This window comes from Paucisalibacillus globulus (genome assembly GCF_900184735.1).
Taxonomy (GTDB): Bacteria; Bacillota; Bacilli; order Bacillales; family Amphibacillaceae; genus Ornithinibacillus; species Ornithinibacillus globulus_B.
In genome coordinates this window covers 1-57,486 of record NZ_LT855391.1, presented here as the reverse complement: position 1 = coordinate 57,486, position 57,486 = coordinate 1, and the positions used below count along the sequence as shown (strand labels likewise).

Genomic DNA, 57,486 nt, shown 5'->3' with positions numbered 1-57,486 from the left:
AAGTACGTAGAAAACCGTATTCTGTTGTACTTTTAGATGAAATAGAAAAAGCCCATCCGGAAGTATTTAATATCTTATTACAGGTGCTGGAAGATGGACGTTTAACAGATTCAAAAGGTCGTGTAGTAGACTTCCGTAACACCGTATTAATCATGACTTCCAATGTTGGGGCAAGTGAATTAAAACGAAATAAGTTTGTTGGATTTAATTTAGAAGAGGACGGAAAAGACTATTCTAATATGAAATCGAAAGTACTCGATGAACTTAAGAAGGCTTTCCGCCCAGAATTTCTAAATAGAATCGATGAAACAATTGTGTTCCACTCTTTAGAGAAGAAACACATGAAGAGTATCGTAACATTAATGATAAAAGACGTTCAAAAACGCTTGGTGGAGCAAGATATTGACTTTACACTTACAGATAAAGCGGTAGAGAAGATTGCTAATGAAGGATTTGATCCGGAGTATGGTGCAAGACCATTACGTCGTTCAATCCAAAAAAATATTGAAGATCTTTTATCTGAAGAGTTGTTGAAAGGTACAATAAAAATCGGAGAAAAGGTAAAAATCGGTCTTAATAACAAAGGAGAATTTATCATTTTATCCTAATAAAATTGGTGAATTCTGAACTAAAAACTAGAAGGAATTATCCTTCTAGTTTTTTATTTTGACTGGAAAATATGATACGATGCGGATAAGAAATTTGTTTGTGTAAGGCTGTTTAGTAAATGATTGTTGTTAATTATATTATTGATAGAAACTGTGCGGTAAGAAGTTAGATACCATTAGTTAATGGATATAGGGGTACGACACCGCTCCGGCAGAATACCCCGCTTTCCACGGGCACGGCCTCAGCCTCCTCGAGGAAAGTTCGCCTCTCTAGGGGTCTTCGGACACGTGCTATTCCCGTAGGACAAGGAAGGCCGGCAGCATAATCATCGCACGAAGAAAATTGCTCTTCATTTTCGAGGAGTCTCCGTATTCTGCCTGCACTAGTTTAATTATTCTTATTTAAGATAGCAAATAATTATTGTGTTAGTTTTAATTTCTTATATTTCTTCACTCAAAACTAGCGAAGGAAATACACGGAGACTCCTTGAAAAAGAAAATCACTTTTTCTGCGTGCGATGTATCGCTTTCGTAGCGTTCCTTGTCCTGCGGGAGGATAGGCATCGGTGAGACCCCGCAAGAGCTTTAGCTCTGAGGAGGCTCACCAGCCGCTCAGCGAGTGCGGAGTGTATTTCCTTCGCGGGTATGTTGCTCCCAAATAATATAAATTAACTAGAGAAACAACAACCTTGTGTAAAGAGTTATTTATCTAATTTGAATGCCCCACATGACTTATAATTTTTCTTAATATGTGGCAGACTTTAGGAAATTTGACTTAAATTGATAGATTTCTGTAACCATAGAGGAATAGTAAACGTATATAATAGAGATATCCGAAGGGACTGAATAGGATTGGCAAAAGTAAAGACAAAGTTTGTTTGTCAAGAATGTGGCTACGAATCCGCAAAATGGATGGGGAAATGCCCCGGTTGTAATAATTGGAATAGTTTTGTAGAGGAAACCTCCATTACTGGTAAACAAACAAGACATACATTTAGCGGTATAACAACTGCAGGAAGTAAGCCGGAAAAGATAACATCTATCGTATCCAAACAAGAACCACGTATTTCAACAGATTTAAAGGAATTAAATCGTGTATTAGGTGGAGGGATAGTTCCTGGCTCACTTGTTTTAATAGGGGGAGATCCGGGTATTGGTAAGTCTACCTTATTACTGCAGGTCTCTCAGCAGCTTGCCAAAAAGCAACTGCCAGTTTTATATATTTCCGGTGAGGAATCAACAAGGCAAACCAAGCTTCGAGCTGATCGATTGGGAGTTAGTTCTGATTCACTATATGTATTGGCTGAAACAAATCTACTTAGTATCTCCAACCATATTGAACAATTAAAACCGTCACTGGTTATTATAGACTCCATCCAAACGATCTATCGTGAGGAAGTAACTAGTGCTCCTGGTAGTGTTTCACAGGTACGAGAGTGTACAAGTGAACTAATGCGAATTGCAAAAACTAGTGGAATTCCGATTCTAATTGTAGGACATGTTACTAAAGAAGGTGCCATTGCTGGACCACGGTTACTGGAACATATGGTGGATACCGTGCTTTATTTTGAAGGAGAAAGGCATCATACTTACCGCATATTACGTGGAGTAAAAAATAGGTTTGGAAGCACGAATGAAATGGGTATTTTTGAAATGAAAGAAGAAGGACTACGCGAAGTGTTAAATCCTTCTGAGATATTTCTAGAAGAAAGGTCCCAAGGGTCGGCTGGTTCTACTGTAGTAGCTTCGATGGAAGGCACGAGGCCAATACTGGTAGAGATCCAGGCTCTTGTATCACCGTCTAGCTTCGGGAATCCAAGAAGAATGGCAACGGGGATTGACCATAATAGAGTGTCCTTATTAATGGCTGTATTGGAGAAGCGGGTTGGACTAATGCTTCAAAACCAAGATGCTTATATAAAGGTTGCTGGAGGAGTTAAACTGGACGAGCCGGCAATTGACTTAGCCACTGCAATTAGTATTGCATCAAGCTTTCGAGATATTCCGACAAAGCCTGATGATATCTTTATTGGAGAAGTTGGATTAACCGGTGAAATTAGACGAGTATCTCGGATTGAACAGCGGGTACAAGAAGCGGCGAAGCTAGGATTTAAACGTGTCATCTGTCCGCAAAACAATCTGGATGGTTGGACATATCCAAAAGATATTGAGGTAATCGGTGTAAAAACAATCCAGGATGCATTAAATATAGGTATTCCAAGGTAATAGTTTGAAAAATTACTAGAATATTGTCGAATTTTCATTGACTTCCATGTAACACTATGATAGAATTTAATGTTTTGCCAATTTGATTGTTTGCTTGAGCTATGCTATGATGGTTAAGTACCACTCTAATTTCAAAATAATGGTTATTTTTTTAGGTTAATAGGCAATAATAGTGGTTAGGAGGTGACAGTGGTGCTGAAAAAGATTGTACACTTATTTTTTATCGTTTCAGGAGCTACCATTGGGTATTTATATATACCATATATTATCAGGTTATTAGAATTCACTGATTTAACATGGGTTGAATCACCATTTTTAGGAGCAGCATTAGGTGCTATTATATTATTTGTTATTTCTTATATGCTTGCTGATTATATTGTAGATTTTTTGAGGTGGATAGAAGAAGGCTTAGTGAAAATACCAATTGGTGATCTACTCTTAGGTAGCCTGGGATTAATCATAGGTTTGGTAACGGCGTTTTTAATAAATCTACCAATCCAAGAAATACAAATTGAGTTTGTGTCCAATGTGATGCCACTATTTATAACAATTCTATTGGGGTATTTCGGATTCCAGGTTGGATTCAGAAGACGTGATGAATTAATGAATTTAATTAGTATTAATCGTAAAGAAAAAAAGAAAGGACCTTCGGATACGGAGGGATTAGATACACATCCTCGCCCGAAGATTCTAGATACAAGCGTTATTATTGATGGACGAATTGCTGATATCTGCCAAACAAGCTTTATAGAAGGAACAATCGTTATCCCACAATTTGTACTAGGTGAATTACAGCATATTGCAGATTCATCTGATGTGTTGAAGCGTAACCGCGGAAGACGTGGGTTGGATGTATTAAATCGAATTCAAAAAGAACTTCCTATAAAAGTAGAAATCTATGAAGGTGACTTTGAAGACATCCAGGAAGTAGATAGTAAACTAATAAAGCTTGCTAAAGTAATCGATGGTATTGTCGTTACAAATGACTTTAATCTTAATAAAGTATGTGATTTACAAGGTGTGCACGTACTAAACATAAATGACCTAGCAAATGCAGTTAAACCAGTTGTATTGCCAGGAGAAGAACTAATGGTTCAGGTAATTAAAGATGGTAAAGAGCAAAATCAAGGTATTGCATATTTAGATGATGGTACCATGATTGTGGTAGAAGAAGGCAGAAATTATATTGGAAAAACGATTGAAGTACTTATAACTAGTGTTTTACAAACCTCTGCCGGCCGCATGATTTTCGCAAAGCCAAAATTACTTGAAAAAGCCCTATAAAAAAGGTATAACTTATATTGAGATTAACAATAAATAAAAGTGATAACATCCAGTGTTATCACTTTTTGTTATAATGGAAAAGGTATGTTATTTTAAAAGGTTTTTTAAATGTTGATATTTTAAATTTATTATAGTGATTAGGCGTGTTATTCGATGCTCTGAGCGGAATATATTTCAACCTCGGGCCTCTTGAAAGAAGTTTCACTATAAGTATACTTCATTTAATAATAACCTAATTAAACCAATAAAGAAGGAAGAGACAAAACATGACAAACGAAGTACGCGTGCGCTATGCACCAAGCCCAACAGGCCATTTACATATAGGAAATGCACGAACAGCACTATTTAACTACTTATACGCAAAACACTTCAACGGTAAATTCATCATCCGAATTGAAGATACAGATGAAAAACGCAACGTAGAAGGCGGCGAAGAAAGCCAACTTAAATACCTGAAATGGTTAGGCATCGAATGGGATGAAGGTGCAGACGTTGGTGGAGACTACGGTCCGTATCGTCAAATGGAGCGCCTAGATATTTATAACAAATATGTTAATGAGTTAATAGAAAGAGGATTAGCTTATAAATGTTATATGTCAGAAGAAGAGTTAGAAGCAGAACGTGAGGAACAAATTGCGAACGGACAACCTCCGAAGCACTCGGGTAAACACCGTAATCTAACAGCTGAACAAATTGCAGCGTATGAAGCGGAAGGTCGCAAAGCTAGTATCCGTTTCCGAGTGCCTGATAATGTAACCTATACATTTAATGATATCGTACGTGACGAGATCAAATTTGAATCTAGTGATTTTGGCGACTGGGTAATGGTAAAGCAAAATGGAGTTCCAACCTATAACTTTGCCGTGGCGATTGATGATCATCTAATGAATATTACCCATGTTTTCCGTGGTGAAGAACATATCTCCAATACACCTAAACAGCTAATGATCTATCAAGCATTTGGTTGGGATGCACCGACATTTGGACATATGACGTTAATCTTAAATGAAGACCGTAAGAAATTAAGTAAGCGTGACTCTCATATCATTCAATTTATTGAGCAATACAAAAATCTTGGATACTTACCGGAAGCGATGTTTAACTTTATTACGCTACTTGGTTGGTCTCCAGTTGGTGAAGAAGAAATCTTTACGAAGAGTAAGCTTATTGAGATATTTGATCCAGAAAGATTATCTACATCACCAGCCATTTTTGACGTACAAAAATTAAAATGGATGAACAACGAGTACATTAAAGCATCTGATCTAGACAAGGTAATCGACCTTGCTATGCCACACCTAATTGAAGCTGGAAGGCTTTCTGAAGATATGGATGAAGAAACTCGCGACTGGGCTGAAAAGGTAATTGGATTATACCGAGAACAATTACGCTTTGGTCAGGAAATTGTAGAGTTAACGGATATGTTCTTTAATAAAACAGTCGAACTTGATGAAGCAGCAAAAGAAGTGTTAGCAGAAGAACAAGTACCAGAAGTACTTCAAGTATTTACAGATAAACTAATACACTTAGATGAGTTCAACAAAGATACAATTAAAGACCAAATAAAAGCAACCCAAAAAGAAACAGGACACCGCGGAAAGAAACTATTCATGCCAATCCGCGTAGCAACAACCGGCCAAACCCACGGCCCAGAACTACCACTAGCAATCGAACTACTAGGAAAAGAAACAATTGTAGAAAGATTGGATAACCTATTAAAAGAACTAGGAGCATAAGAACTAATAATCAGCCATTTTTGTTGTATTTCCCCCTATCTCTTGTAGGGAAGGGAGCAAAATAAACTATTTGCTCTAAGTGGCTGGAATACACGGAGACTCCTACGGGAATAGTGAGCAGGGTGAGACCCCGCAGGACGTAGTCCGAGGAGGCTCACCGTTCGCCCCGTGGAAAGCGGAGTGTATTCTAGCCACGGGTTACATTGGGAGAGTCAAGAAGAAAGTAATTTTTTGAGCAATCCAATTCACATTTCACCCAAACTATAATATAGTATTAATACACTAATAAAGAACGTTGAAAAGGGAAAGTAATAGTTAGAAAATTACACAGAGAGAATCACCTTGGCTGGAAGTGATTTTAATTGCTAACTATGAAGTGCCCCTTGGAGTCCGTTATGGAACACTACAGTACATAACGGCGGTCTCTTCCGTTACGAGAGCATAAGTTGGAAGGCTAGTACTACTTGCCTTCAAACAGAGTGGAACCGCGCTTAAAGCGTCTCTGTGTTTATACACAGGGGCGCTTTTTTGTTATCTATACTATTCACTTTAGGGGGATGGAAAATGGGGATTATAAAGCGAATGAAGGAAGACATGGATGTCGTGTTTGAACAAGATCCAGCTGCAAGAACCTATCTAGAAGTATTTCTAACCTATTCTGGATTACATTCTATCTGGTCCCATCGTATTGCCCACTGGTTTTTTAAACGTAAGCTATTTTTCTTTGCTCGTTCCATATCACAAATAAGTCGCTTTTTTACTGGAATAGAAATCCATCCTGGAGCAAAGATTGGAAGACGCTTTTTTATAGATCATGGAATGGGTGTCGTCATTGGTGAAACTTGTGAAATTGGGGATAATGTAACCGTCTTTCAAGGTGTTACATTAGGTGGAACAGGAAAGGAAAAAGGAAAACGTCACCCTACAATAAAAGATAACGCACTAATCGCATCAGGAGCTAAAGTGCTAGGATCCATTACCATTGGTGAGAATGCTAAAATAGGTGCCGGATCGGTTGTATTAAAAGATGTTCCAGATAATTCTACTGTGGTCGGAATTCCAGGAAAAGTAGTCATTCAAGATGGCAAGAGAGTAAGTCGCGATTTGGAACATAATAAATTACCAGACCCAGTTGAGGATCGATGTGCTCAATTGCAAAAAGAAATCAATATGTTAAAGGAAGAAATTACAAGATTGAAGGAAGGGAAATAGAAAATGGCTATTACAATTTATAATACGTTATTAAGAGATAAACAAGAATTTAAACCAATTGAAGATGGAAAAGTTCGTATGTATGTATGTGGCCCTACAGTATATAACTATATTCACATTGGAAATGCCCGTCCTGCAATAGTATTCGACACCGTTAGAAGGTATTTAGAGTACAAAGGCTATCATGTTGATTATGTTCTAAACTTTACTGATGTGGATGACAAGATTATTAAACGAGCAAATGAATTAGGTGAAGATGTATTTGCGGTATCGAACCGTTATATTGATGCATATTTAGAAGATGTTAAAAAGCTCGGAGTAAAAAAGGCGACCCATAATCCGAGGGTTACGAATACCATGCAAGAAATCATTGGGTTCATTAATAGCCTAGTAGAAAAGGGTTATGCCTATGAAGCGGATGGAGATGTTTATTTTAAGCCAAGGGCCTTCGAAGGCTACGGTAAATTATCCCACCAATCTATTGATGAGCTTAGATCTGGAGCTAGAATTCAGGTTGGAGAAAAGAAAGACGACCCATTAGACTTTGCGTTATGGAAAGGCGCTAAAGAAGGAGAAATATCATGGGATTCCCCTTGGGGTAAAGGCCGTCCAGGTTGGCATATAGAATGTTCGGCAATGGCAAAGAAATACCTAGGTGAAACGATCGACATACATGCAGGTGGACAGGATTTAACGTTCCCTCACCATGAAAATGAAATTGCCCAATCAGAAGCAAATAACGGGAAAACTTTTGCTAACTACTGGATGCATAATGGATACATTAATATAAACAATGAAAAAATGTCGAAGTCTCTTGGGAATTTTGTACTAACTAGAGACTTACTAGAGATTCATGATGCAAACGTTATTCGTTTCTTCATGCTAAGTGTTCATTATCGTAACCCAATTAATTTCTCTGAAGAACTACTAGAATCCGCAAAAAACAGTTTGGATAGAATAATAACGTCATATCAAAACTTAGAGCATCGGAAAGCATCTAGCACAAACTTAGATAGTAAGGAACAAGAATGGCTTGAAAAGATTGACGCATTTACCAGCCGTTTTGAAGTGGAAATGGATGATGATTTCAATACTGCAAATGCTATATCTGTACTTTTTGATTTAACAAAAGAAGCCAATGTTTACTTGAATCAGGACCATACATCAGTAAAAGTTATCGAGCGTTTTCAAGAGAAAATACAGGATTTCCTTGAAGTATTAGGTGTAGCGATTAATCAAGAGGAATCTCTTCTCGATGAAGAGATTGAAGCCTTAATTGAAGAAAGAAATGAGGCTAGAAAATCACGTAATTTTGCCCGAGCAGATGAGATTCGTGATTTGTTAAAAAAGAAAAATATCATATTAGAGGATACACCACAAGGGGTACGTTGGAAGAGAGGCTAAGGTAATGGAATCGGATATCAAACAAATGAAAAGCCTGGCCCTCGCCTATATGGGTGACGCAGTTTATGAGGTGTACGTACGCGAACACTTATTAGAAAAAGGGACTGTCAAACCGAATCAGCTACATCAAGAAGCCATTACATTTGTGTCTGCTAAAGCTCAAAATGCTGTATTACGAGAATGGTTGGAGCAAGGAATTCTCTCCACAGAAGAAGAAAGTATTGTAGCTAGAGGTCGGAATGCCAAGTCTGGCTCAGTCCCTAAACATACAAGTGTACAAACCTACCGGTATTCAACAGCATTTGAAGCTTTAATAGGCTTTCATTATTTATCCAAAAATGAGAGCCGACTAAACGAGTTATTAGAATTGGCCATTCAACATTTAGAAGGGAGGAATAACTAATGGATAACGAAATGATTATAGGAAAAAACCCTGTAATAGAAGCACTTAATTCAGGTCGTTCTGTAAACAAAGTCCTAATTTCCGATCAATTGAACCCCAAAACCCAAGGGAAAATTGTTCAACTTGGTAAAGCAGCCGGAACGATTGTACAGCAAGTTCCTAGGAATAAACTTGATCAATTAACTGATGAGAACCACCAAGGAGTTATTGCATATGTTGCTTCATACCAATATGCTTCACTAGACGATTTATTTGCAAGAGCAAAAGAACGAAATGAAGAACCGTTTTTTATAATCTTGGATGAGCTAGAAGATCCTCATAATCTAGGTTCTATTATACGAACGGCTGATGCGACTGGTGCACATGGTGTTATTATCCCGAAACGACGCTCGGTAGGCTTGACCGCAACGGTAGCTAAAACAGCAGCAGGTGCATTGGAACATATACCGGTTGTGCGCGTCACCAATATTGCAAATACAATTGATGAATTAAAAAGTAAACATGTATGGGTTGTTGGGACAGAAGCGGAAGCAACAGAGGACTACAGAAAGCTTGAAGGCACTCTTCCGATAGCATTAGTAATTGGTAATGAAGGAAAAGGCATGAGTAGACTCGTGCGACAAAAATGTGATTGGACCGTAAGTTTACCGATGAAAGGTAAGGTTTCATCCCTGAATGCATCGGTAGCCTGTAGTTTACTGTTATATGAGGTATATAGAAAAAGATTCCCAACGGGTGTTTAATTATGGTTGTATTGATAGTGGACGGCTATAACATTATTGGCGATTGGGATGAATTAAAGCGGTTGAAACAGAAGGATATGAGCCAGGCTCGTGATCGTCTTATCGAACTGATGGCTGAATATCAGGCGTATTCTGGGATACGAGTAATTATCGTATTTGATGCATATTATGTTCGTGGCATGGAGAACAAGCTAAAACAATACAAGGTAGAAATCATCTTTACAAAAGAGAAGGAAACAGCAGATGAATGTATTGAACGGTTAGTAAAGAAACTAAAAAACGTGAAAACACAAGTCTACGTCGCTACCTCCGACTATACCGAACAAAGGGTTACATTTGGACAAGGTGCCCTTCGGAAGTCGGCAAGAGAATTAGCCATTGAAATAAACGACCTTGAACATGAAATCACACTAAATGTAGCACAACACGAAAAAGCAAAACCAAAATCAAAAATACCACTAACAGACGACGTATTAGAGAAGTTTGAAAAATGGAGAAGAGGGGACATATAAATAAATCCCCAATTCTCTTTTTTGTTAGTGCGATTTTCATTTGTTGATGTTGAAGTATAAACAGGGGTAACCTTTTAAAAAATAGTGTAGCTTGAATCTACCGCTACAGCAGACTACTCCGCTTTCCACGGGGCCTAAGCCTCCCTGGGGAGTTTCTATATTCTACCTGCATTAGTTTAGTTTTCAAATCATTGTCGGGTGTTTAATTATAATCTCTAGATATAAGTGCTAATAAATTATTCGTTCATTACTAGCGAAGGAAATACACGGAGCCTCCTGCGGGGGGCTCACCAGCCGCCCGCGGCAAGGTAGACACTGTGAGGTCTTTTCGAACAGATGTCGCCCCTGTGCTGGCAGTAAAAGCGGAGTGTATTTCCGTAGCGGGTATAATGCGCTATTCATAGTTAAAGTATTTAGTAATTGAACATTCGCTAGGTTTTTTTCAAAAACGTTAGAAAATTAAAGCTATTGAGTTATTGAAACGCTTACGGTATAATTGTTTGTAAAAATTGACATCGTGCCAAGGGGGCTTCCGGATGAACATCAAGCAATTAATCAAAGACAACGACAAATTACTCACGCTTGATGATGATGATATATTAGAACTGGTTCATCAAGGTGATGATCAGGCATTGGATTACCTTATACATAAATATAAAAACTTTGTCCGGGCAAAAGCTAGAACATACTTTTTAATTGGAGCAGATAAAGAGGACATCATTCAAGAAGGCATGATTGGCCTTTATAAAGCTATCCGTGACTATAATGAAGACAAGCTTACATCATTTAAAGCCTTTGCTGAATTGTGTATTACGAGACAGATTATTACAGCCATTAAGACAGCCACAAGGCAAAAGCATATCCCGTTAAATTCATATGTGTCATTGGACAAGCCTATTTACGATGAAGAGTCAGATCGTACATTACTTGATGTAATTGCTGGATCAACAGAAATTGACCCGCAAGAATTATTAGTAAACCAAGAGAAATTTGGCGATATGGAGATAAAGCTCTCGGAATTACTAAGTGAATTTGAAAGAGGAGTACTACGCTTATATCTCGAGGGTAGAACTTATCAAGAAATATCAGAAGAATTAAAACGGCATGTTAAATCTATTGATAATGCGCTTCAGCGAGTTAAAAGGAAGCTAGAACAATTGATGGAAGCTAATGAAGTGAATCTCTAGCAAGCGTTGACACATCTGGACAACCATGCTACATTTATATGAGAAAATAACCCGTAATTTCCGGGGTGACAAGATGACAAAGAAAATTACTTTAGCGTGTGCAATCTGTTCAAGCAGAAATTATACCACTAGTAAAAATGTCTCCACAAAGGTATCACGCATGGAAGTGCGCAAATATTGTAAGACATGTGGGCAACATACATTGCATCGCGAAACAAAATAAATTAGATATAGTAATAGTTTACGCATTTTCAAGGCTTTTAGTTTGGGGAGGGCACAAGCATGTTTAAGTTTCTATCAAATGTATCTAGAGAAATGAAAAAGGTTAGTTGGCCAAAAGGTAAGGAATTAACAAGTTATACCGTTGTTGTAATTTCCACAGTAGTTTTCATGGCTGTTTTCTTTGGAGTTATTGATTTAGGGATTTCTGAGCTCTTGAACTTATTTTTTGAATAAATTTCCTGTAAATATGCTATAATGAAAAATGGATACAATATTTATTTGTTAAAAAACCCGGATTATCGGGTTTTTTTAATATGAATTTTTGTTATTTATGATCGTGATTTACCTATAAAGGGAGGGACGGGCAACTATTGTCCTAATGTAATGGAGAAAAATTGGTATGTTGTTCATACTTATTCAGGGTATGAGAATAAAGTTAAGACTAATCTAGAGAAGCGTGTGGAAACGATGGGGATGGAAGATAAGATCTTTCGTGTTATCGTTCCAGAAGAAGAAGAAACAGAAATTAAAAATGGTAAGAAGAAAGTACAAAAGAAGAAGGTATTCCCAGGTTATGTCTTAACCGAAATGATTATGACGGATGATTCTTGGTATGTAGTTCGCAATACACCAGGCGTAACCGGATTTATTGGTTCTAGTGGTGGTGGAACAAAACCTACACCATTATTACCAGGTGAAGCAGAAGCAATTCTAAAACGAATGGGTATGGCAGAATCTGTAGTTCAAGTTGACTTCGAACTTAAAGAAAACGTTCGAGTAAATGAAGGACCATTCGCAAACTTTACTGGTACTATCGAACAAATTGATTTAGATAAACAAAAAGTTAAAGTTCATGTCAACATGTTCGGTAGAGAAACCCCGGTAGAACTAGACTTCGCGCAAGTAGAGAAAATATAGGTTTTCTTTTACAGTTAATATAATCTGCATGTTAAGTTAGGAAATTTATTAACAGTCACTTGCAATATTTCCTGATTCATGCTAAAATTCTCTTGTTATTCATGCCCTCAGGGTATGAAATCTGAGTGGGAGGGGAAAATCCCCAATTTACCACATCACGGACTTTAAGGAGGTGTGTCTCGTGGCTAAAAAAGTAATCAAATTAGTAAAATTGCAAATTCCAGCTGGTAAAGCGAATCCGGCTCCACCGGTAGGACCTGCACTTGGTCAAGCTGGTGTTAATATCATGGGATTCTGTAAGGAATTCAATGCGCGTACACAAGATCAAGCTGGTCTAATTATTCCAGTTGAAATCACTGTATTCGAAGACCGTTCATTTACATTTATTACGAAAACTCCGCCTGCTGCTGTATTGCTTAAAAAAGCGGCTGGTTTAGATTCAGGTTCTGGTGAACCTAATAAAAACAAGGTTGCGACGTTAAAGCGTGATAAAGTAAGAGAAATTGCAGAAACTAAAATGCCAGATCTAAACGCCGCTGACGTAGAAGCAGCGATGCGCATGGTTGAAGGAACTGCACGAAGCATGGGTATTGTTATTGAAGACTAATACTCTTTAAAACTAATTCTTAGAGGTTGCGGTTATGGTCTTCCGTTTCGCGCAACCTTTTTCGTGAAAACAATCTACTACATGATGTGGATTGTCTTGCAAGCTTTATAGAAGCCAATGTGTGCTTTTATAAGTGGGAGGTATTACCGTTATTACCACAATAGAGGAGGAAATTTATAATGGCTAAAAGAGGTAAAAGATATCAAGAAGCTGTAAAGCTTGTTGATCGTACTAAGCAATATGATGTAAGTGAAGCTGTTTCTCTACTAAAAGAAACTGCAAAAGCTAAATTTGATGAAACTGTTGAAGTTGCTTTCCGTCTAGGGGTTGATCCTAAGAAAGCGGACCAACAAATCCGTGGTGCTTTCGTCTTACCACATGGTACTGGTAAAACACAACGTGTACTAGTATTCGCTAAAGGTGAGAAACTTAAGGAAGCAGAAGCTGCTGGAGCTGACTATGTAGGAGATCAAGATCTTATCAACAAAATCAACCAAGGTTGGTTCGAGTTTGATGTTATCGTGGCAACTCCTGACATGATGGCAGAAGTTGGTAAACTAGGACGTGTTCTAGGACCAAAAGGTTTAATGCCAAACCCTAAAACTGGAACAGTAACGTTCGAAGTTGAAAAAGCAGTTAAAGAAATTAAAGCTGGTAAGGTTGAGTATCGTGTAGATAAGCAATCTAACATCCACGTTCCAATTGGTAAAATTTCATTTGACGACCAAAAACTTGTTGAAAACTTTACAGCACTTGTAGAAACAATTGTAAAAGTTAAACCACAAGCTGCTAAAGGTGTCTACATGAAGAATGTATCTATTACATCTACTATGGGACCTGGAATTAAAGTTGACGTTTCAAACTACCGTTAATTGGTAATTGACTTTTCAGGATTCATTCGGTATACTATTTTTTGTTGATTAATTAAATACGTTGTACCGTAGACCGTAGGTGCTGATTTGCTTAATATCCTACCGAGGTGTCCTGAAACAAGTGATAAATTTGTTTATTCGAGCCTTCATGTCTACATGAGGGCTCTTTCTATGAAGAGACTCGTAACGGTATGATGACGAAACTAACAGGAGGTGGAACAATGTCAAAAGTAATGGAAAAGAAACAGCAAGTAGTTCAAGAGATCGCTGAAAAGCTTCGCGAGAGCCAATCAACAGTACTAGTTGATTATCGTGGTCTTGATGTTGCAGAAGTTACTCAACTTCGTAAAGAACTACGTGATGCTGGTGTTGAATTTAAAGTTTATAAAAACACAATGTCACGCCGTGCTGCTGATGACGTGAACCTAAGTGAGTTGAATGAATCATTAGTTGGACCAACTGCTATCGCTTTTAGTAAAGATGATGTAATTGCTCCTGCTAAAATTCTTAGCAACTTCGCTAAAGAACACGATGCTTTAGAAATTAAAGCTGGTGTATTGGATGGTAAAATCGTTTCACTTGAACAAATCAAGGAACTTGCAGACCTACCAAACTACGAAGGAATGCTTTCTATGCTACTAAGCGTACTACAAGCACCAATTCGCAACTTTGCACTTGCTACAAAAGCAGTTGCAGATCAAAAAGAAGAACAAGGCGCATAAGTTGATCGTTTAAGAACAACGTGCTAAAAAATAAAACCATAATATTCTAGGAGGAACTAAAAATGACTAAAGAGCAAATTATCGATGCTATTAAAGAAATGTCAGTCTTAGATCTTAACGATCTAGTTAAAGCAATTGAAGAAGAATTTGGAGTAACTGCTGCAGCACCTGTTGCTGTTGCTGGTGGAGCTGCTGCTGGCGGTGCTGCTGAAGAACAAACTGAATTTGATGTAGTACTAACTAACGCTGGTGCTTCTAAAATTAAAGTTGTTAAAGCAGTTCGCGAAATCACTGGTCTTGGCTTAAAAGATGCTAAAGACGTAGTTGACAACGCACCTAAAGCTGTAAAAGAAGGCGTTTCTAAAGAAGAAGCTGAAGAAGTTAAAGCTAAACTTGAAGAAGCAGGCGCTTCTGTAGAAGTTAAGTAATTAAAATTTTATTAAAATTAAAACGAGCTCGTCGTATTCATTTCCGACGGGCTCTATATTTAGGTAAAAAGTATCTTCTCTTACTATACATATTACATTAAAGTAGGTGCCCAAATGTCTGAGCATTACTTTTCAGAAAAACCCCAATCTAAAAGTTCACCCAATCAATTGAATTACAGACTAAGAGACAAGAACTACACCTTCACTAGTGATGTGGGTGTGTTTTCTAAAAAGGAAATAGATTTTGGAACAAGAATACTAATTGAGGCATTTACACCGCCTGGGATTCCTGGAGATATATTGGATTTGGGTTGTGGTTATGGACCAATTGGTATCACTGTTGCAGATTTGCTATTAGAACGCAGGGTATATATGGCAGATGTAAATGAACGCGCCTTGGCTCTTGCGAAAACAAACGCAGAACACAATAATGTAACGAATGTTGAATTTGTGAAGAGTGATCAATTCTCAGGATTAAATGACCACCAGTTTGCGGCTGTTATAACAAATCCACCGATAAGAGCTGGTAAAAAAGTAGTTCACGGAATGTTAGAAGGAAGTAAAGATAAGTTACACAAGGGCGGAGAACTTTGGGTAGTGATACAGAAGAAGCAGGGTGCGCCGTCGGCTATTCAAAAGATGGAAGACATATTTGGGAATTGTGAGACTGTAGCACGCAGTAAGGGTTATTATGTATTACGCTCAATAAAAGATTGACTTCTCTTGCTTGATTATGGTAATATAGTAAAATGCTAATATGGGGTTATTTTGTCAAGTGGGATTTTTTACAGAATAAAGAAAAGTGTATATTTCATTGGTTAACGGAAACAATGATAGAATCGAGTAAATGAGCGTTCTATCTGTTTTTCTAGTTTACGGAGTTTGTAAATTGGATTCTTATTATTGCTTTTCTATTCTAAAATCATACCCCATAATCTTGAATATGACAAGTAATTATTTTATTCAGGATATTAGTATGGGCATTTGCCCGTGCTCTATTAAGGTTTATCTTTTGGTATAAACCTACTTGTTTTATCAGTTGTGAAAACATTGACTCTACCCAGTAGAGGAACAATTGTTTTCTAACAATATATTGCTTTTCATGTGGGCTTATGCTCGCAAATAAAATATGCATGATTTGAGAGGTGAAGCAGTTGACAGGTCAACTAGTTCAGTATGGACGGCACCGCCAACGCAGAAGTTATGCGCGCATCAGTGAAGTATTAGAATTGCCGAATCTTATCGAAATCCAAACCGCTTCATATCAATGGTTTATGGAAGAAGGTTTGCGAGAAATGTTCCAGGATATTTCTCCGATCGAGGACTTTACAGGTAATCTATCGCTTGAGTTCGTGGATTATAGCTTAGGAGAACCTAAGTATCCTGTAGATGAATCAAAAGAAAGAGATGTTACTTACAATGCTCCACTACGCGTAAAGGTTCGTTTAATTAACAACGAAACTGGCGAGGTAAAAGAGCAGGAAGTATTTATGGGAGATTTCCCTCTCATGACAGATACTGGTACGTTTATCATCAATGGAGCTGAACGTGTAATCGTTTCTCAGCTCGTGCGTTCACCAAGTGTCTACTTTAATGAAAAAATTGATAAAAACGGAAAAAGAGGCGTAGCTGCAACTGTTATTCCAAACCGTGGAGCTTGGTTGGAGTTTGAAACAGATGCTAAGGATGTCGCTTATGTCCGTATTGATCGTACACGTAAACTACCAATTACCGTATTATTACGTGCTCTTGGATTCGGATCAGATCAAGAGATTATTGATTTGATAGGTGAAAATGAATACTTAATTAATACATTAGAAAAAGATAATACGGAATCAACTGAAAAAGCGCTACTAGAAATTTATGAGCGTTTGCGTCCGGGTGAACCACCTACTGTAGAAAATGCAAAAAGCTTATTAATATCTCGTTTCTTTGATCCAAAACGCTATGATTTAGCTCATGTTGGACGATACAAGATAAATAAAAAGCTTCATTTGAAGAACCGTTTATTTAATCAAGTTTTGGCTGAACCAATTGTAGATGCTGATACAGGAGAAGTATTAGCTGAAGCGGGAGATAAGGTTGAACGTAGATTATTAGATAAAATCATTCCATACATCGAAAAAAATGATGTTGTGCTTGGTGAGAAAGTACTTGAACCACATGATGGGGTACTAGAGGATCCGATTCACATTCAATCTATTAAGATTGTAGACCCGACAGATCCAAGTGGTGAAAGAGTGCTAAATGTAATTGGTAATGCAAATATCGAAACTAGTGTGAAACATATTACACCAGCTGATATTTTGGCATCAATTAGCTATTTCTTTAACCTACTTCACAAAGTAGGGGATACAGATGATATTGACCATTTAGGAAATCGCAGACTACGTTCTGTAGGAGAGCTTTTACAAAACCAATTCCGTATTGGGTTATCCCGTATGGAACGTGTTGTGCGTGAGCGTATGTCTATTCAAGATACATCTAGTGTTACACCACAACAATTAATTAATATCCGTCCAGTGATTGCGTCGATTAAAGAGTTCTTTGGTAGCTCTCAGTTATCACAGTTTATGGATCAAACTAATCCATTGGCTGAATTAACACATAAACGTCGTCTATCGGCACTAGGACCAGGTGGTCTGACACGTGAACGTGCTGGGTTTGAAGTTCGTGACGTTCACTATTCACACTATGGTCGTATGTGTCCAATTGAAACTCCAGAAGGACCGAACATTGGGTTAATTAACTCTTTATCATCTTATGCTAAGGTAAACAAATTTGGATTTATTGAAACACCTTATCGCCGAGTGGATCCTGATACAGGTAAAGTTACGAATCAAATTGATTACCTAACGGCAGATGAAGAAGATAATTATGTTGTTGCGCAAGCGAATGCTAGATTGAATGATGATGGTACTTTTGTTGATGAGGAAGTTATTTCTCGTTTCCGTGGTGAAAACACTGTAGTTGCAAGAGAAAAATTAGACTACATGGACGTTTCACCTAAACAGGTAGTATCTGCCGCAACTGCATGTATTCCGTTCTTGGAAAACGATGACTCTAACCGTGCGCTAATGGGAGCGAACATGCAACGTCAAGCAGTTCCTTTACTAAGACCTAGAGCCCCTCTTGTAGGTACAGGAATGGAGTATGTGTCAGGTAAGGATTCTGGTGCTGCTGTTATCTGTAAGCATGATGGTATCGTTGAACGTGTAGAAGCGAAAGAAGTATTAGTTCGCCGCGTTTCTGAGGTTGACGGTAAAGAAGTGCAAGGTGACCTTGATCGCTATAAGGTTCAAAAGTTTATCCGTTCTAACCAAGGTACTTGTATTAACCAACGCCCAATCGTGAGCGAAGGAGATCGCGTAGTAAAAGGTGAAGTACTTGCTGATGGTCCTTCTATGGAGCTAGGTGAACTTGCCTTAGGTCAAAACGTCTTAGTAGCATTCATGACTTGGGAAGGGTACAACTACGAGGATGCTATTATTATGAGCGAACGCCTTGTGAAAGATGATGTGTATACATCTATTCATATTGAAGAATATGAGTCTGAAGCTCGTGATACGAAGCTTGGACCTGAAGAGATTACAAGAGATATCCCTAACGTTGGGGAAGAAGCACTTAAGAACTTAAACGAACAAGGTATTATCCGCATTGGTGCTGAGGTTACCGATGGAGATATCCTAGTTGGTAAAGTAACACCTAAGGGAGTAACAGAACTCTCTGCAGAAGAACGTTTACTACATGCAATCTTCGGAGAAAAAGCTCGTGAAGTTCGTGATACTTCTCTAAGAGTACCTCATGGTGCAGGTGGAATTGTTCTTGATGTTAAAATCTTCAACCGTGAAGATGGAGATGAGTTACCACCAGGTGTTAATGAGTTAGTTCGTGTTTATATTGTGCAAAAGCGTAAGATTCACGAAGGAGACAAAATGGCTGGTCGTCACGGTAACAAAGGGGTTATTTCTCGTATATTACCGGAAGAAGATATGCCATTCTTACCAGACGGAACACCAGTTGATATCATGCTGAACCCTCTAGGGGTACCATCACGTATGAATATCGGACAGGTGTTTGAATTGCACTTAGGTATGGCTGCTAGACAGTTAGGAATCCATGTTGCCTCACCAGTATTTGATGGAGCAACAGAACAAGATGTTTGGGATACCTTAGAAGAAGCAGGTATGCCGAGAGATGCGAAGACTATTCTATATGATGGTAGAACAGGAACTCCATTTGATAACCGTGTATCTGTTGGGGTCATGTATATGATCAAACTAGCACACATGGTAGATGATAAATTACACGCTCGTTCAACCGGTCCTTACTCACTTGTTACACAGCAACCACTGGGTGGTAAAGCTCAGTTTGGTGGTCAGCGTTTTGGTGAGATGGAGGTTTGGGCATTAGAAGCTTATGGTGCTGCGTATACACTACAAGAAATCTTGACTGTGAAGTCGGATGACGTAGTGGGACGTGTGAAAACATATGAAGCCATTGTAAAAGGTGATAATGTTCCAGAACCGGGAGTACCAGAATCATTTAAAGTACTAATCAAAGAATTACAGAGTCTAGGTTTAGATGTGAAAATTCTTGCTGGTGATGAGTCGGAAATTGAAATGCGTGATCTAGAAGAAGAAGAAACACAAGCTGCAAGCAAGCTTAACTTAGAAGTAGAAGAAAATTAATTCAGGAGGGGAATAGACTGGATGTCTTTCCCCCATATCTCATTAAAAGTAATCCATAGGGAATCGCACATTAAAAGGGAGGTAGACCCTTGATAGATGTAAATAACTTTGAATTTATGAAAATTGGTTTAGCTTCACCCGAAAAAATTCGTTCATGGTCATTTGGTGAAGTCAAGAAGCCTGAAACAATTAACTATCGTACTTTAAAACCAGAAAAAGACGGACTATTTTGCGAGCGAATTTTTGGGCCGACAAAAGACTGGGAATGTCACTGTGGTAAATACAAACGAGTACGTTATAAAGGTGTCGTTTGTGACCGATGTGGTGTAGAGGTTACGAAATCAAAAGTACGTCGTGAGCGTATGGGGCATATTGAATTAGCTGCTCCTGTATCTCATATTTGGTACTTCAAGGGAATTCCTAGCCGTATGGGGCTAGTATTGGATATGTCTCCAAGAGCTTTAGAGGAAGTAATTTACTTTGCTGCTTACATTGTAACAGAACCAGGAAATACTCCTTTAGAGAAAAAACAACTTCTTTCTGAGAAAGAATACCGTGCATACTATGAAAAATACGGAAATTCTTTCAAAGCACAAATGGGTGCAGAAGCAATTCGTAAGCTTCTTCAGGATATTGATCTTGATAAAGAAGTGGATGCTTTAAAAGAAGAGTTGAAAACAGCTCAAGGACAACGTAGAACAAGAGCTATTAAGCGTCTAGAAGTCTTAGAAGCATTCCGTAATTCTGGAAACGAAACTTCTTGGATGGTATTAGATGTTCTACCTGTTATCCCACCAGAAATTAGACCAATGGTACAGTTAGATGGTGGTCGTTTTGCGACTTCTGACTTAAACGATTTATATCGTCGAGTTATTAACCGTAATAACCGTCTAAAACGTCTATTAGACTTGGGTGCACCAAGTATTATTGTGCAAAACGAAAAGCGTATGCTTCAAGAAGCAGTGGATGCTTTAATTGATAATGGTCGTCGTGGTCGCCCTGTTACAGGACCAGGAAACCGTCCATTAAAGTCACTTTCACATATGCTTAAAGGGAAGCAAGGTCGTTTCCGTCAGAACTTACTTGGTAAACGTGTAGACTATTCTGGACGTTCCGTAATTATCGTAGGACCTAACTTGAAGATGTATCAGTGTGGATTACCTAAAGAAATGGCATTAGAATTATTCAAGCCATTTATTATGAAAGAACTTGTTGAGCGAGGAATTGCTCATAATATTAAATCAGCGAAACGTAAAATTGAACGTGTACACCCTGATGTTTGGGGAGTTCTTGAAGATGTAATTAAGGAGCATCCGGTACTGCTTAACCGTGCCCCTACACTTCACAGATTAGGTATTCAAGCATTTGAACCAACATTAGTAGAAGGTAGAGCAATTCGCCTGCATCCACTAGTGTGTACAGCATATAACGCTGACTTTGATGGTGACCAAATGGCCGTGCACGTACCTTTATCAGCAGAAGCACAAGCGGAAGCTCGTTTGTTAATGCTTGCTGCACAAAACATTCTAAATCCAAAAGATGGTAAACCAGTTGTTACTCCATCCCAGGATATGGTACTAGGTAACTATTACCTAACACTAGAACGTGAAGGTGCAATTGGTGAAGGTGCAGTATTCACAGGTGTAGATGAAGCAAGAATTGCATACCAAAATGGCTATGTTCATCTTCACACACGAATTGCTGTTCAAGCATCTAGTTTAAACAATAAGACGTTTACTGAAGAACAAAATAATCAATTACTTCTAACAACAGTAGGTAAATTAATATTTAACGAGATTCTTCCAGATTCTTTCCCATATATTAATGAACCGTCAAGGGGTAATCTTGAAGATCGTACTCCTGAACAATACTTTGTTGATAGAGGGACCGATATCAAAGAAGAAATTAAAAAACGTGAAATCGTGAAACCATTCAAGAAAGGTTTCCTAGGTGATATTATTGCAGAGGTATTTAAAGTATTTAAAATCACTGAAACCTCAAGAATGCTAGACCGTATGAAAGACCTAGGATTCACTATGTCAACGACAGCAGGAATGACAGTTGGTATCTCGGATATCGTGGTATTACCTGAGAAAGAAGTAATTCTTGTAGAAGCACAGAAGAAAGTTGATAATGTGTTGAAGCAATTCCGTCGTGGTCTTATTACAGAAGAAGAGCGTTATGATCGAGTTATCTCTATCTGGTCTCAAGCAAAAGATAATATCCAAGATCGCTTAATGGAATCTCTTGATAACCGTAACCCGATCTTCATGATGAGTGATTCAGGTGCACGTGGTAACGCATCGAACTTTACGCAGCTAGCAGGTATGCGTGGTCTAATGGCCAACCCAGCTGGTCGTATTATTGAGTTACCAATTAAATCAAGTTTCCGTGAAGGTTTAACTGTACTAGAGTACTTTATTTCTACTCACGGTGCTCGTAAAGGTCTTGCGGATACAGCACTTAAAACAGCTGACTCTGGTTACTTAACACGTCGTTTAGTTGACGTTGCACAAGATGTTATCGTTCGCGAAACAGATTGTGGAACAGATCGTGGATTACCAGTTGCCGCTTTAACTGATGGTAATGAAGTTATTGAACCGTTATTTGACCGTTTAGTAGGACGTACTGCATTTGAAAGAGTTGTACATCCAGAAACAAAAGAAGTTATCGTGGAATTTGATTCGGTTATTTCTGAAGACCAAGCGAAACAAATCGTTGAATCTGGTATTGAGGAAGTAACGATACGTACCGTGTTCACATGTAACACTAGACACGGCGTATGTAAGAAATGTTATGGCCGTAACCTTGCTACTGGTTCTGAAGTTGAAGTTGGTGAAGCAGTTGGTATTATCGCTGCTCAATCTATCGGTGAGCCAGGAACACAGTTAACGATGCGTACATTCCATACAGGTGGAGTTGCGGGAGATGATATCACGCAAGGTCTTCCACGTATCCAAGAATTATTTGAAGCGCGTAACCCTAAAGGTCAAGCAATCATTACAGAAGTATACGGTACAGTGCTTGAAATTCACGAGGTGAAGGATAAACAAGAGATTGTGATCCAAGGTGAAGTAGAGCAGCGTTCATATGCAGTACCATATAATGCACGTTTGAAAGTTTCGGTTGGTGATGAGGTAGTTGCAGGACAAGAGCTTACAGAAGGTTCAGTTGACCCTAAAGAACTTATCCGAGTTCAAGGTGTGTCGGGTGTTCAAGACTACTTATTACGCGAAGTTCAACGCGTATACCGTATGCAAGGAGTAGAAATTGGCGACAAACACGTAGAAGTTATGGTTCGCCAAATGCTTCGTAAAGTCCGTGTTGTTGATGCGGGTGATACCGATGTGCTTCCAGGTTCATTACTAGAGGTACACCAATTCAAAGATGCAAACAGTAAAGTCCTAGCGGATGGTAATCAACCAGCAGTAGGTAGACCAGTCCTTCTAGGTATTACGAAGGCTTCACTAGAAACAGATTCATTCTTATCAGCAGCTTCCTTCCAAGAAACAACAAGAGTACTTACGGATGCGGCAATCAAAGGCAAACGTGATGAACTACTTGGTCTGAAGGAGAACGTAATTATCGGTAAGTTAGTTCCGGCTGGAACAGGAATGCAACGCTACCGCAAGATACAATTACCATCTGTTGAAGAGGAAGAAGTACTAGAAGAAGTAGAACAGCCAGTTCAATAAATTTATATAATATGTGTCTCTGAATTTGGTGAGAAACATATGGTTACACTGAGTGGTCCGAATTCCTGGAGGTATCTATGACAGGCTTATCAGCCATCCATGGAAAGCACAGTGGATTCGGACCGCCGGTTTGTAAGAAAGTTGATTGTAAAAAATATCTGGAAGCACCAAAAAAATATCCGAATTCTTGTTGACATTAAAAAACTTGAATGATAATATATTCAAGGTGCTTCCATTTTATACTTCTTGCTTTGGAGGATATAAAATGTCTTATGAAAAAGTGAGTCAAGTAAAGTCAAAAACACTAATTGGTGTGAAGCAAACACTTAAAGCTATGAAAAATGGCCAAATAAGTGAAGTGTATATAGCCGAAGATGCTGATCGGTTTCTTACACAAAAAGTAGAAGAATTAGCCAAAACGCTGAGGATACCATACCAGCGTGTTGATTCCAAGAAAAAGCTAGGTGCCGCATGTGGTATTGATGTTGGCGCATCTACTGTAGCGATAAAGAAGTGATAATAGTTTTGACAAGGATATCCTTGTGAAGACTTTGTTTTTTGCTTCAAGATGAACCACCTGGATGTGTGGGTTTACAGTGCAGATAATAACTAGCTATTCATGAAGTCATTTAAAAGAAGGGAGGACATCATAATGCCTACAATTAATCAACTTGTACGTAAAGGTCGCGTAAGCAAACCTAAGAAATCTGATTCACCAGCACTTAACAGAGGGTACAACAGTTTCAAAAAGTCTTTAACTAACGAAAACTCTCCACAAAAACGTGGTGTATGTACTCGTGTTGGTACACTAACTCCTAAAAAACCGAACTCAGCGTTACGTAAATATGCTCGTGTTCGTTTATCTAATAACATGGAGGTAACTGCATACATTCCTGGTATTGGTCACAACCTACAGGAACACAGTGTAGTTCTAATCCGTGGAGGTCGTGTAAAAGACTTACCGGGGGTTCGTTATCACATCGTACGTGGAGCACTTGATACTGCTGGAGTAGACGGTCGTATGCAAAGTCGTTCTAAATACGGTACAAAACGCCCTAAAGAGAAAAAGTAAGTTAATGGTTTAACAACATAGATTTAGGAAAGGAGGGGGACATATGCCACGTAAAGGACCAGTACCTAAGCGCGATGTCTTGCCAGATCCACTTTATAATTCAAAACTAGTAACTCGTTTAATCAACCAAATCATGGTTGATGGTAAACGCGGTGTAGCGCAAAAGCTTCTTTATAACGCTTTTGAACTAGTAGAACAACGCAGCGGACAAAATCCGATGGAAGTATTCGAACAAGCAATGAAAAACGTTATGCCTGTACTTGAAGTACGTGCACGCCGTGTTGGTGGTTCTAACTACCAAGTACCTGTTGAAGTTCGTCCAGAACGTCGTCAAACTCTAGGTTTACGTTACCTTGTTAACTACGCACGTTTACGCGGAGAAAAAACAATGGAAGAACGTTTAGCGAATGAAATTCTAGATGCTTCAAATAATACAGGTGCATCTGTTAAGAAACGCGAAGATATGCACAAAATGGCTGAAGCAAACAAAGCGTTTGCTCACTACCGTTGGTAATCTGAGAACATGTATAAATAGAAGGGGAAATGGTCCGGTAAACTTTTACCGTATCATTTTTACCGCTATTTAAACATTCTCTATACAAAAATAAAGGTTTTAACAGGAAGGAGAAGAATACATGGCAAGAGAGTTCTCCTTGGAAAAGACGCGCAATATTGGTATTATGGCACACATTGATGCAGGTAAAACCACTACGACCGAGCGTATTCTTTTCTATACAGGACGCATTCATAAAATTGGTGAAACGCATGAAGGTGCATCACAAATGGACTGGATGGAACAAGAGCAAGAGCGCGGAATTACAATCACTTCTGCTGCTACAACAGCTCAATGGAAAGGTCACCGTGTAAACATTATTGATACACCGGGACACGTAGACTTCACAGTTGAAGTTGAACGTTCTCTACGTGTACTTGATGGAGCTGTTACAGTTCTAGATGCTCAATCTGGTGTTGAGCCTCAAACAGAAACTGTATGGCGTCAAGCAACAACTTACGGTGTTCCTCGTATCGTGTTTATTAACAAAATGGATAAAACAGGTGCTGACTTCCTATACTCTGTTGGTACATTAAAAGAACGTCTAGGTGCGAATGCACATCCTGTGCAACTTCCAATCGGTGCTGAAGACCAATTTACTGGTATTATTGATTTAATCAATATGGAAGCACATTTCTATTTAGATGATCTTGGAACAAAAGATGAATCTCGTGAAATTCCAGAAGAATTAAAAGAGCAAGCAGAAGAATTACGTGCTAGCTTGGTTGAAGCAGTTTCAGAGTTAGACGAAGAGCTTATGATGAAGTACTTAGAAGGAGAAGAAATCTCTAACGAAGAACTTAAAAAAGCTATTCGTAATGCAACTCTTTCTGTTGAATTCTACCCAGTATTCTGTGGGTCTGCTTTCAAAAACAAAGGTGTTCAGTTAATGCTTGATGGGGTACTTGATTACCTTCCAGCACCAACTGATGTACCGGCAATTGAAGGTACACTACCTGACACTGATGAGAAAGTAACAAGAGAATCTTCTGACGATGCACCATTTTCTGCACTTGCGTTTAAGGTTATGACGGATCCGTTTGTTGGTAAGCTAACATTCTTCCGTGTTTACTCTGGAACACTTGATGCTGGTTCTTATGTTCGCAACTCTGTTAAAGATAAGCGTGAACGTGTTGGACGTATTCTACAAATGCACGCTAACTCTCGTGAAGAGATTTCAACAGTTTACGCTGGTGAAATTGCTGCAGCAGTAGGATTGAAAGATACATCAACTGGTGACACTCTATGTGATGAAAAGAATCTTGTAATTCTTGAATCTATGGAATTCCCAGAACCGGTTATTTCAGTTGCTATCGAGCCAAAAACTAAAGGTGACCAAGATAAAATGGGTATCGCTTTAGGTAAACTTGCTGAAGAAGATCCAACATTCAGAACTGAAACAAACCCAGAAACTGGTCAAACAATTATTTCTGGTATGGGTGAACTTCACCTAGATATCATTGTTGACCGTATGAAACGTGAATTCAAAGTGGAAGCTAACGTTGGTGCTCCACAGGTTGCTTACCGTGAAACATTCCGTCAAGCTGCTGAAGTCGAAGGTAAATTCGTACGTCAGTCTGGTGGACGTGGACAATTCGGTCACGTTTGGATCAAGTTTGAACCAAACGAAGAAGGCGCTGGCTTTGAATTCGAAAACAAAATCGTTGGTGGTGTAGTTCCTCGTGAATACATCCCTGCAGTTGAGCAAGGTGTTCGTGAAGCAATGGAAAACGGTGTATTAGCTGGTTATCCACTAATCGACGTTAAAGCTTCCTTGTTCGATGGTAGCTACCATGATGTTGACTCAAACGAAATGGCGTTTAAAGTTGCTGCATCTATGGCCCTTAAAGCTGCTAAGAACAAATGTAACCCAGTTCTACTTGAACCAATGATGAAAGTAGAAGTTGTTATGCCAGAAGAATACATGGGTGACATCATCGGTGATATTACTTCTCGTCGTGGACGCATGGAAGGTATGGAAGCACGCGGACAACTACAAGTTGTTAAAGCATACGTACCACTTGCCGAAATGTTTGGTTATGCAACTGCACTACGTTCAAACACTCAAGGTCGTGGACAATACACGATGCACTTCGATCACTATGAAGAAGTACCTAAGAGTGTTTCTGAAGAAATTATTAAGAAAAACGCTGGAGAATAATTGCATTTTTAGCAATTCTCAAGTATAACTTTTATTGTAGGCTAAGAAATAGCACAAGCTGTTGTTTCTTAGCTCCAAATATACTTAAATATACTTTTATTTATTTAAAGGAGGAAATATAAATGGCTAAAGAAAAATTCGACCGCTCCAAGAGTCACGTTAACGTTGGTACAATCGGACACGTTGACCACGGTAAAACTACTTTAACAGCTGCAATTACAACTGTAATGAACAAGAGAAACGGTTCTGGTACTGCAATGGCTTATGACCAAATCGATGGTGCTCCAGAAGAAAGAGAACGTGGAATCACAATCGCTACTTCTCACGTTGAGTACGAAACTGAAACTCGTCACTATGCACACGTTGACTGCCCAGGACACGCTGACTATGTTAAAAACATGATCACTGGTGCTGCACAAATGGACGGAGCTATCCTAGTAGTATCTGCTGCTGATGGTCCAATGCCACAAACTCGTGAGCATATCTTACTTTCTCGTAACGTAGGTGTACCTACAATCGTAGTATTCCTAAACAAAGTAGATATGGTTGATGACGAAGAATTACTAGAATTAGTTGAAATGGAAGTTCGTGACCTATTATCTGAATATGACTTCCCTGGTGACGATGTACCAGTAATCAGTGGTTCTGCTCTTAAAGCTCTAGAAGGCGATGCAGAATACGAAGAAAGAATCGTTGACCTTATGAACGCTGTTGACGAGTATGTTCCAACTCCAGAACGCGACACTGACAAACCATTCATGATGCCAGTTGAGGATGTATTCTCAATCACTGGTCGTGGTACAGTTGCTACTGGACGTGTAGAACGCGGTCAAGTAAAAGTTGGAGACGAAGTTGAAATCATTGGTCTTCAAGAAGAATCAACTAAATCAACTGTAACTGGAGTTGAAATGTTCCGTAAGCTTCTTGATTATGCAGAAGCTGGTGACAACATTGGTGCTTTACTTCGTGGTGTATCTCGTGAAGATATCAACCGTGGTCAAGTATTAGCAAAGCCAGGTTCAATCACTCCACACACTAACTTCAAAGCTGAAGTTTATGTTTTATCTAAAGAAGAAGGTGGACGTCACACTCCATTCTTCACAAACTATCGTCCACAGTTCTACTTCCGTACAACTGACGTAACTGGAGTTATCTCTCTTCCAGAAGGAGTAGAAATGGTAATGCCTGGAGACAACATCGAAATGAATGTTGAACTAATCTCTCCAATCGCTATCGAAGACGGTACACGTTTCTCAATTCGTGAAGGTGGCCGTACAGTAGGATCAGGCGTTGTTACTACAATCGTAAAATAATTGATTTTATAAAAGCAGGAAATGGTGCGCCGTTTCCTGCTTTTTTCCTTTTAAAACAATTGTGCTGTAATTTGTCTTCTAATTGTGGTTTAAAGGATGAATGCAGGTACGTTCGTAATTCATTTGAAGTGATAAATGGGAATGAAATGAAAAATGAGAGACTCTCGTAAGTCGTATGAGTTAGAAATTGTGGATGAAATGAAGAATGAGAGTGCTTCGTATATCATTTAACACAGGAATATAGATTAATATGAAGAATAAGAGTGCATCACAATTCATTTGTAGCAGAAATCTTGATTAAAATAAAAATGAGGACACCTAGTACAATATTTAACTCTCAATTCTATATACAAGGTTCTTCACAAACTGAATTTTCTTCTTATATATCATATATATCAAATCACAAAATCCACCCCAAACTTTCCCAATAAAAAACTTTTCTCCAACTCTTGCAATCACTAAGATTAGTAAGTATAATACATAAATGTGCAAGAAAAGAATTTTATTCAAAAAAAGGTTGCACTGACCATGTATATTCTATATAATAAGAATGTTGGTCGTTTCAGGCGATGATGTGGAAGGTTGTTGGCACACCCGGCCCCTTTGCCATGGGCGGTTGCTAAGAAATTTTCACGGAGTATGTCTATAATAATATGGGCGAAAAGGAGGTAAAATGATGGCAAAAGAGAAAATCAGAATCCGTTTAAAAGCATATGATCACCGTATTCTTGATCAATCTGCTGAAAAAATTGTAGAGACTGCGAAGCGTTCTGGAGCTAAAGTATCCGGTCCAATTCCATTACCTACAGAAAAAGCTGTTTACACAATCTTACGTGCGGTTCATAAATATAAGGACTCACGTGAACAATTCGAGATGCGTACACATAAACGTCTAATCGATATTGTTAACCCAACACCACAAACAGTTGATTCGCTAATGCGTTTAGATTTACCATCTGGTGTTGACATTGAAATTAAACTATAAAATTTTGTCTTTATAATAGGAGGTGTAACGGATGACGAAAGGAATCTTAGGTCGAAAAATCGGCATGACACAGCTATTTAATGAAAACGGTGAGTTAATCCCGGTAACAGTTGTTCAAGCTGAACCTAACGTAGTTTTACAAAAGAGAACTCTTGAAAACGACGGTTATGAAGCAATTCAAATCGGTTTCCAAGATCTTAAGGAATCACGTACAAATAAAGCGGAAAAAGGTCATGCTGCAAAAGCAAACACAGCCCCTAAGCGCTACGTTCGTGAAATCCGTGACGTTAATCTTGATGAGTATGAAGTCGGTCAAGAAATTAGCGTTGAAATTTTCCAAGCTGGTGAAAAAGTTGATGTAACTGGAACATCTAAAGGTAAAGGGTTCCAAGGTTCAATCAAACGCCATAATCAATCACGCGGACCAATGTCTCACGGTTCTCATTACCACAGAGGCCCAGGTTCAATGGGTACAGTTGATGCAATGCGCGTATTCCCAGGTAAAAAATTACCAGGACATATGGGTGACGAACAAGTAACAATCCAAAACCTTGAAGTAGTAAGTGTTGACGTTGAACGCAACCTACTATTAATCAAAGGTAATGTCCCAGGTGCTAAAAAATCATTCGTGAAAATCGCGGGTGCAGTTAAGGCTAACTAATCATATAAACGAAGGGAGGATATGTCATGCCTAAAGTAGCACTATTTAAACAAGACGGTTCACAAGCTGGCGAATTCGAATTAAACGAATCCGTATTCGGTATTGAACCAAACACACATGTATTACACGAAGCAGTAGTTATGCAACGCGCGTCAATGCGTCAAGGTACTCACGCTGTTAAGAATCGTTCAGAAGTTCGTGGCGGAGGACGTAAGCCATGGCGTCAAAAAGGTACAGGTCGTGCGCGTCAAGGATCTATTCGCTCACCACAATGGGTAGGCGGTGGAGTTGTTTTCGGACCTACACCACGTAGCTATAGCTACAAACTACCTAAAAAAGTACGTCGTTTAGCACTTAAATCTGCTTTATCTTCTAAAGTGAAAGAAGAAAGCTTAGTTGTTTTAGAGAGTCTTGCATTCGATGCACCTAAAACAAAAGAAGTAATTAAAATGCTTAGTGCTTTAAACGTTAATGAAAAAGCTTTAATCGTAACTGCTGATACTGATGAAAATGTTATTCGTTCAGCAAACAACCTACAAGGTGTTAAAGTTCTTACAGTAACTGAAGTTAATGTATTAGATTTGTTATCGCATGACAAGCTGATCTTAACTAAGGAAGCAGCTGAAAAAGCAGGGGAGGTGCTTGCATAATGACTGATGCACGTGATATTATTAAGCGCCCTGTAATCACAGAACACTCTGCTGACTTAATGGCAGAAAAGAAATATACTTTCGAAGTTAGTACGAAAGCTAACAAAACTCAAATCAAAGATGCTGTTGAAGAAATCTTTGGAGTGAAAGTAGAAAAAGTAAACACGTTAAACCTAAAAGGTAAATTTAAGCGTATGGGTCGTTACGGTGGTTATCGCCCAAATCGCAAAAAAGCTGTTGTACAGCTTTCTCAAGATAGTAAAGATCTAGACTTCTTTGAAGGCTAAGAAACATAGAGAAGGAGGGAAAAAAGATGGCGATTAAAAAATTCAAACCTACCTCTAATGGTAGACGTAACATGTCTGTATCTGATTTTGCTGAAATCACTACAGATACACCGGAAAAATCCCTTTTAGCTCCACTATCAAAACGTGGTGGTCGTAATAATCAAGGGAAATTAACGGTTCGTCATCAAGGTGGCGGTCACAAACGTCAGTATCGTATCATCGATTTCAAACGTAACAAAGATGGTATACCAGGTCGCGTTGCTACAATCGAATATGATCCAAACCGTACCGCTAACATTGCATTAATTAACTACGCTGACGGTGAAAAGCGTTATATCCTTGCACCGAAAGGTTTAAAAGTAGGTCAAGAAATTGAATCAGGTGAAAATGCGGATATTAAAGTAGGTAACGCATTACCGCTTACAAATATTCCAGTTGGTACTATTGTACACAACATCGAATTAAAACCAGGAAATGGTGGCCAATTAGCTCGTTCTGCGGGTGCTGAGGCGCAAATTCTTGGTCGTGAAGAGAAATACACACTTGTGCGTTTAGCTTCTGGTGAAGTTCGTTTAGTGTTATCAACTTGCCGTGCTACTGTAGGTCAAGTAGGTAACGTAGAACACGAATTAATTCGTGTTGGTAAAGCAGGACGTTCTCGTTGGAAAGGTATCCGCCCAACTGTACGTGGATCTGTTATGAACCCGAATGATCACCCACACGGTGGTGGTGAAGGACGCGCTCCAATCGGACGTAAATCACCAATGTCACCATGGGGCAAACCGACACTTGGTTACAAAACACGTAAACGTAATAAAACTACAGATAAGTATATTGTGCGTAAACGTAAAAAATAATCGTAACTATTGGTGGAAAGTATCCATCTCTGAACTTCGAAAGGAGGTTTATCCATGGGTCGTAGCTTAAAAAAGGGACCTTTTGCAGATGACCATCTATTGAAAAAGATTGATCAATTGAATGAATCTGATAAAAAGCAAGTTATTAAAACTTGGTCACGTCGTTCTACTATATTCCCAACTTTTATCGGTCATACTATTGCTGTTTATGATGGACGTAAACATGTTCCTGTATATGTAACAGAAGACATGGTTGGACATAAATTAGGTGAATTTGCTCCAACTCGTTCTTACAAAGGACACGCAAATGACGATAAGAAAACAAAACGCTAATGAGAGGAGGCGCTATAAGGTATGCAATCTAAAGCCGTAGCTAAATCAGTTCGTATTGCTCCTCGTAAAGTGCGATTAGTCGTTGATTTAATTCGAGGAAAAGAAGTTGGCGAAGCAATCGCTATTCTACGCCACACACAACGCGGTGCTTCTCCAGTTGTAGAAAAAGTGTTAAGATCTGCTATTGCAAATGCTGAACACAACTACGAAATGGACACAGATAATCTAGTGATTTCTGAAGCATTCGTAAACGAAGGTGTTACATTGAAACGTTTCCGTCCACGCGCTCAAGGACGTGCAAGCAAAATTAACAAGCGCACAAGCCACATTACAGTGGTTGTAACAGAAAAGAAGGAGGGGTAGTTAGTGGGTCAAAAAGTGAATCCTACAGGTCTTCGCGTAGGTATCATTAAAGACTGGGAGTCTAAATGGTATGCAGGCAAAGACTATGCAGACTTACTACACGAAGATATCAAAATTAGAGAATATCTTGAAAACCGTTTAAAAACTGCAGCTGTTTCCCACATTGAAATCGAACGCGCGGCTAACCGTGTTAACGTTACGATTCATACTGGTAAACCAGGTATGGTTATTGGTAAAGGCGGTTCTGAAGTAGAAGCTCTACGTAACTCATTAAACGCTTTAACTGGCAAACGTGTTCACATTAACATTGTTGAAATTAAAAAAGTTGATGTAAATGCTAAGCTAGTTGCTGAAAATATTGCTCGTCAATTAGAAAATCGTATCTCATTCCGTCGTGCACAAAAGCAAGCTATTCAACGTGCTATGCGTGCTGGTGCGAAAGGGATCAAAACACAAGTATCTGGACGCCTAGGTGGCGCGGATATTGCTCGTGCTGAACACTATAGTGAAGGAACTGTTCCACTACACACACTACGTGCTGATATCGACTATGCAACTGCAGAAGCTGATACAACATATGGTAAACTTGGTATTAAAGTGTGGATCTATCGTGGTGAAGTCCTTCCGACTAAAACTAACAAATAAGGAAGGGGGCTTTTACGTATGTTAATGCCTAAACGTGTTAAATATCGTAGACAACATCGTGGTAAAATGAGAGGCCAAGCAAAAGGCGGTACTCAAGTTACATTCGGTGAATATGGATTACAAGCTCTCGAAGCGTCTTGGATTACAAGTCGTCAAATCGAAGCTGCTCGTATCGCTATGACTCGTTACATGAAACGTGGCGGTAAAGTTTGGATTAAAATTTTCCCAGATAAGCCTTACACAGCGAAGCCTCTAGAAGTCCGAATGGGTTCCGGTAAAGGTGCTCCTGAGGGTTGGGTTGCTGTAGTAAAACCAGGTAAGGTTATGTTCGAAATCGCTGGAGTTTCTGAAGAGGTTGCTCGTGAAGCACTAAGACTTGCTTCTCATAAACTTCCGATCAAAACAAAATTTGTAAAACGCGAAGAAATTGGTGGTGAAATCAATGAAGGCTAATGAAATCAGAGAACTAACCACTGCCGAAATTGAACAAAAACTAAAATCATTAAAAGAAGAACTATTTAACTTACGCTTCCAACTTGCAACTGGTCAACTTGAAAACACTGCACGTATTCGTGAAGTAAGAAAGACTATTGCACGTATGAAAACTGTTGTACGTCAACGTGAACTAAGCGTAAACAACTGATAATGAGAGGAGGTTAGCCTCAAAATGACTGAACGTAATAATCGTAAGGTATATACAGGTCGTGTTGTTTCAGATAAAATGGACAAAACAATTACTGTTTTAGTTGAAACTTATAAAAACCATAAATTATATGGTAAACGTGTTAAATACTCTAAGAAGTTTAAAGCTCATGATGAAAACAACCAAGCAAAAACTGGTGATATCGTTCGCATCATGGAAACTCGTCCGCTATCAGCAACTAAACGTTTCCGTCTAGTTGAAATCGTTGAAGAAGCGGTCATTATATAATAAAGTTCGTTCGGAAGATATCCGGAAGGAGGTCGCAGACGTATGATTCAACAAGAAACTCGTCTAAAAGTTGCAGATAACTCTGGTGCTCGTGAGTTACTTACTATTAAAGTACTTGGTGGTTCAGGACGTAAAACTGCTAACATTGGTGATGTAATTGTTTGTTCTGTAAAACAAGCAACACCAGGAGGCGTTGTCAAAAAAGGTGACGTAGTTAAAGCTGTTATCGTTCGTACTAAATCAGGTGTTCGTCGTAAAGACGGTTCGTATATTCGTTTTGATGAAAATGCTGCAGTAATCATTCGTGACGACAAAAGTCCAAGAGGTACTCGTATCTTCGGACCAGTTGCGCGTGAATTACGTGATGCACAGTTCATGAAAATCGTATCTCTAGCTCCAGAAGTTCTATAAGAAGTGAATTACCTTGTAAGGAGGTGCGTCAAGCATGCATGTAAAAAAAGGTGATAAAGTTATCGTTATTTCCGGCAAAGACCGTGGCAAAACTGGTACGATCTTAGAAGCATATCCGAAAAAGGACCGTGTACTTGTTGAAGGTGTAAACATGATCAAGAAACACGCTAAGCCTTCACAAGAAAACCCACAAGGTGGGATTCTTAACCAAGAAGCTCCTATTCATGTTTCTAACGTGATGCCAGTAGATCCAAAAACCGGCAATCCAACTCGTGTTGGTTATGAAGTACGTGACGGAAAGAAAGTCCGCATTGCTAAAAAATCCGGTGAAGCATTAGATAAATAGTATTGCTGTGAAAGGAGGGCAACATGGTGAATCAATTAAGACAAAAATACCAAGATGAAGTAGTATCATCGTTAATGAATAAATTTAACTATAAGTCTGTTATGGAAGTGCCTCAGTTAGAGAAGATCGTTATCAACATGGGTGTTGGTGATGCAGTTCAAAACTCTAAGGCATTAGACTCAGCAGTAGAAGAACTAGCATTAATTTCTGGTCAAAAGCCTATGATTACACGCGCTAAAAAATCAATCGCTGGTTTCCGTCTTCGTGAAGGAATGCCGATTGGTGCGAAGGTTACTCTTCGTGGTGAGCGCATGTATGAATTCCTTCAAAAGTTAGTATCAGTTTCACTTCCACGTGTACGTGACTTCCGTGGGATCTCTAAGAAAGCTTTTGATGGTCGTGGTAACTACACTTTAGGTGTTAAAGAACAATTAATTTTCCCAGAAATTAATTACGATAAAGTAAGTAAGGTGCGCGGTATGGATATTGTTATCGTAACAACAGCTAATACCGATGAAGAAGCACGTGAACTTTTAGCTCAGCTAGGCATGCCTTTCCAAAAATAGAGCTCATGAGCTAATACAAGGAGGGAAAATTGTGGCTAAGAAATCTATGATTGCGAAACAAAAACGCCCACAAAAATTCGCTGTACAAGAATATACTCGTTGTGAACGTTGTGGCCGTCCGCACTCTGTAATGCGTAAATTTAAACTTTGCCGTATTTGTTTCCGCGAACTTGCCTATAAAGGTCAAATTCCTGGTGTCAAAAAAGCAAGCTGGTAAACCCCGATTAGGGAAGGAGGTAATTTAGTAATGGTTATGACAGATCCAATCGCAGATATGCTAACTCGTATTCGTAATGCGAACATGGTAAAACATGAAAAGTTAGAACTTCCTGCTTCTAAAATTAAAACTGATATTGCTGATATTCTAAAACGTGAAGGCTTTGTACGTGACTACGAAGTCATTGAAGATAACAAGCAAGGGATCTTACGTGTATTCCTTAAGTACGGTGCAAATGAGGAAAGAGTAATTACAGGAATTAAACGTATTAGTAAGCCAGGATTACGTGTATATGCAAAAGCTGATGAAGTACCTCGTGTACTAAACGGTTTAGGTATTGCAATCGTATCAACTTCTAAAGGTGTACTTTCTGATAAAGAAGCACGCTCACAAGCTGTTGGTGGCGAAGTACTTGCATACGTATGGTAATTTATTTTTAAAGATGAGGAGGTGCATGGAATGTCTCGTATAGGACTTAAACCAATTGAGATTCCGAGTGGTGTAGAAGTAAAACTTAACGGTGATACAGTAACTGTAAAAGGCCCTAAGGGTGAACTTACAAGAGATTTTCATAGTGATATGAATATTGTTGTTGCAGATAACGTGTTAACAGTTGAACGTCCAAGTGATCAAAAGGAACATCGTTCATTACACGGAACAACTCGTAGCTTACTTGCTAACATGGTAGAAGGTGTTTCTAAAGGTTTCGAAAAACAACTTCAAATCATCGGTGTTGGTTATCGTGCACAAAAACAAGGTAATAAAGTTGTTGTGAATGCTGGGTATTCTCATCCAGTTGAAATAGATCCAATTGACGGTATTGAAATCGAAGTACCAAGTAATACTTCTGTAATCGTTAAAGGTATTGATAAGGAGAAAGTTGGAGCAGTTGCTGCCAACATCAGAGCTATCAGACCACCAGAGCCTTATAAAGGTAAAGGTATTCGTTACGTTGATGAATATGTACGTCGTAAAGAAGGTAAAACTGCTAAGTAAGTAGTTTTAGTGAGAAAGGAGTGACCCAGATGATCACAAAAGCTGACAAAAATGTTTCGCGTAAAAGAAGACATCAGCGTGTTCGTAAAAACTTATTTGGAACAGCAGAACGTCCTCGTTTAAACGTGTATCGTTCTAACAAACACATTTATGCTCAGTTAATTGATGATACTAACGGTGTAACATTGGTTAGTGCATCGACTGTAGATAAAGAATTAAGCGTAGACTCAACTAGCGGTGTAGATGCTGCAACTAAAGTTGGAGAACTGATCGCAAAACGTGCCCAAGATAAAGGTCATAAATCAGTTGTATTTGATCGCGGAGGCTACCTTTATCATGGACGTGTAAAAGCACTTGCAGATGCTGCTCGTGAGGCAGGTCTTGAATTTTAATTGTAAAAGGAGGGACATAGATGAAAACAGTAATCGATCCTAATAAAATAGATCTTGAAGAACGTGTTGTAGCGGTTAACCGCGTTGCAAAAGTAGTTAAAGGTGGACGTCGTTTCCGCTTTGCTGCACTAGTTGTAGTTGGAGATAAGAATGGCCACGTTGGATTTGGTACTGGTAAAGCACAAGAAGTACCGGATGCAATTAAAAAGGCTGTTGACGATGCTAAGAAAAACTTAATTACTGTACCAATCGTTGGTACTACAATTCCACACGAAATTCACGGAGTGTTCGGATCTGGTAACGTATTAATGAAACCAGCTTCTGAAGGTACTGGAGTTATCTCTGGTGGTCCGGTTCGTGCCGTACTAGAACTTGCAGGTGTAGGTGATATTTTAACTAAATCACTAGGTTCTAATACACCAATTAACATGATTCGCGCAACTATTAATGGTTTAAGCAACCTAAAACGCGCTGAAGATGTTGCGAAACTAAGAGGAAAGTCTGTAGAAGAACTGTTAGGATAAGGAGGGAAACATTATGTCTAAAAAATTAGAAATCACCCTCACACGCAGTGTAATCGGTGCTAAAGAAAAACAAATTAAAACCGTTGAAGCACTAGGTTTAAAGAAGATTCGTCAAACCGTAGTACTTGAGGATACTCCGGCTGTTCGCGGAATGGTTAATAGAGTATCTCACCTTGTATCGGTTCAAGAAGGTTAATAAACATAAGCGTAAAGAGGAGGTGCTCGTATGAAACTTCATGAATTGAAGCCAGCAGAAGGTACACGTAAAGAGAGAAACCGTGTTGGTCGCGGTACATCATCTGGTAACGGAAAGACTTCTGGTAGAGGACACAAAGGACAAAATGCTCGTTCAGGCGGTGGCGTTCGCCCAGGTTTTGAAGGTGGACAAATGCCATTGTTCCAACGTTTACCAAAACGTGGATTTACAAACATTAACCGCAAAGAATATGCTATAGTGAACTTAGACGTATTAAATCGATTTGAAGACGGCACAGAAATTACTCCTGAGTTATTAATTGAATCAGGTGTCGTGAAGAACGAAAAAGCAGGTATCAAGATACTTGGAAATGGTTCCGTCGAAAACAAATATACCGTTAAAGCTCATAAGTTCTCTGCTTCTGCAAAAGCAGCTATCGAAGAAGCGGGCGGTAAAACAGAGGTGATCTAATGTTCCGTACATTCTCCAATTTTATGCGCGTGGCTGACATTAGACGGAAAATACTTTTTACACTAGCTTTGTTAATTGTATTCCGTCTAGGCACATTTATTCCTGTGCCGTTCACAGATAAAAATGCAATTGAATTTTTGAACTCGCAAAATAATGTATTTGGATTCCTAGATACATTTGGCGGTGGGGCATTAATGAACTTCTCCATTTTAGCGATGGGGATTATGCCTTATATTACAGCATCAATCATTATGCAATTACTACAAATGGATGTTGTACCTAAGTTTACAGAATGGAAAAAACAAGGTGAAATGGGCCGTAAGAAGTTAGCCCAGATTACTCGTTATGGAACAGTGGTTCTTGCGTTTGTTCAAGCAATTGCGATGTCAATTGGTTTCAACGCAATGGCTGGTGGGTTATTAATCCGCGATCCTGGTCCAGGCAAATTCCTAATAATTGCACTTGTACTAACAGCCGGAACAACATTCTTAATGTGGTTAGGTGAACAGATTACTGCACATGGAGTTGGGAATGGTATTTCGATACTTATTTTTGCGGGTATCGTAGCTGCTGTACCGAATGCTGTTAACCAATTATTCGTTCAGTACTTTACTAATGCTGGCGATCAATTGTTTATAAATATCGTTATTGTAGTCTTAATTGCATTAGTTGCAATTGCGATTACGGTTGGTGTTATCTTCGTAATCCAAGCATTACGTAAGATTCCAATTCAGTACGCAAAGAAACTTGTTAATCGTTCTCCAGTTGGTGGTCACTCAACGCATTTACCTCTTAAAGTAAATGCTGCGGGAGTTATTCCTGTAATCTTCGCGATTGCATTCATAATGGCCCCAAGCACTGTTGCAAGCTTCTTTGAAGGTAATGTTGCTTCAACAATTAGAAACATCTTTGATTATACAACACCTGTAGGTATGCTTATTTATGTAGCGTTGATTATTGCGTTTACGTATTTCTATACATTTGTTCAAGTTAACCCTGAACAAATGGCTGAAAACTTACAAAAACAAGGTGGATATATCCCAGGAATTCGTCCTGGTAAGAATACTGAAACGTACCTTACTCGTGTAATCAATCGATTAACATTTGTAGGTGCTATATTCTTAGCTGCAGTTTCCGTTTTACCTATCGTCTTTGGACAACTTGCAGGACTTCCACAAGCAGTTCAAATCGGCGGCACAAGTTTACTTATCGTTGTAGGTGTAGCAATTCAAACGATGAAGCAATTAGAAGGTCAGTTAGTGAAGCGACACTACAAAGGTTTTATCAAGTAGAAATGAGCCAATGAAGCGAGGGGAAAGTTTTGAATCTATTGTTAATGGGTCTTCCTGGTGCTGGTAAAGGTACACAGGCAGAGAAAATCAGTGAGAAATATAAAATCCCTCATATTTCAACAGGAGATATGTTCCGTTCTGCCATTAAAGAAGGAACTGAACTTGGAATTAAAGCAAAAAGCTTTATGGATCAAGGTGCACTTGTTCCGGATGAAGTTACAATTGGTATTGTAAAAGAGCGTTTGAGTAAAGACGATTGTGAGAAAGGTTTCTTGTTGGATGGTTTCCCAAGAACTATAGCACAAGCCGAAGCTTTACAAACGCTTTTATCCGAACTGGATCAAGAAATTGATCATGTTTTACATGTGAAAGTACCAGAAGAAAAGTTAGTGGAGCGTTTATCCGGTCGTAGAATTTGTCCAACATGTGGTAGAGCATATCATGTAATGTATAACCCTCCTGAAAAAGAGGGTATATGTGATAGAGATGGTTCTGCATTAATTCAGCGTGATGATGACAAACCAGAAACGGTTAAAAATCGTTTAGCGATTAATATTGAGCAATCTAAGCCGTTACTTGACTTTTATGATGATAAAGGATATCTTGTAACCCTTGATGGTGATCAAGATATCGATAAAGTATTTGAAGATATTCAATCGGTTATTGAAAATTAAGCTATTACTGTAGGCACCACGCTTTAAACAATTCTATTTGATTCAAGTAAGGTTTTAAGTCGTGAGGTTTTGCTTTATTCATATTTGCACAACAAGTGTTGGACAATAATACCCCTCATTTAGGTAACGTTGTTAAGCGAACTGATTATAAGTTTCGTGAATAGGACTTGTTTGTCGTATTTGGCAAGGACAAAGAAAGGCATTTTCAGGTATGTACGTTGATAACTGATATGTCTTGGTAACATGGGGAAAACGTAAATATGATCGACCAAATATTAGAGTAAACATCATATTGTTATATGGATTATACGTCTCCAGAAGTCCAAAACAGCCTTCTAGATACTGGTCGTGTCACAAATGAAAGTAAAAGCTAAATACGTTTGTAATTGTGACTGATTTAAGAGAAGGGAGTAAGGCACATGGCGAAAGATGATGTAATTGAAGTGGAAGGAACCGTAACTGAAACATTGCCTAACGCAATGTTTAATGTAGAGCTTGAAAACGGCCATACGGTCTTGGCACACGTATCTGGTAAAATAAGAATGCACTTCATCCGTATTTTACCAGGTGATAAAGTAACGGTAGAACTCTCTCCGTATGACTTGACTAGAGGACGAATTACGTACCGTTATAAATAAGCGAGCTCCGATATAAAAGGAGGTAAAGATGATGAAAGTAAGAGCATCTGTAAAGCCGATTTGCGAAAAATGTAAAGTCATTAAGCGAAAAGGCAAAGTAATGGTGATTTGTGAAAATCCGAAACATAAGCAAAAACAAGGATAAGAAGGAGGTGCATGTTACTAATGGCACGTATTGGAGGAGTAGACGTACCACGTGAAAAACGTGTGGTAATCTCTTTAACATATATTTACGGTATTGGTAAGAATACTGCACAAAACATCTTAAAAGAAGCAGGCGTTTCTGAGGATACACGTGTACGTGATCTAACTGAAGATGAGTTAGGACGCATTCGTCAAGCTGTTGATGGATACACAACAGAAGGTGATCTTCGCCGTGAAGTTTCCCTTAACATCAAACGTCTTATTGAAATTGGATCATACCGTGGTCTAAGACACCGTCGTGGTTTACCGGTTCGTGGTCAAAATACGAAGAACAACTCTCGTACTCGTAAAGGCCCACGTCGTACAATCGCTAACAAGAAAAAATAACGTAAGGAGGTTAACAATTAGATGGCTCGTAAAACAAATACACGTAAACGTCGTGTGAAAAAGAATATTGAGACTGGTGTGGCACATATCCGTTCAACTTTCAATAACACTATCGTTACAATTACTGATGTTCAAGGTAATGTTATTGGATGGAGTTCTGCTGGTGCACTAGGTTTCAAAGGTTCTCGTAAATCTACTCCATTTGCTGCACAAATGGCTGCTGAAACAGCTGCTAAGACTGCAGTTGATAATGGCATGAAAACTCTAGAAGTAACAGTTAAAGGTCCAGGAGCTGGTCGTGAAGCTGCTATCCGTTCTTTACAAGCAGCTGGACTAGAAGTTACAGCTATTAAAGATGTAACTCCAGTTCCTCATAACGGTTGCCGTCCACCAAAACGTCGTCGTGTATAATTTTAACGTATATTGATTTGTCACCCTGTCAATAATGGGTATGATGACTAAACGTATAGACGTAGATAGAGATAACTAAACAGACTAAGGTATATGATGAGTAAAGCTGATCGTTAACCATAGCTTTCAGGATTTGACTATTTGTTGCCTTACCTATACAGCATCGCTTAGACAATAAAATACGAGAAAATATACAAGTTGTGCCCAAGTCGCCAACTTCCTATTTGAGGAATTTCGGTTAGATGTATAGGTCTAACCGGGGTTTCGACGTTTTAAAGGAGGGTATTATGGAATGATTGAAATAGAAAAGCCAAAGATTGAAACGGTTGAGATTAGTGATGATGCTACATTTGGAAAATTTGTGGTAGAGCCGCTCGAACGTGGTTATGGTACAACTCTTGGAAACTCCTTGCGTCGTATTCTACTATCCTCACTTCCAGGTGCTGCTGTTACTTCAGTTCAAATTGATGGAGCATTACATGAGTTTTCAACGATCGATGGAGTAGTTGAAGATGTTACAACAATCATTTTGAATTTGAAAAAGTTAGCCCTTAAAATCTATTCAGATGAACCTAAAACATTAGAAATTGATGTGCAAGGTGAAGGAGTAGTTACTGCTGCTGATCTAACCTATGATAGTGATGTAGAAGTATTGAATCCGGATCTTCCAATTGCAACACTTAATGCAAAAGGTAACTTGCGTATGAAAATTAACGCCGGGCGTGGTCGTGGTTATGTTCCAGCTGAAGCAAACAAACATGAAGATCAACCAATTGGTGTTATTCCAGTTGATTCCATTTTCACACCGGTATCACGTGTTACTTACCAAGTTGAGAATACTCGTGTAGGTCAAAGTGCAAACTACGATAAATTAACATTGGATGTTTCAACTGATGGAAGTATTCGTCCAGAGGAAGCAATTTCTCTTGGTGCAAAAATTCTATCGGAGCATCTAAATATTTTCGTGGGTCTAACAGATGAAGCACAGAATGTTGAAATCATGGTCGAGAAAGAAGAAGACCAAAAAGAAAAAGTCATGGAAATGACAATTGAGGAATTAGATCTTTCTGTTCGTTCTTACAATTGTTTAAAACGTGCTGGCATAAATACAGTTCAAGAGCTTTCAAATAAATCTGAAGAAGATATGATGAAAGTGCGTAACTTAGGTCGTAAATCTTTAGAGGAAGTTAAAGTAAAACTTGCTGATTTAGGCTTAGGTCTACGTAAAGACGACTAACAGAAACGGACATCTTTAGAGTTTCAAGAAAGGGAGGGATAGTCCATGGCAAGAAAACTAGGACGTACAACAGATCAACGACTAGCACTACTTCGTAACCTAGCTTCTGATTTGATTATTCATGAGCGCCTTGAAACAACAGAAGCTAAAGCGAAAGAGCTTAAGTCTGTTGTTGAGAAAATGATTACGTTAGGTAAACGTGGTGATTTACACGCTCGTCGTCAAGCTGCGGCATTCTTATATAACAAAGAAGCTAATGAAGAAGATACTGTACTTCAAAAGCTTTTTAATGATGTTGCGAAGCGTTATGAAGACAGACAAGGTGGATACACACGCGTTCTTAAATTAGGCGAACGCCAAGGTGATGGAGCGAAAATGGCTATTATCGAATTAGTTTAATCAATCCATACGCGCGTTAAGGGCAGGACTTGATCTCTTCCGAGGTGAAATCCAAGCCCTTTTTTTATATAAATAAAAAGTACAGCGGGCTCGCCCAGAAACGTAGGGTATAAGCAAGGGGCCGCAGTGCGGATGGTCTTACCGCACGGAGTGTCCCTTGCTTATATCCCGGAGTTTCTAGCCCACGCGACACTAGATTATAAAAAGTGCAGCGGGCTTGCCCAGAAACGCAGGGTATAAGCAAAGGGGCCGCAGTGCGGATGGTCTTGCCGCACGGAGTGCCCCTTGCTTATATCCCGGAGTTTCTAGCCCACGCGACACTAGATTGGATCCTGCCCAACCCCTTGGACTAAAATCCTTGTGGAAATTAACTGCAAATTTTACCACTAACAGTCAGCATTATCATCCACACAACACCTGACATTTAACATAAACCATAATTAATAGTAAAATACATACATACACAACCAAAACCTAAAGGCATAGATAGACGAGGAGGAACAAGCATGAGAGAGAAATTTATAGAGTTTAGAAATGTATCTTTTCGATACGGAGACGAGCAGCCTTGGGTATTAGATAATGTTTCATTTGAAATATATAAAGATGAATGGGTAGCCATTATTGGACATAATGGTTCAGGTAAATCAACCATCGCAAAGCTAATGAATGGCTTATTATATCCTGAGCAGGGAGAAATTATAATCAATGGCATGCCGGTGAATGATGAGCATGTATGGGATGTCCGCAAGCAAGTAGGTATGGTATTTCAGAATCCGGATAACCAGTTTGTAGGGACGACCGTTCAAGATGATGTTGCTTTTGGTATGGAGAATCGTGGCATTCCAAGAGAAGAAATGGAAAAGAGAATTACGGAAGTACTAAGATCGGTTCGCATGGAAGATTATCTTCTAACAGAGCCACATCGCTTATCTGGAGGACAAAAGCAACGTGTTGCAATTGCTAGTGTATTAGCTGTAAAACCTGATGTACTCATACTAGATGAAGCAACTGCGATGTTAGATCCAAGAGGTCGTAAGGAAATTATGCGTACTGTTTCCGATATACAAGCGAAAAATGAGATTTCATTAATTACGATTACCCATGACTTACAAGAAGTTGTGATGGCAGAGCGTGTCATTGTGATGAATAATGGAAGCGTATGGGACGAGGCAACACCAAGAGATATATTTGCAAAGAAGGATGAATTAAGAAAGATAGGGCTAGATGTGCCGTTTATTGCGGTATTAGCTGACGAATTAAAACAGAATGACCTGTTGATTGAGAATGAACCTTTAAATCATGATGAACTATTGGAGGAACTATGGACATTACATTTAAAGATGTAACCTACATTTACCAAGCTAATTCACCTTTTGCCCATAAGGCACTAGAAAATTTATCCTTCCATATCCCGTCAGGTTCATTTGTTGCAGTCATCGGACATACCGGATCAGGTAAATCTACTTTAATTCAACATTTAAATGGTCTTATAACGCCAACAGAAGGCACTGTGCAAATTGGTGATTATCAAATTAATTCAGATAAGAAACCCGAGAATTTAAAAGAATTAAGAAGCCGTGTCGGGGTAGTGTTTCAATATCCAGAGCATCAACTGTTTGATGAAACGGTAGCGAAGGATATTGCTTTTGGTCCGAAGAACTTTGGTGTCTCTGAGTCAGAAATCCAAAGAAGGATAAAAGAAATAGTACCTGCTGTCGGCCTTGACGAAGCATTACTAGGCAGGTCTCCATTTGATTTAAGTGGAGGTCAAATGAGGAGAGTAGCAATAGCAGGAGTACTTGCAGTTAAACCTGAAATCCTTGTTTTGGATGAACCTACTGCAGGGTTAGACCCTAGAGGACAACGTGAGATTATGGATATGTTTTCTAATCTTCATAAAGAACAAGGCCTCACCACTGTACTAGTAACACATAGTATGGAAGATGCAGTTAAGTATGCTGATCATGTTATCATAATGAATAAAGGGACAAAGTATATGGAAGGGACACCTGAAGAGGTGTTTACCCAAAGGGAAGCACTTAACAAAGTGCAGTTAGACGTACCAGAAATGATTCAATTTATTAATGCCTTTGAAGAACGTTTTGGCAAGACTATTCCCTTTAAGCGCCAGACAGTCCAGGCGCTAGCCAAAGAGATTCAGCAAGCTTTGAAGGGGGCTGGATCAGATGAATAATGCGATAATAATCGGACAATATGTCCCAGGAAATTCTTTAGTACATCGATTAGACCCCCGTATGAAAATAACAATTATTTTCTTATTTGTTATTTTCGTGTTCTTTGCCAATAACGTGGTGAGCTATAGTATTCTAACGGCATTTGCTATCATAACGGTGTTTATTACGAAGATATCTCTTCGTTTTATTTTAAAAGGGTTAACCCCTGTTTGGTTTTTAATCATTTTTACTTTCATATTGCATTTAATTGTAACAAAAGAAGGAACAGTTTTAGTAGAGTTGTTAGGATTTAAAGTATATTCTGGAGCGCTTATTCAAGGTTTTGCAATATCATTGCGGTTCTTCTTATTAATTCTTATTACATCCTTATTGACGCTTACTACTACACCAATTGAAATTACGGATGCGATAGAAGATATGTTACATCCATTGAAAAAAATAAAGTTTCCCGTACATGAACTTGCACTAATGATGTCTATTTCCCTACGATTTATTCCAACCCTTTTACAGGAAACAGATAAAATCTCAAAAGCTCAAGCTTCAAGAGGAGTAGACTTCCGTACAGGGCCAATTAAAGAACGCATAAAGGCAATTGTTCCACTCTTAGTTCCACTATTCGTTAGCGCGTTTAAACGTGCAGAAGAGCTTGCAATGGCTATGGAGGCGAGAGGTTACCAAGGTGGAGAGGGAAGGTCAAAGTTAAGGCAATTAAAGATTAAGAAGATTGATATTTTTGTCCTTGTATTTTTCCTTCTAGTTATCGCGGGTTTATTCATAACAAGAAACTATTCATAGAAGGAGGTTGGAAATGGTGCCGAAGATAAAATGTAAGATTGCTTATGATGGAACTAATTTTTTAGGCTTCCAGGTCCAGCCCCAAAAGCGTACTGTACAAGGTGAAATCGAACGAGCACTAGAGAAGATTCATAAGGGTGAGAAGGTGCGGATTCATGCATCAGGCAGAACGGATGCAGGAGTACATGCGAAGGGCCAAACGATTCATTTTGAGACAAACCTCACTATGTCCGGTGAAAGCTGGAAAAAGGCATTAAATACATTACTCCCAGATGATCTGTATATTCTCCATTCGGAAGTAGTCTCTACTGATTTCCATTCACGATATAATGTTCGTGAGAAGGAGTATCGATATTTTGTCTTAAATAAAAAGGAACCAGATATTTTTAATAGGAATTATATATTCCATTATCCTTACCGTGTAGACATCCAACTAATAGAAGAAGCATGTAAACATCTAATTGGGACCCACGACTTTACGACCTTCTCGTCTGCAAAGGCTACGGTAAAAGGGGATAAGATACGAACCTTATTTGAAGCAACGTGCATTCGAGATGATGATCGGATTGAATTTAGATTCCGCGGAAGTGGATTTCTTTACAATATGGTCCGTATATTAGTAGGAACCCTTTTAGACGTTGGACAAGGAAGGAAAAAACCTACAGATATAAAAAGAATGCTAGAAGCAAAGGATCGTAAATTAGCCGGAAAAACGGCTCCTGCGCATGGACTATATTTGTGGGAAGTAAAATATAAATAAAAATTTAATTTCGACTTTGTACGACATTTCCTGGGAAATATCGACGATTTCCTTTTTAGCTCAAAATAGTATATAATGAGCTTGTTAGTTTTTTCGCTGGAAAGCAAATAAAATTAAAATAAATCTATTAGACCCTTGACAAAATGGCTCATTTTGATATATTATGGTCTATGGCATTTTATTTCTAAAACCGCGATTAGCCCCGGAACTAATTGTGTTGAAAATATAGGAATAACGAATTTTAAACTTTAAAAAATGAATCAATGAAAATATGGAGGGAAACCAATCATGCGCACAACTTTCATGGCGAATGAAAATAATATCGAACGCAAATGGCTTGTTGTGGATGCTGAAGGCAAGCGTCTTGGCCGTCTAGCAAGTGAGGTTGCTGCAATCCTTCGCGGAAAGCATAAGCCAACTTACACACCACACGTTGATACTGGTGATTATGTAATCATCGTTAACGCTGAAAAAATCGAACTAACTGGAAACAAATTAGCTGACAAGAAATACTACCGTCACTCTGGACATCCAGGTGGATTAAAAGAACGTAATGCTGAAGAAATGCGTACAAAATATCCTGAGCAAATGCTTGAGCTTGCTATCAAAGGCATGCTTCCAAAAGGATCTTTAGGACGCAAAATGGGCAAGAAGTTACACGTTTATAGAGGTGCTGAACATAATCATGCAGCACAAAAACCTGAAGTTTACGAACTTCGCGGATAATAAAAGGAGGTAAATCAATTGGCACAAGTACAATACTACGGCACAGGTCGTCGTAAAAAGTCAACTGCACGTGTACGTTTAGTACCGGGTACTGGAAATGTTACTATCAATGGTCGTGAAGCAAAAGACTATTTCCCATATGAAACACAACTTTTAATTCTTAACCAACCACTACAAGCAACTGAAACTCAAGGAACTTATGATGTTTTAGTAAACGTTCATGGTGGTGGATTTACTGGTCAAGCTGGTGCTATCCGTCATGGTATCGCACGTGCTTTACTAGAAGCAGATCCTGGTTACCGTCCAGCGCTTAAGAGTGCAGGGTTCTTAACTCGTGACCCTCGTATGAAAGAACGTAAGAAATACGGTCTTAAAGGCGCTCGTCGTGCACCACAGTTCTCAAAACGTTAATATTTTATTTCATAAACAACCTTTTCTCATTAAGAGAGAAGGTTGTTTTTTGTTTGGAAAGATTTGTGTCAGATATAGTAGACAAATAAGGACAAGCAAAACCGAAAATTCGAGTTATTTAGGGAAAGCAACCTGCATAGGATTATATGTAAGAGGAAACGAAGCAACATGAAAATGCAGGAACTTCACTTAAGATTTTGCATTCTTTCTAAAAGATTATATTAAATCAATTAAAGGTGGTGCAAAAGAAGTGAATCGTTATCGGAAGTCTACGATTGGTGCTTTGGTAGGTGGTTCAACGGCTGGAGGATGGTTAATAATGGATTTAATTCTTCCTGAGCCTATTGGAGATTATTTGTTGTTTGGAATAATGGGTGCAGTTAATGCTGCGGTTGGATGGCAAGTAGTTCGGATCATAGAGAAAAAGCAACATGAAAGTGAGAACACGATAGACGCAGAGAAACTGGGAGCAGGTTCAAATTAAATATAACAGAGGGTGCCAGGTACCAATGGAATTTGACAAATTTCATCAGTACCTGGCTCTTTTTGTTATTTAGGTAGTTCGTACTAATATTGTTTGAAATATATTGAAAATAATGGATATTTGTTGAAACGTGCGTTAAAATTAATGCAAGTAGGTCCCCATAGTTTAAATAGAAAAGGGTGGAATAATGACATACTCAATCAACATCATTAAATTACTATTTGCAGTAGACGATCACATTTTTCGGATTGGAAAAGCCGAACTAATCCGAACACCTTGGAAAGTCATGCTCCTACTCATGCTATGTTCTACGCTCCTATACAGTGGAATGGCTATGTTAGGGATCGGTTCTTCGCCATTATCAAGTGGAGCGGTTGTGTTGACCACTTCCGAATATGAAATGCAAAAACTATGGTTTATCATTGGTCGAATGATTTATTCACTAGCCTTTGTATTATTTGTATTATTTGTACCTTCGTTAATTTTTTATTGGGTTACGAAAATCCAATATAAAAAATTATTACTGATGCAACTCGTGGTTTTATTTGTTTTGCTTATTGAGCGGGTATTATGGATACCATTTGTTGTTTATTTTGGATTAGACTGGTATGTTTCGCCGTTATCATTTGGAATTATTGCATCCTATCTTACTGATATTCCATTTTTAATTTACTTATTTGGTACTATCTCATTATTTCAACTATGGATTGTAGCTTTCCAAATTAAGTTTCTAAGTAAGTTATCGGCCATAGATAAGAGATGGATATGGAGTACGGTGATATTGTTTAATCTTGCTGTTTGGACACTAACAGCAGTAGTTGCCTTTACAGATATTCTGATGATAAATAGGTGGTTCAACTTATGAGTAAAAAACGATTGAAGTGGCTAGCACTAGTATTATTTATCGGGATTAATTGTTTATTAGTACGGGTTGATGATGGAGAAAAAGTATTAAGACAAGCCTTTGTACCAACTTGGGATAAGGTGTATCAAACGGATTTGTTTGAAACAGTAGAAGCAGATGGTGTGGTTACATATTCAGGAGAAAGCTATGTATACTTTGATAAAAGTATCGGAAGCTTTGATGGTTTTCTTGTTGAGGAAGGTAGCACGGTAGCGGTTGGTGATCCCTTGTTTCAATATCGTGTAAATGATTATGCAGAGGCAGAGGCCTTCTTATCCTATGAACTGGAAAAGATTGATGGGGAAATTGATGCCATTGAAGATGCTATTTCTGACATGGTGTCATATCGGATTCCAAGTCCCTCTGTGCCGGTTGTTGGGAGTACAGAAGAAGACAATGTAACGGTAGTGGTGACACCACAGGAACCGGCTGAGGCTGAATTGATAAAAGAACAATTTATTATCCAGAAAGAACAAGAATTAGCTGCCAAGAAGGAACAGGAGCGGGCTATCGAATCCCAATTAGATGATTTACAAGAAAATGGCGATACAATTACAGTGGAGAGTCCTTTTGAAGGAAAAATAAAAGAGATTTCCTCTACATTAAATGATCCCATTATTCGAATCGAACATCTAGAACTTCAAGTTGAAGGGGAGATAGATGAGGAAGCTAGATTTGAAGTAGAATCTGGACAATCAGTTGAGATTACGTTAGCGAATGGAGAACAAACATTACAAGGGTCGATTTCCGAGATAGATGATACTCCTCGTGACGTAGATATTGATTCAAAGAGTATTTATCCATTTGAGGTTAGTTTTAAGGAAGAACAAGAAATAGATTCCATTTTACCGGGATACCATGCTAATCTAAGTATCACAGTAAATGAGTCTATTAATGCGGTAACGGTCCATAAAGATTCTGTTACCCATCATCATGTTTGGAAAATGAGTGATACTGGGAAAATGGAACAGGTTCCTGTACAAACCGGGATTCAAATGAAGGATGACCTAGAGATAATCAGCGGACTTTCTCTAGGTGATGTTGTGACAAAAGAGTCAGTTGATGAAAGCTATAATGGAATGCCATTTATTACACCAATTAAGTTTACAGATGTAGCGTGGTTGGATGTTGGTAAATATAAAGATTGGCTATTATATATGACAACTGGAATTATTACGAGATAATCTAGTGGGGGAGTAGTTGTTACTACTCTCCTTTTCTAGTTATACTCGAGAGTAACTCACTCTAATCTAATTCATGTTTGGTTAAGTTAATCTCCTTTTGAATAAACCAATGTCCTATAATACGTAGTTCTAATAGAGAAATTCCTCGGTCTCTAGCGACCTTTTCAATTTGATTCATTTCAAATAACATTCGACTAATATGCTCTTTACTTTGAATCTTTTTTTCTACAAAGCAGTAAAAGCATCCTAATAAATCAGTTGGTAATCCTTCATAAAAGTTCTTTTTCTTCAATAGATCTCTCCTTAAGTTGTCTTTATTTATGTATAAAAAAAAGCCAAAAAGAGGTGGTGTATGCCTTACCTCTTTTTGGCTTATGACTAGCTTTATTTATCTAGTACATTACCGCCTGATTGATTGGGGTTTACAATAAATAGAATAATACTTTTATCTCGATCAAAATCCCAAGAAACAAAAACATCATCAATTTTGCTATCTAATATAGATTCAAATCGTAAATTGTTATGTAGCTGTCGTTTTTCTACACTTCTTTTGGCTACACGTAACATGTCACGATAGCCAAGACGAATAAATTCTCGTTCAATTGTAATTATGATACCAGTTCGGAGGATAGCATATGTCCGTTCGTTTATTTTCACGGATAATACTTCTTCTGGAATCTTTTGAGTTTGTTGTCCAATATTATTTATCTCTTCATGTAGGGATTCTTTCCCTGTGAAACCCTCATTGGATAATGCATCAAGAGTGGACTTGTCTTTTGAAATGGCAATGAACATTCCAGAATAGTTATGTAATCCCCAATCATAATAGAACTCATCTATTTCCATTTTGGTTAGTACGGTCATGTAGGCCTTCAGTTCGGGAATGATACTTTGCATTAAAATATCTCGTGTATTGTGAATAATATTCTCTTGTTGTGATTCCAAAAGCACATTTTCCATAGGAGAAATAAAGTTTCTTATGTAAACCGTAATAAATGGCTTCCGTATAGATACATAGACTGTTTCAGGTCCTCGACCAAAGCAGTCTCGTAAAGTTTTTCCAATATAACTGGATAATTCTTTTTGTACCTCTAATACTTCCAACTGTAACATCCTTTTGCAAGATAAAAGCGCTATTGTCTTTTATCCATTTCTCATTTTAGTAGTTATAGTTTAGATTATCAACTAATTAATTAATTTTATACAGAGTGATTTAGGGGATGAGAGCGACTAGAAGTCATAAACCCATTACTTGTCCCATAAAATAATGTGAGGATAAATAAAGGGGCGAAAGATATGAATCGATTAGGAAAATTTGCTTTATGGCTGGTTGGATTAGTAGTACTTATCGTATTAATTAAATTCCCATTACCCGACTTTGCAAAGGAAACAGCAGGGTTGCCATTTCCCTTAACTGGGAAGGTGGTAGTTCTTGATGCAGGGCATGGTGGGGCAGATGGAGGAGCGGTTGGTAAGGACGATACATTAGAAAAAGACATTGCATTAGAAGTAACGAAGAAATTAAGAGATTATTTACAGCAATCCGGTGCCATTGTGCACCTGACCCGAGAAACTGACACTGATCTAGCTGCAGAAGATACAAAGGGATTATCCAGAAGAAAAGCGGAAGATATTAAAAATCGAATGAACTTTATTAATTCCAACAATGCGGACTTCTTTTTGACTATCCATTTGAATGCAATTCCATCAACGATATGGAGTGGGGCACAAACCTTCTATTATCCGAAGTCAGAAGAAAGTAAGCACTTAGCGAAAATGATTCAGGCAGAAATAACTAGAAATCTGGAAAACACTAATCGTAGCGCTCTAGCAGTTAATAATTTATATTTGCTGAAAAACGCAGAGATTCCAGGTGCGTTAGTAGAGATTGGATTTCTTTCGAATGTGGCGGAAAGGGAACTGTTGAAAGATGAAACCTATCAAAGACAAATGGCAGCAAGTATATACGAAGGAATATTACGATATTTGACACAAGAGCCTGAAGCGGAAGAAGAACAGTAAGTAATGTAAATCCACCTTCTATGATACATATCACTTAGGTTTTTGGTGATTTATGTTATACTAGCCTTGGACTAATTAAATTCTCAAGGCTGAAATAGGAAGGTGATTACATGTTAACAAAAGAAGAAGTAATACAATTACTGAATCCTGTAAGAGATCCTTTTTTACATAGAACTCTAGAAGAAACAGAAGGAGTTAAGGAAGTAACGATTAAAGAAGACAAAAAGCATGTCAGCGTAAAGATTGCAATTGGTAAAACAAACACTGCTGAACAAATGCAACTTCAACAAGAGCTTGTCGGAATTTTAAAGCGAAATGGTGCTGTTACAGTAGGGCTTCGTTTCGAACAACTTCCTGATGAAGTAATTAAGAAATACCAACCAGCCATTGAAAGTGCAAAAGAAAAGGCTTTAATGGGGGGAAATAAACAACCTCACTTCTTAGCAATCGCCAGTGGTAAAGGTGGCGTAGGTAAATCAACCGTTACAGTGAATCTAGCTGTATCTCTAATGAGACTAGGGAAAAAAGTAGGTATCATTGACGCAGACATTTACGGTTTTAGTGTTCCAGATATGATGGGGATTGAAGAAAGACCAATTGTTCGTGGTGAGAAGATTATTCCAGTCGAACGTTTTGGTGTAAAAGTGATCTCAATGGGCTTCTTTGTGGAGGACAACTCTCCAATTATCTGGCGTGGTCCTATGCTTGGGAAAATGTTGAATAGCTTCTTCAAGGAAGTGGAATGGGGAGATTTAGATTACCTATTACTCGACTTGCCACCAGGTACAGGTGATATCGCAATGGATGTTCACGAACTATTACCTTCCTGTAAGGAAATTATAGTAACAACACCTCATCCGACAGCTGCATTTGTAGCGGCAAGGGCAGGTCAAATGGCACTAAAAACAGAGCATGAGATTTTAGGTGTTGTGGAGAACATGGCATATTATAAGAGTCCAAAATCTGGTGAAAAAGAATATGTTTTTGGACAAGGTGGCGGAAGGAAGCTTGCTGAAGTATTGAAGACAAAAGTATTGGGGCAATTACCAATTCAGCAGCCATACGAGGAAGAAGATGAGTTTGCACCTTCTGTATACCAAGAAGATCATCCAAATGGAAAAGAATATCATAAAATTGCAGCTAAAGTTATTGCTCAAATAGAAGAATAAAATGATGATTAGGGTCAGGTTCTATTTACAGAGAACCTGACCCTTTATGTTGTATCCATTAACTAATGGAACTATTGACCACCGCCGCCACCTTCGGATTCGCCACCGCCACCGGAGCCGCCGCCTTGGCCACCACCTTGGCCACCAGATTCACCACTACCACCTTGACCTTTGCTTTGTTCCTCAGCAGCTTTTAATAATATCTCCTGAATTTTTGCTTGAAATAGCGGTGATTCTAGTGTTTGCTGTATGGTTTCTTCCAGGTGCGCACGGAATTGTTGGCTTTTTAATGTCTGTATTGTTGCTTCTTCCATTTCTGGATTTTGCAATAGATCCATCATTTGTTTTTGGTATTCCGAATCATTCATTAGACTTTTCATTAATTTTTTTTGGTCTTCTTCTACGGATTTATAGAATGTTTCAACAAACTTAGGGTCTTCAAATAGCTTCTTCCACATTTCAGCGCCTTTTTCAGATGTGAGTGTTTCATCGATCGCCTGTTTTACTGTAGCGGATTCAATGACTAACTTTTGCTGCATTTTTTCATCCGCTAAAATTTCCCCTAACGCCTTTTTTCCATCTTCCGTTTGTAATATATCAACAACCATCTTTTTGGTTGCATCATAATCTGTTTCCTTTGGTGCTGCTTCCCCGCCGCAAGCACTAATAAAAAGGAGTGTTACACCAATAAATGGCAAGAAGAAATTACGTAGCATTAGAAAACCTCCTTCCACTTATCATTAATATGGATGAGAAAAAACAAAAATATGCGCTTGATAAAGGAAAAAAGATTGGGTTCATGTTAAAATACCAATTGTGTAAGTAAAAGGAACGAATTAGTTTTTACATAAATCAGGAGGATAATTCAATTGAATAGTCGAAAAGTTGTAAACTTGTTTTTAAAAACATTAGCATTAGGTGGTCTTGTAGGTTTAATTGTTAGTTTCTTTGTAAATGTTAGTGGTGCTTATACCGAAAACCTTCAACCATTTAATTTTGTCGGACTTATTGGTGTCATGATTTTCTTCTTTGGACATGGTTTGCTTTATAGTGCCGTAAGCCAGACTGGATTTTTTGCTTATTTATATGTTCATCGTTTAGGATTAAGCATATTCCGCTCTTTTTGGCCAGTCGTTCAAATCGTATTAATAGCATTTGTGGTCTTTGACCTAATATACTTCCCGTATCAAAGGGCAGAAGGCGAAGTTGCCTTAATCTGGTTTATTCTAGCGGCAGCAGCACTTGTAATTTATGGTTGGGTAATTGCTAAGATTAAAGCCAAGGAAACTAAAAAGCATGCCTTTATCCCGGCATTATTCTTCATGGTAGCAATTACAGTTGTGGAATGGGTCCCAGCCCTTAGAATTGGTTTGGTAGGTTCCGAGTTCTCCATTATCATGATTTTTACCTTACTTGCTTGTAATACTTATCAACTATTGGTTTTACACCGATTGAACAATAGTTCTAACGATAAAAAAGCTAAATAACAGAAAAAAACCTGATGACATATTCTATGTTCATCAGGTTTTTTTTTACTCCACTATTTTTGTTTCTGCATGGGCTTGATTAATCATTTCGGACACTGTTACAAACTTATATCCTTTATTCTTTAAACCTGGCAGGATTGTTTTTAGTGATTCTGCCGTTTGTTTAACCGAATCAGAAGCATGTAATAAGATGATGTCACCATTATTGGTCTCGGACATAACATGGTCAACTATTTTCTGAGTGCCTGGGTTTTGCCAATCATTTGGATTAATGTTCCAATGAATTACTTTATGGCCCATATCTTCAGCGAGCTTTATAATCTCATCGTTAAAATGACCATGCGGTGCACGTACTAGTTCCATGTCCTTATAACCCAGCTTTCCAAAAATCTCTTTAGCATACCGTAAATCTTTTCTTACTTGATCTATTTCCTGATCAAGGTAACTCTTATACCGGTACCCTAACATACCTACTTCATGCTTTCCTTCTGAGATCTTCTTAAGTATATCAGGATGCTTTTCAGCCCATTCTCCACTCACAAAGAAAGTAGCTTGAACTTGATGTTGTTCAAGTTGTTTTAAGATGTCGTGTACTTTTTTCTCTCCCCAGCTGATATTAAATGTAAGTGCAATATTGGGTTCATCTGAGCTACCCTTCGTTAAGGCAACAGGACTTTCTTTTGAAAATACGGATAATGAACCATTACTCTCAAACCATAGAAAACCAGCGGTGAAAAAGGCTAACACAACAATAAGAGCCCATCTTTTCATCTTACTAAAACGCATAACATAAAAATGACTCAATCATAACACCTCCAAATGAAACAAGCTTTCCATACATTTTATGAACAGAATTTAAAAATATGAACAAGCTATAAACTGATTTTGTTGAAAGTAGGAAAAACAGTTGAATAAATTAGTTAAAATTGTACACGATATAAAGGGAACTACATTCATTCAAGTATTCGTTTATCTTTAGACTAGAGTTTCATACTGAATTATAGTCCTTATAAATATTAATTTTTATAGTTGGTTTAGGACCCCCGCTTTTAATTCAGGGTAGACACCTTGAATTTTGTAGTGGGGGTCTTGCAACCAGTTTACCTAAATTTAAACCCCCAAACTTCGACAAAAATTTCGAATGTATATGTAATAGCGAAGCCAATTTGTAAGTTAGTGCCGAAAATTGACGAGGTGATAATGTGTTAGGATTAATGATTAATCATACAGAACAGAAGGAACTTGAGTATTTGATAAAGAGAGAGCTAGATGAGATAATCTTTGATTTAGACGATAGTAGAATTGATAATATGGTCAAGAGTGCAATGAAAGAACGGTATAAAATTCTGTTTCAACTATTGAGAAGGGTAGCAAACGAAAAAGAGTGCATGCGTTATATACCCAGGAAGACACAAAACGAGTAGAATATAATAACCTTGATATACATATTGAACAAAATTTCTGAAGAGACTTTTTTTAAGAAAGACCGTTGATTTTATTTCATAGCTATGGTATATTAATTTTTGTTGTCAGGTAAGTAGTTTTGTCAAACAACATAAAAACTTTAAAAAAAGTTATTGACATTAGATGACAAACATGATAAATTATATCTTGTCGCTAAAAACGACAAACGAAATTGATTGCTCCTTGAAAACTGAACAAAACAACCAGTATGTAAGAAAAAACAACCCTGTTTTTTCTATTAAAAAGAAATTCTAAAAGCTAGCGTGCTTTTAGTGCTAAGAAACACAAACTTTTTTGGAGAGT

71 protein-coding genes and 2 other annotated features (1 of these 73 only partly in view) are annotated in these 57,486 nt (G+C 38.4%); of the genes, 67 read left to right on the top strand and 4 right to left on the bottom strand.

The genetic code is table 11. The features are described from left to right. The 63 genes from clpC to BN999_RS10580 all read left to right on the top strand — a co-directional run. On the top strand, positions 1–608 hold the 3' portion of the coding sequence (gene clpC, locus BN999_RS10890) for an ATP-dependent protease ATP-binding subunit ClpC (RefSeq protein ID WP_096271399.1). The gene continues 1,819 nt to the left of window position 1, outside the view; 608 of the gene's 2,427 nt are visible here — the last part of the coding sequence; its start codon lies beyond the left edge, outside the window; the stop codon is at positions 606–608. Between the two features lie 852 nt (positions 609–1,460). Beyond that, positions 1,461–2,834 (top strand): DNA repair protein RadA, encoded by a 1,374-nt coding sequence (gene radA / locus BN999_RS10885; protein WP_096271398.1) that lies wholly within the window; start codon positions 1,461–1,463, stop codon positions 2,832–2,834. A 192-nt stretch (positions 2,835–3,026) separates the two neighbouring features. Beyond that, entirely contained in the window at positions 3,027–4,118 is a 1,092-nt protein-coding gene (locus BN999_RS10880; RefSeq protein ID WP_096271397.1) for a PIN/TRAM domain-containing protein, read from the top strand. Positions 4,119–4,384: 266 nt separating this feature from the next. Beyond that, positions 4,385–5,854, top strand: a complete 1,470-nt coding sequence (gene gltX / locus BN999_RS10875) for a glutamate--tRNA ligase (RefSeq protein ID WP_096271396.1) — start codon at positions 4,385–4,387, stop codon at positions 5,852–5,854. Positions 5,855–6,140: 286 nt separating this feature from the next. After that, positions 6,141–6,361 (top strand) — a binding site (T-box leader). A 57-nt stretch (positions 6,362–6,418) separates the two neighbouring features. Then, positions 6,419–7,066, top strand: a complete 648-nt coding sequence (gene cysE, locus BN999_RS10870) for a serine O-acetyltransferase (protein ID WP_176481949.1) — start codon at positions 6,419–6,421, stop codon at positions 7,064–7,066. A 3-nt stretch (positions 7,067–7,069) separates the two neighbouring features. Beyond that, entirely contained in the window at positions 7,070–8,470 is a 1,401-nt protein-coding gene (gene cysS / locus BN999_RS10865; RefSeq protein WP_096271395.1) for a cysteine--tRNA ligase, read from the top strand. 4 nt (positions 8,471–8,474) lie between these two features. Next, positions 8,475–8,873 carry a Mini-ribonuclease 3 gene (locus tag BN999_RS10860; RefSeq protein ID WP_096271394.1) on the top strand — a complete coding sequence of 133 codons (399 nt, stop codon included), beginning with the start codon at positions 8,475–8,477 and terminating at the stop codon, positions 8,871–8,873. Next, the gene (gene rlmB, locus BN999_RS10855; RefSeq protein WP_096271393.1) at positions 8,873–9,616 is read left to right on the top strand and encodes a 23S rRNA (guanosine(2251)-2'-O)-methyltransferase RlmB; all 744 of its coding nucleotides are present in this window, start codon (positions 8,873–8,875) and stop codon (positions 9,614–9,616) included. The genes BN999_RS10860 and rlmB overlap by 1 nt, the downstream gene beginning before the upstream one ends. 2 nt (positions 9,617–9,618) lie before the next feature. Continuing rightward, positions 9,619–10,128: an NYN domain-containing protein gene (locus tag BN999_RS10850; protein WP_096271392.1), complete on the top strand. Its 510-nt coding sequence runs from the start codon at positions 9,619–9,621 to the stop codon at positions 10,126–10,128. A 536-nt stretch (positions 10,129–10,664) separates the two neighbouring features. Continuing rightward, on the top strand, positions 10,665–11,315 hold the full coding sequence (sigH, locus tag BN999_RS10845) for an RNA polymerase sporulation sigma factor SigH (protein ID WP_096271391.1): 651 nt from the start codon (positions 10,665–10,667) through the stop codon (positions 11,313–11,315). Between the two features lie 73 nt (positions 11,316–11,388). Next, entirely contained in the window at positions 11,389–11,538 is a 150-nt protein-coding gene (rpmG, locus tag BN999_RS10840; RefSeq protein WP_096271390.1) for a 50S ribosomal protein L33, read from the top strand. Between the two features lie 59 nt (positions 11,539–11,597). Next, positions 11,598–11,771, top strand: coding sequence for a preprotein translocase subunit SecE (gene secE, locus BN999_RS10835; RefSeq protein ID WP_042145359.1), 174 nt, complete (start codon positions 11,598–11,600; stop codon positions 11,769–11,771). A 150-nt stretch (positions 11,772–11,921) separates the two neighbouring features. Next, positions 11,922–12,455, top strand: coding sequence for a transcription termination/antitermination protein NusG (gene nusG, locus BN999_RS10830; protein WP_096271389.1), 534 nt, complete (start codon positions 11,922–11,924; stop codon positions 12,453–12,455). Positions 12,456–12,636: 181 nt separating this feature from the next. After that, the gene (gene rplK / locus BN999_RS10825) at positions 12,637–13,062 is read left to right on the top strand and encodes a 50S ribosomal protein L11 (RefSeq protein ID WP_042145365.1); all 426 of its coding nucleotides are present in this window, start codon (positions 12,637–12,639) and stop codon (positions 13,060–13,062) included. Between the two features lie 179 nt (positions 13,063–13,241). Beyond that, complete coding sequence (gene rplA / locus BN999_RS10820; RefSeq protein WP_096271388.1) at positions 13,242–13,934, top strand: 50S ribosomal protein L1; 693 nt, start codon at positions 13,242–13,244, stop codon at positions 13,932–13,934. Positions 13,935–13,982: 48 nt separating this feature from the next. After that, positions 13,983–14,113: a sequence feature (ribosomal protein L10 leader region), on the top strand. A 42-nt stretch (positions 14,114–14,155) separates the two neighbouring features. Continuing rightward, the gene (gene rplJ / locus BN999_RS10815) at positions 14,156–14,656 is read left to right on the top strand and encodes a 50S ribosomal protein L10 (RefSeq protein ID WP_096271387.1); all 501 of its coding nucleotides are present in this window, start codon (positions 14,156–14,158) and stop codon (positions 14,654–14,656) included. Between the two features lie 62 nt (positions 14,657–14,718). After that, the gene (gene rplL, locus BN999_RS10810; protein WP_096271386.1) at positions 14,719–15,084 is read left to right on the top strand and encodes a 50S ribosomal protein L7/L12; all 366 of its coding nucleotides are present in this window, start codon (positions 14,719–14,721) and stop codon (positions 15,082–15,084) included. Positions 15,085–15,198: 114 nt separating this feature from the next. Continuing rightward, on the top strand, positions 15,199–15,801 hold the full coding sequence (locus BN999_RS10805; protein WP_096271385.1) for a class I SAM-dependent methyltransferase: 603 nt from the start codon (positions 15,199–15,201) through the stop codon (positions 15,799–15,801). 437 nt (positions 15,802–16,238) lie between these two features. Then, positions 16,239–19,775 (top strand): DNA-directed RNA polymerase subunit beta, encoded by a 3,537-nt coding sequence (rpoB, locus tag BN999_RS10800; protein WP_096271384.1) that lies wholly within the window; start codon positions 16,239–16,241, stop codon positions 19,773–19,775. 89 nt (positions 19,776–19,864) lie between these two features. Then, positions 19,865–23,470 (top strand): DNA-directed RNA polymerase subunit beta', encoded by a 3,606-nt coding sequence (gene rpoC / locus BN999_RS10795; protein ID WP_096271383.1) that lies wholly within the window; start codon positions 19,865–19,867, stop codon positions 23,468–23,470. A 265-nt stretch (positions 23,471–23,735) separates the two neighbouring features. Further along, a complete protein-coding gene (locus tag BN999_RS10790) occupies positions 23,736–23,987 on the top strand; it encodes a ribosomal L7Ae/L30e/S12e/Gadd45 family protein (RefSeq protein ID WP_096271382.1) in 252 nt (83 codons plus the stop codon). Between the two features lie 135 nt (positions 23,988–24,122). Continuing rightward, positions 24,123–24,542, top strand: coding sequence for a 30S ribosomal protein S12 (rpsL, locus tag BN999_RS10785; protein ID WP_096271381.1), 420 nt, complete (start codon positions 24,123–24,125; stop codon positions 24,540–24,542). A 43-nt stretch (positions 24,543–24,585) separates the two neighbouring features. Further along, positions 24,586–25,056, top strand: coding sequence for a 30S ribosomal protein S7 (gene rpsG, locus BN999_RS10780; protein ID WP_042145386.1), 471 nt, complete (start codon positions 24,586–24,588; stop codon positions 25,054–25,056). A gap of 121 nt (positions 25,057–25,177) precedes the next feature. Next, a complete protein-coding gene (gene fusA, locus BN999_RS10775; protein ID WP_096271380.1) occupies positions 25,178–27,256 on the top strand; it encodes an elongation factor G in 2,079 nt (692 codons plus the stop codon). A 122-nt stretch (positions 27,257–27,378) separates the two neighbouring features. Continuing rightward, positions 27,379–28,569: an elongation factor Tu gene (gene tuf / locus BN999_RS10770; protein ID WP_096271379.1), complete on the top strand. Its 1,191-nt coding sequence runs from the start codon at positions 27,379–27,381 to the stop codon at positions 28,567–28,569. Positions 28,570–29,245: 676 nt separating this feature from the next. Further along, the gene (gene rpsJ, locus BN999_RS10765) at positions 29,246–29,554 is read left to right on the top strand and encodes a 30S ribosomal protein S10 (RefSeq protein WP_026907473.1); all 309 of its coding nucleotides are present in this window, start codon (positions 29,246–29,248) and stop codon (positions 29,552–29,554) included. Between the two features lie 31 nt (positions 29,555–29,585). Beyond that, positions 29,586–30,215 (top strand): 50S ribosomal protein L3, encoded by a 630-nt coding sequence (rplC, locus tag BN999_RS10760; protein WP_096271378.1) that lies wholly within the window; start codon positions 29,586–29,588, stop codon positions 30,213–30,215. Positions 30,216–30,241: 26 nt separating this feature from the next. Continuing rightward, complete coding sequence (gene rplD, locus BN999_RS10755; protein WP_096271377.1) at positions 30,242–30,865, top strand: 50S ribosomal protein L4; 624 nt, start codon at positions 30,242–30,244, stop codon at positions 30,863–30,865. Next, positions 30,865–31,152 carry a 50S ribosomal protein L23 gene (rplW, locus tag BN999_RS10750; protein WP_096271376.1) on the top strand — a complete coding sequence of 96 codons (288 nt, stop codon included), beginning with the start codon at positions 30,865–30,867 and terminating at the stop codon, positions 31,150–31,152. The genes rplD and rplW overlap by 1 nt, the downstream gene beginning before the upstream one ends. A gap of 26 nt (positions 31,153–31,178) precedes the next feature. Next, positions 31,179–32,009 (top strand): 50S ribosomal protein L2, encoded by an 831-nt coding sequence (gene rplB, locus BN999_RS10745; RefSeq protein ID WP_096271375.1) that lies wholly within the window; start codon positions 31,179–31,181, stop codon positions 32,007–32,009. Between the two features lie 54 nt (positions 32,010–32,063). Beyond that, positions 32,064–32,342 carry a 30S ribosomal protein S19 gene (gene rpsS, locus BN999_RS10740; RefSeq protein ID WP_026907478.1) on the top strand — a complete coding sequence of 93 codons (279 nt, stop codon included), beginning with the start codon at positions 32,064–32,066 and terminating at the stop codon, positions 32,340–32,342. Positions 32,343–32,363: 21 nt separating this feature from the next. After that, the gene (rplV, locus tag BN999_RS10735) at positions 32,364–32,705 is read left to right on the top strand and encodes a 50S ribosomal protein L22 (protein WP_096271374.1); all 342 of its coding nucleotides are present in this window, start codon (positions 32,364–32,366) and stop codon (positions 32,703–32,705) included. A 3-nt stretch (positions 32,706–32,708) separates the two neighbouring features. After that, positions 32,709–33,350 carry a 30S ribosomal protein S3 gene (gene rpsC, locus BN999_RS10730; protein WP_026907480.1) on the top strand — a complete coding sequence of 214 codons (642 nt, stop codon included), beginning with the start codon at positions 32,709–32,711 and terminating at the stop codon, positions 33,348–33,350. A gap of 18 nt (positions 33,351–33,368) precedes the next feature. Then, positions 33,369–33,803 (top strand): 50S ribosomal protein L16, encoded by a 435-nt coding sequence (gene rplP, locus BN999_RS10725; RefSeq protein WP_096271373.1) that lies wholly within the window; start codon positions 33,369–33,371, stop codon positions 33,801–33,803. After that, the gene (gene rpmC, locus BN999_RS10720) at positions 33,793–33,993 is read left to right on the top strand and encodes a 50S ribosomal protein L29 (protein WP_096271372.1); all 201 of its coding nucleotides are present in this window, start codon (positions 33,793–33,795) and stop codon (positions 33,991–33,993) included. Before rplP ends, rpmC begins: the two co-directional genes overlap by 11 nt. A 24-nt stretch (positions 33,994–34,017) precedes the next feature. After that, positions 34,018–34,281, top strand: coding sequence for a 30S ribosomal protein S17 (gene rpsQ, locus BN999_RS10715; RefSeq protein ID WP_026907483.1), 264 nt, complete (start codon positions 34,018–34,020; stop codon positions 34,279–34,281). A 42-nt stretch (positions 34,282–34,323) separates the two neighbouring features. Continuing rightward, a complete protein-coding gene (gene rplN, locus BN999_RS10710; protein WP_010095756.1) occupies positions 34,324–34,692 on the top strand; it encodes a 50S ribosomal protein L14 in 369 nt (122 codons plus the stop codon). A gap of 34 nt (positions 34,693–34,726) precedes the next feature. Further along, positions 34,727–35,038: a 50S ribosomal protein L24 gene (gene rplX / locus BN999_RS10705; RefSeq protein ID WP_096271371.1), complete on the top strand. Its 312-nt coding sequence runs from the start codon at positions 34,727–34,729 to the stop codon at positions 35,036–35,038. A 26-nt stretch (positions 35,039–35,064) separates the two neighbouring features. Continuing rightward, positions 35,065–35,604, top strand: coding sequence for a 50S ribosomal protein L5 (rplE, locus tag BN999_RS10700; protein ID WP_081755887.1), 540 nt, complete (start codon positions 35,065–35,067; stop codon positions 35,602–35,604). A 31-nt stretch (positions 35,605–35,635) separates the two neighbouring features. Beyond that, positions 35,636–35,821, top strand: coding sequence for a type Z 30S ribosomal protein S14 (locus BN999_RS10695; RefSeq protein ID WP_026907486.1), 186 nt, complete (start codon positions 35,636–35,638; stop codon positions 35,819–35,821). 30 nt (positions 35,822–35,851) lie between these two features. Next, a complete protein-coding gene (gene rpsH, locus BN999_RS10690) occupies positions 35,852–36,250 on the top strand; it encodes a 30S ribosomal protein S8 (protein WP_096271370.1) in 399 nt (132 codons plus the stop codon). Positions 36,251–36,280: 30 nt separating this feature from the next. Then, entirely contained in the window at positions 36,281–36,817 is a 537-nt protein-coding gene (gene rplF / locus BN999_RS10685; RefSeq protein WP_096271369.1) for a 50S ribosomal protein L6, read from the top strand. A gap of 29 nt (positions 36,818–36,846) precedes the next feature. Further along, positions 36,847–37,209, top strand: coding sequence for a 50S ribosomal protein L18 (gene rplR, locus BN999_RS10680; RefSeq protein WP_096271368.1), 363 nt, complete (start codon positions 36,847–36,849; stop codon positions 37,207–37,209). Positions 37,210–37,229: 20 nt separating this feature from the next. After that, complete coding sequence (gene rpsE, locus BN999_RS10675; protein ID WP_096271367.1) at positions 37,230–37,733, top strand: 30S ribosomal protein S5; 504 nt, start codon at positions 37,230–37,232, stop codon at positions 37,731–37,733. 13 nt (positions 37,734–37,746) lie between these two features. Next, positions 37,747–37,929, top strand: a complete 183-nt coding sequence (gene rpmD, locus BN999_RS10670) for a 50S ribosomal protein L30 (RefSeq protein WP_096271366.1) — start codon at positions 37,747–37,749, stop codon at positions 37,927–37,929. Positions 37,930–37,959: 30 nt separating this feature from the next. After that, positions 37,960–38,400 (top strand): 50S ribosomal protein L15, encoded by a 441-nt coding sequence (rplO, locus tag BN999_RS10665; RefSeq protein ID WP_096271365.1) that lies wholly within the window; start codon positions 37,960–37,962, stop codon positions 38,398–38,400. Further along, on the top strand, positions 38,400–39,692 hold the full coding sequence (gene secY, locus BN999_RS10660) for a preprotein translocase subunit SecY (RefSeq protein WP_096271364.1): 1,293 nt from the start codon (positions 38,400–38,402) through the stop codon (positions 39,690–39,692). The genes rplO and secY overlap by 1 nt, the downstream gene beginning before the upstream one ends. A 29-nt stretch (positions 39,693–39,721) precedes the next feature. Then, positions 39,722–40,366 carry an adenylate kinase gene (locus BN999_RS10655; protein ID WP_096271363.1) on the top strand — a complete coding sequence of 215 codons (645 nt, stop codon included), beginning with the start codon at positions 39,722–39,724 and terminating at the stop codon, positions 40,364–40,366. Positions 40,367–40,785: 419 nt separating this feature from the next. After that, entirely contained in the window at positions 40,786–41,004 is a 219-nt protein-coding gene (gene infA / locus BN999_RS10650) for a translation initiation factor IF-1 (RefSeq protein ID WP_010095735.1), read from the top strand. 31 nt (positions 41,005–41,035) lie between these two features. Next, the gene (rpmJ, locus tag BN999_RS10645; protein WP_010095733.1) at positions 41,036–41,149 is read left to right on the top strand and encodes a 50S ribosomal protein L36; all 114 of its coding nucleotides are present in this window, start codon (positions 41,036–41,038) and stop codon (positions 41,147–41,149) included. 20 nt (positions 41,150–41,169) lie between these two features. Then, on the top strand, positions 41,170–41,535 hold the full coding sequence (gene rpsM, locus BN999_RS10640) for a 30S ribosomal protein S13 (protein WP_042145433.1): 366 nt from the start codon (positions 41,170–41,172) through the stop codon (positions 41,533–41,535). Positions 41,536–41,556: 21 nt separating this feature from the next. Further along, the gene (gene rpsK, locus BN999_RS10635; protein WP_042145435.1) at positions 41,557–41,946 is read left to right on the top strand and encodes a 30S ribosomal protein S11; all 390 of its coding nucleotides are present in this window, start codon (positions 41,557–41,559) and stop codon (positions 41,944–41,946) included. Positions 41,947–42,238: 292 nt separating this feature from the next. Beyond that, a complete protein-coding gene (locus BN999_RS10630; protein WP_042145437.1) occupies positions 42,239–43,183 on the top strand; it encodes a DNA-directed RNA polymerase subunit alpha in 945 nt (314 codons plus the stop codon). Positions 43,184–43,228: 45 nt separating this feature from the next. Beyond that, on the top strand, positions 43,229–43,582 hold the full coding sequence (rplQ, locus tag BN999_RS10625) for a 50S ribosomal protein L17 (protein ID WP_096271362.1): 354 nt from the start codon (positions 43,229–43,231) through the stop codon (positions 43,580–43,582). Positions 43,583–44,088: 506 nt separating this feature from the next. Continuing rightward, positions 44,089–44,928 carry an energy-coupling factor ABC transporter ATP-binding protein gene (locus tag BN999_RS10620; protein ID WP_096271361.1) on the top strand — a complete coding sequence of 280 codons (840 nt, stop codon included), beginning with the start codon at positions 44,089–44,091 and terminating at the stop codon, positions 44,926–44,928. Continuing rightward, positions 44,904–45,776 carry an energy-coupling factor ABC transporter ATP-binding protein gene (locus BN999_RS10615; RefSeq protein WP_096271360.1) on the top strand — a complete coding sequence of 291 codons (873 nt, stop codon included), beginning with the start codon at positions 44,904–44,906 and terminating at the stop codon, positions 45,774–45,776. Before BN999_RS10620 ends, BN999_RS10615 begins: the two co-directional genes overlap by 25 nt. Further along, positions 45,769–46,572 (top strand): energy-coupling factor transporter transmembrane component T family protein, encoded by an 804-nt coding sequence (locus tag BN999_RS10610; protein WP_096271359.1) that lies wholly within the window; start codon positions 45,769–45,771, stop codon positions 46,570–46,572. Before BN999_RS10615 ends, BN999_RS10610 begins: the two co-directional genes overlap by 8 nt. Positions 46,573–46,588: 16 nt before the next feature. Beyond that, positions 46,589–47,332: a tRNA pseudouridine(38-40) synthase TruA gene (gene truA / locus BN999_RS10605; RefSeq protein ID WP_303621464.1), complete on the top strand. Its 744-nt coding sequence runs from the start codon at positions 46,589–46,591 to the stop codon at positions 47,330–47,332. A 288-nt stretch (positions 47,333–47,620) separates the two neighbouring features. Continuing rightward, positions 47,621–48,058, top strand: a complete 438-nt coding sequence (rplM, locus tag BN999_RS10600) for a 50S ribosomal protein L13 (protein WP_042145448.1) — start codon at positions 47,621–47,623, stop codon at positions 48,056–48,058. A gap of 18 nt (positions 48,059–48,076) precedes the next feature. Then, the gene (gene rpsI, locus BN999_RS10595; RefSeq protein ID WP_096271357.1) at positions 48,077–48,469 is read left to right on the top strand and encodes a 30S ribosomal protein S9; all 393 of its coding nucleotides are present in this window, start codon (positions 48,077–48,079) and stop codon (positions 48,467–48,469) included. A 250-nt stretch (positions 48,470–48,719) separates the two neighbouring features. After that, a complete protein-coding gene (locus tag BN999_RS10590; RefSeq protein WP_096271356.1) occupies positions 48,720–48,953 on the top strand; it encodes a hypothetical protein in 234 nt (77 codons plus the stop codon). Between the two features lie 187 nt (positions 48,954–49,140). After that, positions 49,141–49,818 carry a hypothetical protein gene (locus BN999_RS10585; RefSeq protein WP_096271355.1) on the top strand — a complete coding sequence of 226 codons (678 nt, stop codon included), beginning with the start codon at positions 49,141–49,143 and terminating at the stop codon, positions 49,816–49,818. After that, complete coding sequence (locus tag BN999_RS10580) at positions 49,815–51,041, top strand: efflux RND transporter periplasmic adaptor subunit (RefSeq protein WP_096271354.1); 1,227 nt, start codon at positions 49,815–49,817, stop codon at positions 51,039–51,041. Before BN999_RS10585 ends, BN999_RS10580 begins: the two co-directional genes overlap by 4 nt. Positions 51,042–51,102: 61 nt before the next feature. Here BN999_RS10580 and BN999_RS10575 read toward each other — a convergent pair whose 3' ends face one another. Then, a complete protein-coding gene (locus tag BN999_RS10575) occupies positions 51,103–51,333 on the bottom strand; it encodes a hypothetical protein (protein ID WP_096271353.1) in 231 nt (76 codons plus the stop codon). Positions 51,334–51,425: 92 nt separating this feature from the next. Then, entirely contained in the window at positions 51,426–52,145 is a 720-nt protein-coding gene (locus tag BN999_RS10570; RefSeq protein WP_255247449.1) for a Na-translocating system protein MpsC family protein, read from the bottom strand. Positions 52,146–52,337: 192 nt separating this feature from the next. On the opposite strand from BN999_RS10570, the gene cwlD reads away from it, so the two are divergent. Next, on the top strand, positions 52,338–53,063 hold the full coding sequence (cwlD, locus tag BN999_RS10565) for an N-acetylmuramoyl-L-alanine amidase CwlD (protein WP_096271351.1): 726 nt from the start codon (positions 52,338–52,340) through the stop codon (positions 53,061–53,063). Positions 53,064–53,173: 110 nt separating this feature from the next. Beyond that, complete coding sequence (locus BN999_RS10560) at positions 53,174–54,232, top strand: Mrp/NBP35 family ATP-binding protein (RefSeq protein WP_096271350.1); 1,059 nt, start codon at positions 53,174–53,176, stop codon at positions 54,230–54,232. Positions 54,233–54,303: 71 nt separating this feature from the next. Here BN999_RS10560 and gerD read toward each other — a convergent pair whose 3' ends face one another. Beyond that, positions 54,304–54,948, bottom strand: coding sequence for a spore germination lipoprotein GerD (gene gerD / locus BN999_RS20630; protein WP_176481948.1), 645 nt, complete (start codon positions 54,946–54,948; stop codon positions 54,304–54,306). Positions 54,949–55,101: 153 nt separating this feature from the next. Between gerD and BN999_RS10550 the strand changes: the two genes are divergently transcribed. Next, positions 55,102–55,719, top strand: coding sequence for a KinB-signaling pathway activation protein (locus tag BN999_RS10550; RefSeq protein ID WP_096271349.1), 618 nt, complete (start codon positions 55,102–55,104; stop codon positions 55,717–55,719). 45 nt (positions 55,720–55,764) lie between these two features. Here BN999_RS10550 and pdaB read toward each other — a convergent pair whose 3' ends face one another. Continuing rightward, entirely contained in the window at positions 55,765–56,523 is a 759-nt protein-coding gene (gene pdaB / locus BN999_RS10545) for a polysaccharide deacetylase family sporulation protein PdaB (protein WP_096271348.1), read from the bottom strand. 398 nt (positions 56,524–56,921) lie between these two features. Here pdaB and BN999_RS10540 point away from each other — a divergent pair, with 398 nt between their 5' ends. Continuing rightward, positions 56,922–57,143: a hypothetical protein gene (locus BN999_RS10540; protein WP_096271347.1), complete on the top strand. Its 222-nt coding sequence runs from the start codon at positions 56,922–56,924 to the stop codon at positions 57,141–57,143. Positions 57,144–57,486: the final 343 nt, after the last annotated feature.

Bases quoted from the DNA above. Each gene is read 5' to 3' on its own strand.
- gltX (WP_096271396.1), top strand. From the start codon at position 4,385: ATGACAAACGAAGTACGCGTGCGCTATGCACCAAGCCCAACAGGCCAT.
- cysE (WP_176481949.1), top strand. From the start codon at position 6,419: ATGGGGATTATAAAGCGAATGAAGGAAGACATGGATGTCGTGTTTGAA.
- cysS (WP_096271395.1), top strand. From the start codon at position 7,070: ATGGCTATTACAATTTATAATACGTTATTAAGAGATAAACAAGAATTT.
- BN999_RS10860 (WP_096271394.1), top strand. From the start codon at position 8,475: ATGGAATCGGATATCAAACAAATGAAAAGCCTGGCCCTCGCCTATATG.
- rlmB (WP_096271393.1), top strand. From the start codon at position 8,873: ATGGATAACGAAATGATTATAGGAAAAAACCCTGTAATAGAAGCACTT.
- BN999_RS10850 (WP_096271392.1), top strand. From the start codon at position 9,619: ATGGTTGTATTGATAGTGGACGGCTATAACATTATTGGCGATTGGGAT.
- sigH (WP_096271391.1), top strand. From the start codon at position 10,665: ATGAACATCAAGCAATTAATCAAAGACAACGACAAATTACTCACGCTT.
- rpmG (WP_096271390.1), top strand. From the start codon at position 11,389: ATGACAAAGAAAATTACTTTAGCGTGTGCAATCTGTTCAAGCAGAAAT.
- secE (WP_042145359.1), top strand. From the start codon at position 11,598: ATGTTTAAGTTTCTATCAAATGTATCTAGAGAAATGAAAAAGGTTAGT.
- nusG (WP_096271389.1), top strand. From the start codon at position 11,922: ATGGAGAAAAATTGGTATGTTGTTCATACTTATTCAGGGTATGAGAAT.
- rplA (WP_096271388.1), top strand. From the start codon at position 13,242: ATGGCTAAAAGAGGTAAAAGATATCAAGAAGCTGTAAAGCTTGTTGAT.
- rplJ (WP_096271387.1), top strand. From the start codon at position 14,156: ATGTCAAAAGTAATGGAAAAGAAACAGCAAGTAGTTCAAGAGATCGCT.
- rplL (WP_096271386.1), top strand. From the start codon at position 14,719: ATGACTAAAGAGCAAATTATCGATGCTATTAAAGAAATGTCAGTCTTA.
- BN999_RS10805 (WP_096271385.1), top strand. From the start codon at position 15,199: ATGTCTGAGCATTACTTTTCAGAAAAACCCCAATCTAAAAGTTCACCC.
- BN999_RS10790 (WP_096271382.1), top strand. From the start codon at position 23,736: ATGTCTTATGAAAAAGTGAGTCAAGTAAAGTCAAAAACACTAATTGGT.
- rpsL (WP_096271381.1), top strand. From the start codon at position 24,123: ATGCCTACAATTAATCAACTTGTACGTAAAGGTCGCGTAAGCAAACCT.
- rpsG (WP_042145386.1), top strand. From the start codon at position 24,586: ATGCCACGTAAAGGACCAGTACCTAAGCGCGATGTCTTGCCAGATCCA.
- fusA (WP_096271380.1), top strand. From the start codon at position 25,178: ATGGCAAGAGAGTTCTCCTTGGAAAAGACGCGCAATATTGGTATTATG.
- tuf (WP_096271379.1), top strand. From the start codon at position 27,379: ATGGCTAAAGAAAAATTCGACCGCTCCAAGAGTCACGTTAACGTTGGT.
- rpsJ (WP_026907473.1), top strand. From the start codon at position 29,246: ATGGCAAAAGAGAAAATCAGAATCCGTTTAAAAGCATATGATCACCGT.
- rplC (WP_096271378.1), top strand. From the start codon at position 29,586: ATGACGAAAGGAATCTTAGGTCGAAAAATCGGCATGACACAGCTATTT.
- rplD (WP_096271377.1), top strand. From the start codon at position 30,242: ATGCCTAAAGTAGCACTATTTAAACAAGACGGTTCACAAGCTGGCGAA.
- rplW (WP_096271376.1), top strand. From the start codon at position 30,865: ATGACTGATGCACGTGATATTATTAAGCGCCCTGTAATCACAGAACAC.
- rplB (WP_096271375.1), top strand. From the start codon at position 31,179: ATGGCGATTAAAAAATTCAAACCTACCTCTAATGGTAGACGTAACATG.
- rpsS (WP_026907478.1), top strand. From the start codon at position 32,064: ATGGGTCGTAGCTTAAAAAAGGGACCTTTTGCAGATGACCATCTATTG.
- rplV (WP_096271374.1), top strand. From the start codon at position 32,364: ATGCAATCTAAAGCCGTAGCTAAATCAGTTCGTATTGCTCCTCGTAAA.
- rplP (WP_096271373.1), top strand. From the start codon at position 33,369: ATGTTAATGCCTAAACGTGTTAAATATCGTAGACAACATCGTGGTAAA.
- rpmC (WP_096271372.1), top strand. From the start codon at position 33,793: ATGAAGGCTAATGAAATCAGAGAACTAACCACTGCCGAAATTGAACAA.
- rpsQ (WP_026907483.1), top strand. From the start codon at position 34,018: ATGACTGAACGTAATAATCGTAAGGTATATACAGGTCGTGTTGTTTCA.
- rplN (WP_010095756.1), top strand. From the start codon at position 34,324: ATGATTCAACAAGAAACTCGTCTAAAAGTTGCAGATAACTCTGGTGCT.
- rplX (WP_096271371.1), top strand. From the start codon at position 34,727: ATGCATGTAAAAAAAGGTGATAAAGTTATCGTTATTTCCGGCAAAGAC.
- rpsH (WP_096271370.1), top strand. From the start codon at position 35,852: ATGGTTATGACAGATCCAATCGCAGATATGCTAACTCGTATTCGTAAT.
- rplF (WP_096271369.1), top strand. From the start codon at position 36,281: ATGTCTCGTATAGGACTTAAACCAATTGAGATTCCGAGTGGTGTAGAA.
- rplR (WP_096271368.1), top strand. From the start codon at position 36,847: ATGATCACAAAAGCTGACAAAAATGTTTCGCGTAAAAGAAGACATCAG.
- rpsE (WP_096271367.1), top strand. From the start codon at position 37,230: ATGAAAACAGTAATCGATCCTAATAAAATAGATCTTGAAGAACGTGTT.
- rpmD (WP_096271366.1), top strand. From the start codon at position 37,747: ATGTCTAAAAAATTAGAAATCACCCTCACACGCAGTGTAATCGGTGCT.
- rplO (WP_096271365.1), top strand. From the start codon at position 37,960: ATGAAACTTCATGAATTGAAGCCAGCAGAAGGTACACGTAAAGAGAGA.
- secY (WP_096271364.1), top strand. From the start codon at position 38,400: ATGTTCCGTACATTCTCCAATTTTATGCGCGTGGCTGACATTAGACGG.
- infA (WP_010095735.1), top strand. From the start codon at position 40,786: ATGGCGAAAGATGATGTAATTGAAGTGGAAGGAACCGTAACTGAAACA.
- rpmJ (WP_010095733.1), top strand. From the start codon at position 41,036: ATGAAAGTAAGAGCATCTGTAAAGCCGATTTGCGAAAAATGTAAAGTC.
- rpsM (WP_042145433.1), top strand. From the start codon at position 41,170: ATGGCACGTATTGGAGGAGTAGACGTACCACGTGAAAAACGTGTGGTA.
- rpsK (WP_042145435.1), top strand. From the start codon at position 41,557: ATGGCTCGTAAAACAAATACACGTAAACGTCGTGTGAAAAAGAATATT.
- BN999_RS10630 (WP_042145437.1), top strand. From the start codon at position 42,239: ATGATTGAAATAGAAAAGCCAAAGATTGAAACGGTTGAGATTAGTGAT.
- rplQ (WP_096271362.1), top strand. From the start codon at position 43,229: ATGGCAAGAAAACTAGGACGTACAACAGATCAACGACTAGCACTACTT.
- BN999_RS10620 (WP_096271361.1), top strand. From the start codon at position 44,089: ATGAGAGAGAAATTTATAGAGTTTAGAAATGTATCTTTTCGATACGGA.
- BN999_RS10615 (WP_096271360.1), top strand. From the start codon at position 44,904: ATGGACATTACATTTAAAGATGTAACCTACATTTACCAAGCTAATTCA.
- BN999_RS10610 (WP_096271359.1), top strand. From the start codon at position 45,769: ATGAATAATGCGATAATAATCGGACAATATGTCCCAGGAAATTCTTTA.
- rplM (WP_042145448.1), top strand. From the start codon at position 47,621: ATGCGCACAACTTTCATGGCGAATGAAAATAATATCGAACGCAAATGG.
- BN999_RS10585 (WP_096271355.1), top strand. From the start codon at position 49,141: ATGACATACTCAATCAACATCATTAAATTACTATTTGCAGTAGACGAT.
- BN999_RS10580 (WP_096271354.1), top strand. From the start codon at position 49,815: ATGAGTAAAAAACGATTGAAGTGGCTAGCACTAGTATTATTTATCGGG.
- cwlD (WP_096271351.1), top strand. From the start codon at position 52,338: ATGAATCGATTAGGAAAATTTGCTTTATGGCTGGTTGGATTAGTAGTA.
- BN999_RS10560 (WP_096271350.1), top strand. From the start codon at position 53,174: ATGTTAACAAAAGAAGAAGTAATACAATTACTGAATCCTGTAAGAGAT.
- gerD (WP_176481948.1), bottom strand. From the start codon at position 54,948: ATGCTACGTAATTTCTTCTTGCCATTTATTGGTGTAACACTCCTTTTT.